This window comes from Streptomyces sp. NPDC052016 (assembly GCF_044548445.1).
GTDB lineage: Bacteria > Actinomycetota > Actinomycetes > Streptomycetales > Streptomycetaceae > Streptomyces.
The window spans coordinates 336,140-379,840 of the sequence record NZ_JBIUBX010000001.1 but is presented as its reverse complement, the minus strand read 5'-3'; the positions used below and the strand labels follow the sequence as shown (position 1 = coordinate 379,840).

Sequence of the window (43,701 nt, the reverse complement as noted above, 5' to 3'; positions counted from 1 at the left end):
GGGGGGGGGCCTTCGGGTGTGGGGGGTGGGGGGGGGGGGGGGGGGGGGGGGGGGGGGGGGGTGGGGGCCCCCCCCCCCCGGGGGGGGCCCCCCCCCCGGGGGGGGGGGGGCCGGCCCTTCCCGCCGTCGGCAGTTCGACCTCTCAGGCCCTGAGCCGGTCGGCGTGGTGGCGAGCGACGGCCGGGACGAGTTCGTCACCACGCGGGCTGTACCGGCATCGACACGGCGAGACGTGGATCGCCTGACACTTGGCGCCGGAAGGCGTGCGTACGCACGGGGAACGCCGGAACCCATGACCGGCCCACCCGCGGTGGCGCCTGGGTCAGTCGTCCCGAGCCTCTTCGGCACTGGTGTCCGTGTCCCCGATCCGCGGCCGGCCACGTCCGCCGCGGTCCTCGTGCGGCAGCCACCGCGAGTGCTCCCGCGCAGCCCATGACCGGCTCACGTATCCCGTTCGCATCCCGAGCCGCGCCTCGGGGTCCTGGTAGGCCTTCCGCATGTGCCCGATCAGGACGATGGCGATGGCCCAGGCGACGACGTCGTGGACGAAGATGGCGCTGGTGCGCGAGATGAACGGCAGAAAGCCGAGGAACCACATCAGCAGGCCCGTGAACATCATCACCAGCACCGCACCCGCGATCCAGCCCGCGTAAATCTTCTGACCCGCGTTGAACTTGCCAGCCGGCCGCGCCTCCGTCGACGACAGGCGCCTGCGGGCGGCGCGCAGCCACCGCCGGTCGTACACCACGAAGCGGTTCAACCGGCGCAGGTCCGCGCGGAACTCGCGGGAGAAGAGCCCGAGCAGGAACGGCACCGGCAGCAGGATGCCCGACCACTCGTGGAGCGTGGCCATCAGGTGCCGTCGCCTGACCAGTTGGGCGAGCGGCCCGAGGTACAGACAGGCTGCGGTGACCAGGCACACCAGCATCAGCCACCCGGTGACTCGGTGCACCGAGCGTTCGGCGAGGCTGAACCGGCGGATCCGGTCGGCCCGTTCAGGCCGCATGCCGGTCGGCGTCGTCGAGCCAGCCGTCGACCGCATAGCCTCGCTCCTCCCAGTAGCCGGGGATGACCTTGTCGGTGACCGAGATGCCGGACAGCCACTTGGCCGACTTGTAGAAGTACATGGGCGCCACATAGAGCCGGACCGGGCCGCCATGGGCGTGGGTGATCGGCTTGTCCTGCATGGTGAGCGCGACGAGGACGTCCGAGCGACGTGCCTGCTCCAGGGTGAGGCTTTCGGTGTAGGCCCCGTCGAAGCAGGTGAAGCGGACGGCCGCGCCCTCGGAGCGCACTCCGGCGGCATCGAGGAGATCCGCCAGCTTCACGCCGGTGAAGGGCGTGTCGTCCACCCGCCACCCGTCGGTGCACAGCACGTCGTGCACGACCCGGGTCTGCGGCAGGGCGCGCAGCTCCGCCAGTGAATAGGTCTTCGGTCGTTCGACCAGGCCGTCGATCCGCAGCTCGTAGTCGGTCTCGCCCTTGTGCGGCACCGAGCCGACCACGCTGTAGTACCGGAAGCCGCCCGGGTTGGGCAGCAGGCCGGTGAGGCCGGTCGCGTCCATCTGCGAGGCGGTGGCGAGAAATCCCTCCCAGCCGCGTTGCAGGTACGGTGCGGCCGCGAGTCCCGCGGCCCCCGTGGCGAGCATGCCCAACAGCGCTCGCCGCCCCACGGGTGCACCTTCGCCGTCCTGCCTCGGCCGTACCGCCATGTCCGTGCTCCTTCGACGTGGCGATGGGGTCTCGTGCACAGCACCACACCGCCCATAACCTGTTTAACAGGTTACGACGGTGTCATGCTGAACCGCGGCCTGTCAATGACAGGCGTCTGTGGGACAGGCGACAACGACACACTCAGGGCTCGTCCGCCGGTTCGACCCGCACTGCCCTGGTCCGGTCACCGCCCACCAGAACCGGGCAGATGGATCACCCTCGGCGGACGCCACCTGATCGTCATGGACGACACCGGGGGCCGACGTGACGAGAGCTTCCCGAAGACGCCGTCCTCACGGCGTACCACGACCACTTCGGCATCGCCCTGGACCGGGTCCCGAAACTCAGGAAGCACGCAGCATCTGTAAGGCCGTCAGCCGGCGAGGACGCCGCCGGTCAGGGCGCCGTCCATGGGCGCGTCAGCCGAGCCTGGTCACCTGATAGTGGGTGATGTACCACTCGGCGGCCACCTGCCGGAGCACCACACTGAGCGTGACCTGGATGTTCGGCCGGTCGGTGAAGGAGAAGTCGACGTCGAGGTACCCGAGCAGGACATCGTCCGCGAGGCTCCGGGTCTCCATCACCTCGTACTCGGCCGCGAGCCCGATCGGCTGGGAGTCGTAGTACTCGGCGACCCCCTGACGACCGACGCTGTAGGGATGAAGCCCCTGGAAGATGGCGTCCTCGGTGAAGAGCGCCGCCACTTTCTCCGGCTCGTGCGCGTCCACCGCGGACTTCCAGCGGTCCATGACGTCACGCAGGATCGTTTCTTGTGCTGCCGCGCCGGTCATCGGCTATCTCCTCTCAGGCGGGGGCGGCACCGGTCCGCGCCCCGTTGCACACGTTTGCTGGGAACAGTCCTGGATCAGGCGGCGGGACCGGCGGGACCCGGGTCGTTGGGGTGCGGCTGCAGGGCGGTGATCTCGGCGGTCATCCACGGCCACAGGGGCAGGGTGCCGAGCACGTTCTCGCGCAGCTCGGCCTCGTCGTCCGCGCGCCACACGCCGATACTGCGCAGCTCGCCGACCGGGCGCCACAGCCGGAACAGGTGGCCGGTGGCGGACAGTTCTTCTGCCCGGACGGATTCGGCGGCGCGACGCCGGTCGACCTCGGCGGGGTCGGTTCCCTCGGGCACGGTCGTGGTGAGCACGACCAGGAACTCGTTCATCGTCTTTGGTCCTCTCGGTTCTGGCTGGGTGCCGCGGGGCGCACCTTTCAGGACGGGAAACGCCTATGGCGCCGGAAATGCCGGTGACTGCGCAGTGAGAACATGGTCGGCTCCGCGCCGCCGGGCGGCGAGACGTGGCCGCTGCCCGACACCACCACGGTCAAGCTCATGACCGATCCGGCGGCCTGTCGGCGACCGGCGCGAGCGTCGACAGGCAGGACCGGTCGGCCGATCAGGCGGCAGCCCTGAGCGCGCCGGCGATCTGCACGACACGCGCGGCCTGGATGCCGGCGGCGATGCGCGTCACCTCTCCGACCGGCTTGGTGCCCTGGCCGTCGGCGTGCGAGGTGCCGTAGGGGTTGCCGTCGATGAATTTGTGCGGGTCGGTGAAGCCCGGCGTGACCGTGATGCCGCCGAAGTGGTGGTTGGAGTTGTACAGGGCGAGCAGGGTGGACTCGTGGCCGGCGTGCTCGGTGGCCGTGGAGACGAAGCCGCTGTAGACCTTGTTCGCCAGCTTGCCCTCGGCCCACAGGCCGCCGAGCGTGTCGATGAACTGCTTGAGCTGCGAGGAGACGTTGCCGAACCGGGTGGGCGTACCGAAGATGACGGCGTCGGCCCACTCGACGTCCGCCGGGGTGGCCTCGGGGAGGCTGGCGATGGCCGCGTGGTTGGCAGCCCAGGCGGGGTTGGAGTCGATGGCGGCCTGGGGGGCGAGTTCGGCGACCTTGAGGAGACGGACCTCGGCGCCCGCCTTGACACCGGCGTCGTGCAGCTCCTTGGCGATCTCCGTGATGGTGCCGGTGGAGGAGTAGAAAACGACGGCGAGCTTGATCGGGGTTGCCATGGGTTTCTCACTTTCGTGCGAGCTGGGCCGACGGTTCGAGTCGACCGGTCAAAAACTAGACGACCGGTCTACTTTGGTCAATGTGACCTGCGCCGCTCTCGACCGGGCCCGCTCGTCTGGGCACACCCCGGTTCATCCGCCCTGGTCAGCCATGCGCCGCGGGATCAGGCCCCCACGGGCACACCCTGGACGGACGTCGGGGATGCACCGTTTCCCGGGCGCCCAGGATGAACAGGAACGGCGTCGACCGCATCGAGAGCAGGGGCGAGGTCGCCGGCTTCCGGCGCCTCGGTGAGCACCTGCTGGACGCATGCGACCCACCGGTCGAACCCGGACTGGAGGGCGGAGCGCATCAGGACCGATCCCCGCAAGGGCGGTCCGGGCTGCCGCACCCGGACGCGGGGCGGCTGGACTCGCCTCAAAGTCGACCGGTCATCTTTCGATGCGACCGTCGTCTCCCCGCCTCCGCCTTGCTGAAACAACACCCAGGAGCAGCATGTCCACCTACCGAGCCTTCGAGGCGACCGGTGTCCACAATCTCCGGCTGGTCGAGCGTGAACTGGTCGATCCCGCGCCGGGGCAGGTCCGACTGCGGGTCGAGGCCTGCGGTGTCTGCCACACCGACGTGCTGGCCATCGAGGGCCTGCGCGCGGACCGCACGCAGCCCCTCGTCCCGGGGCACGAGATCGTCGGCGTCATCGTCGCCGTCGGTGCCGGCGTCACCGCCTGGCAGCCCGGTGACCGCGTCGGCGTCGGCTTCCTGAACGGGCACTGCGGGGAGTGCGAGCCCTGTCGCCGCGGTGACTTCGTCAACTGCCTGAACCAGCCGCAGACCGGGACGACCACCGACGGCGGCTACGCGGAGGTTGCCTATGCTCGCGCGAGCGGGCTGGTGCGCATTCCCGACGGCCTCTCCGCGATCGACGCGGCGCCGCTGCTGTGCGCCGGCCTGACCACCTTCACCGCGCTGCAGCGGGGTCGCGCCCGGGCAGGGTCCCTGGTCGCCGTGCAGGGCATCGGCGGGCTCGGCCACCTGGCGCTGCAGTGCGCGCGCAGCCTCGGATACCGGGTCGCGGCCGTGGCCCGGGGCGAGGAGAAGGAGGCGCTCGCTCGCAAGCTGGGCGCCGACGAGTACATCGACAGCACCGCCGTCGACCCGGGAGAGGCACTGCGCGACCTGGGCGGCGCCTCGATCATCGTCGCCACCGCGTCCAGCGGTGCGTCCATGAACCCGCTGGTGCGGGGGCTGGCCCCGAACGGCACCCTTGTCGTGGTCGGTGCTGCCCCCGACCCGCTGACGGTCTCGACCCCCGACCTGATTTTCGGCAACCACTCCATCGTGGGCAGCCTGACCGGTTCCTCCATAGAGAACGAGGACAACCTCGCCTTCAGCCTGGCCCACGACATTCGTCCCAGCGTCGAGGTCGTGCCCTTCACTCAGGCCATGGAGGGATACGAGCGGATGCTCTCGGGCGAGGCCCGCTTCCGTGTCGTGCTCGACACCGCGGCCTGAGACTTCACCCGCCGACGAGGGGCGCGCACACGCAGCGCCGTGCGGGTGGATGTCGGGTTCCCGGACTCCGCCCGCACGGCCGGTCCTTGGACACCGCCCGCGCGGCCGGGCCCTCGGGACTCCACCCGCACGGCCGTGCCGGAACGATCACCCTTGCTCAGCTCCACCTTGCGCTCGCCCCCGTGCGGGCGAGCGCTCGGGGCACTGCATGACCGACCTCAGAGGGAACGCCGTCGCGGCCGCGTCCGACGCCGTGACCGTTGCCGGTGCCGTCAGGTCACAGCCGGCCGGCGAGCCGCTGAAGCGTCCGGGTGGCTGTCTCGGCCTTCGCCTCTCGGTAGCCGGTGCCCGCCCACAGATGGAGCAGACGGGTGTCTCCGGCCGCGCCGGCGGCCCTGCGCAGCGGGGCGGTGAGGTGGTGCACGGCCGGATAGCCGGCCGGAGCGGCTGCCTCGTAGCACTCGGTGAAATGGTTGCGCAGGCCGCGTGCGGGTCGTCCGGTGAACGCACGGGTCAGCACGGTCTCCGTGAAAGCCGGGTCCGTCAGGGCGGCCTTGTGCGCAGCGGCGGCCCCGCTCTCGTCCGTACGCAGCAAGAGGGTGCCTACTACGGCGGCGTCCGCGCCGGCGCGCAGGGTGGCCGTCACGTCGGCGGGGGTGGCGATGCCTCCGCCGGCGAGGATCGGCAGCGTGGTGCTGCGGCGCACGTCGGCGACCAGGTCAGGCAGCGGCACGGGGGCGAGCGGCCGCTCCGGGGTGAGCGTGGCGGAATGTCCTCCCGCGGCGGATGCCTGCACGACCAGCGCGTCCACCCCGGCCTCCGACGCCTGGCGGGCCTCGTAGGCGGAAGTGACGCTCTGCAGGACGGTGGTCCCGGACCGGCGCAGGGCCTTGATGACCACGGGATCGGGGATGCCGAAGGTGAACGAGACCAGGGGAACCGGCGAGGCGATGAGCACGTCGACCTTGTTCGCCCAGTCGTCGTCGTCCTCCACCGGTTCCCCGGCGTTCAGTTGAAGCCCGTAACGGTCGGCCTCGGGCTGGAGCACCTGGGCGTAACGACGGTACGCCTCCGGCGCGACCGGTACCGGGGCGGGAACGAAGAGGTTGACGCCGAAGGCGACACCCTCGGTCCGGACGGTGTCGATCTGCTCGGCGAGCGCCTGCGCGGTCTTGTAGCCGGCGGCGAGGAAACCCATGCCTCCCGCACGGGCGGCCGCCGTCACCAGTGCGGGCGTGCTGGATCCGCCGGCCATCGGGGCGGCGAGGACCGGTAGGGAAACCCCCAGGTCGTCCAGTAGTCGGCTCATGTCGGCTTCTCCTCCTTCGACCGGGCGGCACACGTGACCCTAGACAACCGGAGACACATGGTGAAATGCCGATCGGGTCGCCTCCATGCGCGGCAGACATAGGCGGCAGGCATGGACGGTGACGTAGATTCCATGAACATCACGACCACGATCGTCGGACGGAGTCTGCAATGACGACCACGGAACTCCCTCGGCAGGAATGCGCAGTCACCGTCCTGGGCGGCCCGACGGCCGTCATCGACATGGGCGGTCTGCGGATCGTCAGCGATCCGACCTTCGACGAGGCCGGCCCTCACGGGTATCTCACCAAGACCACGGGGCCGGCCCGGAACGAGGACGCAGTGGGCCCGGTGGATCTCGTACTGGTCAGCCACGACGTACATCCGGACAACCTGGACGAGCGTGGCCGCGCGTTCGCGAAGGCCGCCCCGCTCATCCTCACCGGGCCCCTCGCCGCGGCACGGCTCGGCTCACCGGCGGTCGGCCTCGCCCCGTGGACGAGTCATGCCGTGGCCCGCGGGGACGGCGAAGGTGACCTCACCGTCCTCGCGGTGCCTGCGGTGCACGGTCCCGAGGACGGCGACCGCGATGCCGACGGTCATGTCAACTGCGAGGTCACCGGTTTCGTCCTGTCCGGTCGGGGTCTTCCCACGGTGTACGTCAGCGGTGACAACGCCTCGCTGCGCGTCGTGGCGGAGATCTCCCGTCGCGTCCCCGACGTCACCGCGGCCCTGCTGCACGCCGGAGCCGCACGTGTGCCCGCGAAGTTCGACGGACGGCCGCTGTCTCTCGACAGCCGGCGGACCGCGGCGGCAGCGGCCGTCCTCGGTGCGGACATCGTGGTGCCGGCCCACTACGACGGCTGGGAACACTTCTCCGAGGGCCGCGCCGACCTGGAGCAGGCCTTCCACGAAGCAGGTCTGTCCTCGCTGCTGAGGACCGCGACGCACGGATCCTGGGTGGACCTGCGTCCCTGACGGGTGAGACGTCACTTCCGTGACCTGTGCGTGCGGGAACGGCTTGCGTCAGGGCCGGAGAACCCGCGCAGGCCGCCCATCACTCCGTCGACGCGTAGGTGTGTGACGCCGCCATCGCGCTGGAGGAGGAGGTCCTGTGTGAGGCCGCCTGGCAGGTGCACGCCTCATCGGCGCAAACACCCGTACGCTGCGGAACCGTTGCACCGCGACCGCACGCCGACTCCGCAGGTGGTGGGCAACACTCTCGAGTCACTGGTGGCCGAGGGGGCGTATCCGCCGTCACTAGTTCCGACGAGCGGTGACGTACACACGTGTGAAGGACCGTGAACGACAGACGGGACCGTGCCGCTCCGCTCCGGGGGCGAGCGGAGCGGCACGCGTGAAGCAGCCGCCCTCTACGGCTGGGGGAAGACGAGAGGGGACCGCTCCTGCCCGCTGCGAAACAACATCTTCGCAGCGGGAGCCTTACGGTGACGGAACGGACCTGCCGGTGACCGGGGTTCACGCCGAGAGGTCGTCCCGTATAGGCCGTGAGCTATCTGGCCGAGGGCCAGGTTGTGCAGCCAGGACGCTTCTTTGACGCATCAAGTAAAAGCCGACGTCGATTGACCTGTCAAGTTACTGGCTCTTTGGCGGCTGTGGTCGGTGTCATCACCTCGCGGACAGTCCGGAGTCAGCGGTCAGGGACTGAAGCCGCCTGGGCTGCCATGGAGGCAAGGTGTGCGCGCCGAACCGTGTCCGTGACCGACCAGAGTCTTCGACGGTGCGACAGGGAGCCAACGGGAGCAGCATCGGACGAGGCGACTGTCCGCCGGCGCGGACGCACGCTTCCATCGCAGCGACGGTAGTGGTCCGTCCCCGGCGGCCACGGTCCGATGGAGGACCTGTGGGAGAACCCGGACGCAGGCCGGCTGCTGACCGCGGTGCTCGCCTCGGGCAAGCCGCTCGCCGTCGTCTGCCCCGCCCCGGCCGCACTGCTGGCCACGAGAATCCGCGGCGTCTCACCCTTCGCCGGCTATCAGGTCACCGCCTTCACCAACGACGAGGAGGAGGCCGTCGGACTGGCCTCCCAGGCGCGGTGGCTGCTGGAGGACGAACTGAAGGAGATGGGTGTGGAGTTCACCCGCGGCGAGATGTGGCAGCCGTACACGGTGGTGGACCGCAACCTGTACACGGGGCAGAACCCCGCGTCGGCCGCGGCCCTGGCGGCCGAGTTACTCAAGGTCCTGTAGGCGGATGTCATCCGCTGGGAATCTCCCCGCACCGTCCGGCGGTGCCGGAAGGCTCCAGCCGCGCGATGGTCGACCGAGCGGTTGCCAGGGACGTCACCACATTCGGGTGGTTCCTGGTGGGAATCGCAGCCGGTGACGCAGGCCCGGAGACGCGCACCAGGCAGGGCCGGTGTCCCGGGCAGCCCGCTCGGCATAGACACCGCAGGAGGACCATGCCGTGGCATCGATGCCGTCGAAGCGACGAGGTCCCGGGCGCGGATGCCGTGTCTTCAAGACCTGTTCCCTCCCGCCTGGTAGGCACAACCTCCTACCGCAGGTCAGAGGCCTTTGCCGCGGCGATGCCCTGAGCTGGGGCGGAAATTAGACGACTGGTCGTCTGGTTGTTACGCGTGACCGACCACCGAGGGCCGGTCGAGAAACCATCACCGTCACACCGAAAAGCTGAGAAGGCATACATGAACAACTCCGGCAAGAAGGTCGCTGTCATCACCGGTGCGTCCCAGGGCATCGGCGCCGGTCTGGTCGAGGCGTACCGCAAGCTCGGTTACGCCGTGGTCGCCACCTCGCGGACCATCGCCACCTCCGACGACCCGGACGTCGAGACCGTCCAGGGCGACATCGCCGATCCGGCCACGGCCGAGCGCGTCGCCGCCGCCGCGATCGAGCGGTTCGGCCGCATCGACACTCTGGTCAACAACGCCGGCATCTTCATCGCCAAGCCGTTCGTCGAGTTCACGCAGGAGGACTACGACGCGGTCACCGGAGTGAACCTGAGCGGGTTCTTCCGCATCACCCAGCTCGCCGTCGAGCAGATGCTCCGCCAGGGCGGCGGCCACGTCGTCCAGATCACCACGAGCCTGGTTGACCACCCCCTCTCCGCGGTGCCCTCGGTACTGGCCTCCCTGACCAAGGGTGGCCTCCAGGCCGCCACCAAGGCGCTGGCCATCGAGTACGCGACCCAGGGCATCCGCAGCAACGCCGTGGCCCTGGGCGTCATCAAGACGCCGATGCACTCGGAGGAGTACTTCGACACGTTCGCCGCCCTGCACCCGGTCGGGCGGATGGGTGAGATCGGCGACATCGTCGACGCGGTCGTCTACCTGGAGAACGCGCCGTTCGTCACCGGCGAGGTGCTGCACGTCGACGGCGGTCAGAGCGCCGGTCACTGACAGCCGGCGGGGGCGACGGCCGACCACCCCGACTGATCACCGACCGTCGCCCCCGGGGGGATATATCGACAGGCCGCCGATCAGAGCGTGATCGGCGGCCTCGTCAGCATGCCGGACGCCACTTGAAAGCAACACGCGGGCGGCGTACGGCAGTCGACGGCCGGTCCTGGGCGGCAGAGCGAGGTCGCCCTCCTGTCCGACGTCCCCGCTGCGGCGGCGACCGCCTCCATCATGCGCACACGCGCTCCCGGGTCCGCCGCTCGCGTCCGAGTCGGCGCCGGGCGCGCGGCGCACTGCACGCGGCGCACTACATATAGAAACCGGCACGGGCGAGGGTCAGCTCTTCTGGCTTTGCCGGCGGGCGCGGTAGGCGGCCGCCTTGACGCGGTTGCCGCAGGTCTTCATGGAGCACCATTCCCGCCGGGGGCCGCGCGAGCGGTCGATGTAGACCTGGGTGCACTCGGGGCGGGAGCACTCGCGCAGCAGCGCGCCCTCCACCCCTCCCAGAATCTCCACCGTCTCACGGGCGAGGACCGCGAGGCCCTGCGAGACGGAACCCGTGCGGCGGCGCGTGCCGTCGGCACCGAGCTGCACCCTCACGGGCAGACCGGCCGCCTGCCGGTTCACCTCGGCGAGTGCCGCGGCAGGCAGCGGTTCGCCCGCCAGCCGCGCGGCGGTCACCGAGTAGATGGCCTCACGCAGATCCAGGGCGATGGCGAGGTCCGCCTCGTCGGCGCCGGGAGCCGCGTCGACCATCCCGGACTCCACGAACCAGTCGTCGAGCGACTCGGGATGTGCGAGCATCTCCTTCGGCGCCGCGTTGCGGCGTGCGCGCAGCGTTCCGACGAAGTCGAGGAAGAGCGTCCCGCAGGGAAATGCATGAGTCACGTCACCATTTTGACCAGTGACGAGCGAAAACGCAAAGCCCCAGGTCGAACGCCGTAACATGACGCGGGTCGGCGCCGTCGATGTGAGCAGAACGCGCGGTTCGACCGGACTGCCGGGACGGTCGTCGCCCCCGGATCGAGGCCCCATGCCTGCCAACGATTTCAGGTGAGATAGCACCTAATCAAGAGAATGCCCTTTTGATCATGTTGGCTACCATGACCGTATGTCTGCCAAACGCCCCTATGTCTCGCCCCTCCGCCAGCAGGCAGCGGCGCGCACCCGAGCGGAGATTCTGCGGTGCGCCACCAAGCTGTTCGCCGAACGCGGTTACGGCAGGGTCACCGTGGCGGACATCGCCTCAGCCACCGGTGTCGCCACCAAAACCGTTTTCGCCAGCGTGGGCAGCAAGAGCGACATGCTGAACCAGATCGTCGATCAGGGCGTGGTCGCTTCGGACTACGAGGTGACCATGCGGACGGTGCTCGCTCTGCGCAGTCCGGAGGCCGTCCTTGAGGCGTTGGCCCATGGCACGCGGGCAGGCAACGAAGGGCAGTTCCAGGTCCACGAGGCGATCCGGGCGGCGCTCCCCGTCCACGAGGACGGCGAGGCACTGTGGGAGCGAGCCACGTCCGCCTACCGGGAAGCTCTCCGGACTGCTGCCCACCACCTGCACACGTTGACCCCGCCGCCCGACTGCCCAGAGGAGGAGACGGCCGGTCTGCTGTGGTTCTGGTTCGGCCCGACCGGCTGGCGCACCCTGGTGGTGGAGAACGGCTGGTCCTGGGACCGGGCCGAGGCCTTCCTCCTGCGCACGGCCGTGGCCACCCTGCTCTGACCCTCTTTCGACACACAGCATCCCATCACGGTCATGTCGGTGGCCGATCCGGCCAATCCGTCAGCCCGTTCCTATGGACCGGGACCAGCGGTCGATTGTGGCCAATTAGACTGTGCTCATGGCAGATGCAACGACGATCCAGCCCCTCAATCGCGATGAGGAGGCGTTCCTGCGCGCCCTCGGCCGGGTGATGGCTTACCTGCCTCGCGTCGTCGATGCCGACATGCTTTCGGAACAGCCGATCACCGGTGGCGAGTACATGGTGCTGGTGCATCTTTCCGAAGCGTCGGGCAATCGCATGCGGATGAGCGAGCTCGCCAACACGTGCGGGCTGTCGTTGAGTGGGATGACCCGAGTCGTGAAGCGCCTCGAGGCGCAGTCCCTCGTACTGCGGGAGAAGTGCCCGGACGACGGACGGGCCTGGCTCGCCGTCCTCACCAGTTCCGGTTGGACCTGCCTGAAGCAAGCGTGGCCGACGAATCTCGCGAGCGTGCGGCGGCACATCTTCTCCCGCCTCGAAGGCTGTGACGTCACTGCGGCCGCCAAAGTGCTGGAGCGCATTGCCGCGAGTGACTGACACGTCGCGGTGACGCAGCGCCCTTCGATGTGGCGCAAGCCGGCGTCCGGTACAGAGCCTGCGACGTAACATACGCATCACCCCTGACGGGTGACGCTTGACGTGTGGATGTTGCGCCATCGGGGGCTCAGGTGTTGGTCACAGCCGATGAAGCATCCGGCGAAGTCGCCGTACGACCCTGCGGACGCCTGGTCGTCGTACAATTACGTCGCCGCGGAACTCTCGCTGTAACCGTAAGCCCTCGCGCCGGATGCCGGCGGGAAGGAACCCAGCGGCATCCAGCCCAGGGGGAGCCGGCGTCTCTCGCACTCCACTTCAGCGTGATGCGGATCGATCGGTATGCATCACATACGTGCCGACGGCGACTTGCCGGATACCTGTCGACACGTATTGAGTCACGCCGGGGTTGCCTGCGACAACGTCGAGGCTTCCTAATGCTGTTGTCAAGCCGTCGGAGTGCGACTCATGCGCCCAGGTGAGCGCGAGGTCACGTGCTCACCTGATGTCTTCGTCCCGGCCATGTCGTACTCGTCGACGTCGAGCTCGGCGCCTGTGGCGATGAGGAAGTCCAGGACCTTGCGGTCCAGGTGCCAACCGAAGAGGTTGGGGGCATCCGCAGCATCCGGCTGGGTTTGGTCGGTGTCGTTGAAGTAGCGCACGACTTGAAGCACTGCTCCGCCGCCGGTGTTGGCCAGATGGCTGATGAGGTTGGAGATGCGGTCCGTATGGGGCTGGAGCCTGTCGAGAATGCAGGTGATCTGCTCGTCGACGCGCAGGCCCGGTTCCCGGCAGATGACCATCCACGAGTGGTCGACCGGGACCACTGCCGGTTCGGTGATTCGGCTGCCGCGAACGGTCGCCTCGTCGGCAGCGATGCCCAGCTGGGAGGTCATGTCGTCTGCCGAGGTGTGCTGGCTGAACAGCGCGAAGTAGGCGTACTGGTGAAGTGGCATCCCGTGGAGGATAGCCGCGCGGGAAGTGGGCCGACCGTGATTATGCGAGCCCCTTTAGTCAAGCAGCCGCGGTGACCGGAGGGGCGACCTGGTAGCACCGTCGGTCACGGATCAGGGCCCAGATAACGTTGACGCGTCGGCGGGCGAGGGCGAGCACGGCCTGGACGTGTTTCTTTCCCTCAGCGCGTTTGCGGTTGTAGAACTTCCGCGAGTTCGGGTCGTAGCGGACGCTGACCAGCGCGGAGGTGTAGAAGACCCGCTGGAGTCTTCGGTGATAGACGAGTGGCCGGTGAAGGTTGCCGCTGACCTTGCCCGAGTCGCGCGGTGCGGGGGCGACGCCGGCGAAGGCCGCCAGGGCGTCCGGGGAGTCGAACTCGTCCAGGCTGCCGCCGACGGCGGCGAGGAACTCGGCTCCGAGGGTTGCGCCGATGCCCGGGACGCTCAGGACGATGTCGGCGAGCTCGTGCTCGCGAAACCGGCCCTCGATGAGCTTGTCCATCTCGGCGATCTGCTCGTTGAGGGTCATCACCTCCTCGGCCAGAGTGTGGACCAGCTTCGCGATGGTCTTCTCCCCGGGAACGGAGGTGTGCTGGCCCTCGGCGGCCTCGACCGCCGTCTCGGCCAGGGTTCTGGCATTGCGGACCTTGCGGTTGGCCAGCCACTTCGTCAGCCGGGCGACGCCGGCCCGGCGGATTGCGGCCGAGGTTTGGTAGCCGGTCAGCAGCTTGAGCGGGCCGGTGTTGGTCACGTCCAGGGCTCGTTCCAGAGCGGGGAACATGCTCAGCAGGGTGCCGCGTAGGCGGTTGACGACGCGGGTGCGGTCTTCGACCAGGTCGGCTCGGCGGCCGGTCAGCAGTTTGAGTTCGATGGTGGCTTCGTCGCCGGGGCGGATGGGCCGCAGGTCGCGACGCATCCTGGCCTGGTCGGCGATGACGTAGGCGTCGCGGGCGTCGGTCTTGCCCTCGCCGCGGTAGCCGTCGGAGGCCCGGTTCACCAGCCGGCCGGGCATGTAGAGAACCTCCTGGCCGTGGTTGACCAGCAGGGCCAGCAGCAGCGCGGGTTCCCCGCCGGTCATGTCGATCGCCCAGGTGACCTGACGGCCGTCGGCCAGGTCGAGGACGTCGCCGATTAGCTTCAGCAGCTCGGGCTCGTCGTTGGCCACGCGCCGCGACAGCAGCGTCTTGCCGTCCGCGTCGAGGGCGAGGCTGTGGTGGTGCCCCTTGCCGCTGTCGATCCCCGCCCATATCCGGCTCATCGTGCTCCTGACGTGCTCGTTCGGACTCTTCGTGCCACGGACGACCTCGCCGGCATTGCTCTACACAGCGACTTGTTCGCACTTCCTAATCGGCGGCCGAGTCGTCGTGGGGTGCCGGGCGGCGAAGCCAGCAGAGCCACGAGACGGCAGCCGCCTGATAGCCACACCCAGCACCCCTGGGCGGCCCAACCCTACGAATGGCTCGATCGGCCCGATCAAGAAGGTAGAGCCGCCTGAGCCGCTCGCGTCGCGACCTCGGAGGCGGCTCGTGCGGACCGGCCGGTCACCCGCCAGGCCAGCATGCGCATCCCGGCGGCCGGGCCGGGGGGAAACACACCCAGCTGACCAAGCATCGTGATGTCGTCCCGCACCGCCTCATGCCGGACGACCTTTGCGTCACGGAGCTCGAGCACGTGGATCTGCTCGAAGTCGATCTGTCGTCCGGTGGGAGGCACGACCTGGTCGACCTCCTGTCCCTTGTAGAGGACGAAGGCGCCGGTGTGACGGCCCTGCATGCGCAGCCGCACCCACACCTGGGAGTCGCTCGTGACGATGTCGGTGACGGGGAACGCCAGGTCGCTGAACGCGGACCGCATCCACGTGCTGGAGGCGAGCACGCCTGCCGGACCGGTGATCCGGCACGCCGGAGGTGACACTGCGGCTTCGCGGTTGTGGAACTCGGCGTGCACGACTTCGGCGGCCAGCGCCGGATCCCCGGTCTCCAGGACCTTGAAGAGTGCGCGAGCGAGGTCGCCGGCGAGCATTGCCATGGTGATTGTGCCTTCCCTCTGCGGTGCGTGCGGGCAGACGCCCGGCGAATTGAAGTTATACCCTACCTATTCAATAGGTGGATACTGCCGCGGCGGAGACGCCGTCGGAGCGAGCCGAGAAGCCGCTGGACGTTGGTCGCAGCGAATATACTTGACTAGGCAATCAATTGGTGCTTCGGAGACACGCTCTACGGCCTGGCCGTTCAGCCGGTCGCGACAGCGCTGGTGGTGGCAGCTATGAAGCGGCGCACCAGACCCGGCTGGGTGTCGGGCAAATAGGCCAAGGCTACGGGGGTGAGGGGTGCGTCTACCAAGGGGACGAAGCACAGGCCGGGGTGGTGGATGCGCCGCCGGGCGGCCTCGGGCACGATGCCGATGCCCCGATTGGCGGCGACCGATTCGAGCCACTCGTCGAAATTCGTGGTCTCGATCACGCGGTCGGGCTGCTGATCGACGGGCCACGACCATGGTCCGGTCGTGCCACTGACGGTGTTGACGACCAACGGCCAGGCCGGAACGTCCGCCCAGTTCAGGTGAGGGAGGCGCGCCAGTTCGCAGTCCTGCGCACAGACCGCGATGCGGGACTCCTCGTAGAGAGGGACGGCACGGGCGGGGGCGGGGGGTGTGGTGGTGCCGCGGAGCAGCGCGACATCGATGGCGCGCAGCCGCAGGTCGCGCAGCGGGTCGTCGCAGCGCACCAGCTGGACCGTTGCGCCACCGGTCTGCTCGAAGCGGCGGATCGCCTCTTGGGCCCACGGGTCGGGCAGCAGCCAGCTGAAGCCGAGCCGTAGGACCGACGCCCTCCGCGCCACGGCCAGAGCATGATCGAACGCGGCGAGCACCTCCTCGGCCTGCGCGAGGAACTCGGCACCGGCCTCGGTGGGCCGCACATGGCGCGGCAAGCGGTCCAGTAGCCGTACTCCCAGGGCGGCTTCCAGCTGGGCGACGGTACGGCTGAGAGCGGGCTGGGTGATCAGCAGTTCGCGTGCGGCCCCGCTGAAGGAGCCATGGCGGGCGACGGCGGCGAAGGCCCGCAGATGACGCAGTTCGACGTCAGCGCCGCTCACTGCTTCCGTCCTTCGCCGTCCCTGCGCACATGACAGCACCCTAATCGGCGTTCCGGGGCCGGGCGAACGAGTCGCCGACAGGACCGCGCGGTGGGCGGCTCCGGCGCGCACGGTGCCGGCGTCGGCGCCGTCGAGCCATCAGGTGTTGGCGCCCCGTGCCGCCACCTGCCAGCGGTCGACCACCGCACGGTCTCGGACGACCAACAGCTCGTCCGCCAGGTTCACCGGCGTGCAGACGTGGTTGGGAACGACCGCGACGGGCGCGCCAAGGCCCGGCCCTCGCACGCCGTCCGGAAGGCGGACCACGGCATGGTGCTCCCACAGCTCGGTCACGGTCGCCTGCGGGAACTCGGGCAGGTAGCCGTAGCCCGTCACCCAGGGCGACCGGTCGGCGCCGAGGACCTTGCTGCCGACGTCCAGCACGAAGCGGTCGGGCGCGGGCACGCTGATCACCGTTGCCGCGGCGGCCAACGCCAGGTCGTCCACCCCACAGGTGCCGATGGCCAGTTGGGTGGCGTCGTTGAAAACGTAGACGCCGGGTCGCAACTCGTCGACCACCCCCGGCTGCCACTCCCCCACCGTCGGAGTCGACCCGCCGCTGACCACCTGGATGTCGAGGCCGAGGCCGCGCAGCGTCTCCGCGGCCTCGCCCAATGCCCGCTCCTCGTCACGGGCGGCCTGCCGGCGCGCCTGCGCGGCGTGACCGTAGCCGTGACCGGGGAACGTGAACACACCGACCACCTGCAGTCCCGCGTCGGTGGCCGCCTTCCCGAGCTCGCCCACGCCCTGCGGCGGCACTCCGGTCCGGTGTGTTCCGCTGTCCACCTCGATGAGCACTTCCACCGGTCGCGCGCTGCCGCGCAGGGCCTCGCCCAGCCGCTGGGCGCCGTCGACGGACTCGATGCCGACGCGCAGCGACACCTCGTCCGCCAACCGGCGCACCCGCCGCGCCTTGTCCGCATCCAGCCACACCGGGTACGCGATGAACAGGTCGGTCACGCCCTCGCGAGCGAAGACCTCGGCCTCCCGGATCGTGGCCACGGACAGGCCACGCGCGCCGGCCCGAATCTGGCGGTCGGCGATCTGCGGGCTCTTGTGGGTCTTGGCGTGCGGGCGCAGCGAGAAGCCATGGGACCGCGAGGCCTCGGCCATCCGCGAGATGTTCCGGTCCAGCACGTCCGGATCGACCACGAGCCCTGGTGTGACCACACCGTCGGGCAGTTGTATCGCCATTCCTCGTCTCCCTCGTCGAAACACGTGGGAAGGATCCTGTCATGCCCCGGTCCCGAACCAGGCCCGCTGGGCGGTGTGGCGGGGCGGCCGACAGTGCGCACACCCGCTACGAGACACGTATCCGGTGCGGTGCCCCCACGGCTGACGACCGCACCGGAGGGGCAGCCGCCTCGACAGGGGCGTGTCGTTCATCGGGCGCCGACCGTCATTGACCGCCTCGGGACTGCGGGCCACCAGTCGTGCGACGCACGTCACACGGCGCCCGCTCAGGAATTAGACAGATCTGTCTAGCGTTGGCCACAGCACCTCCGTCCAGTCCTGAGAGTGATCCATGAGTCCCACAGCCACCGCGTCTCAGAGCACCGCCCCAGTCCGCTCGAGCAGACGACAGCCGGCACACGCTGCCTTGCGACGCCGAACCCTCGGACCCGTCGCCTCCATCGGCCTGCTGTCCTCGATCCTGGTGTCGCTGCTGGCCGCGTCCAGCGCCCCGACCCCGCTCTATGCGATCTACCAGCAGCACTGGGGCTTCTCGCCGATCACCATCACCGTCGTCTTCGGCGTCTACGCGGTGGCCGTGCTGGTCTCGCTCCTGGTCCTCGGCAGGATCTCCGACCACGTGGGCCGCCGGCCGGTCCTGTTGACGGCCCTGCTCGCGCAGGCCGCGGCGATGGTCGTGTTCGTCACCGCCGACGGAGTGAACGCCCTGCTGGCCGCCCGCGTCCTCCAGGGAGTCAGCACCGGCGCGGCGGTCGGCGCGCTCGGCGCCGGAATGCTCGACATCGACCCGCGCAGGGGTGGCTTCCTGAACTCTTTCGCGCCCGCGGTCGGCACCGCCAGCGGCGCCCTGACCTCCGGTCTGATCGTGCAGTACCTGCCGGCCCCCACCGGCCTCGTCTACCTCGTGCTGCTCGGCGTGTTCGTCCTCCAGGCGCTGGCCGTGCTCGCCCTGCGGGAGACGGTGAGCCGCAAACCGGGCGCGCTGGCCAGCCTGGCACCGGAGATCAAACTGCCCAAGTCCGCCCGCACCTCGGTGGCGATCGCCGCTCCCGTGCTGTTCGCGGTCTGGGCGCTGACCGGCCTCTACGGCGCACTGGGCCCGGCCCTCACCGGGACTCTGGTGCACTCCACCTCCGTCGTGTGGGGTGGGCTGCCGCTGTTCGTGCTCGCCGCCTCCGCGGGCCTGGCCGTCGTGGTGCTGCGAGGGACCGCGACGCGCACCGTCATGCTCCTCGGCTCCGGCGCCCTGATCGTCGGTGTGGTGATCACCCTGCTGTCCATCGCCTCGGGCCCGGGCGGCGCGCTCTCCGCCACCGGGTTCTTCGTGGGCGGCGCGATATCCGGCTTCGGCTTCGGCAGCGGTTTCCAGGGCGGTATCCGGATGGTGATACCGCAGGTCGAGGCGCAGGAACGGGCCGGTGTGCTGTCCCTGCTGTACGTGGTGTGCTACCTGGGCCTGGGGGTGCCCGCAGTGATCGCAGGCGTGCTGGTCGTGCACGGCGGCGGGCTGGTGCAGACCGCCGAGGAGTACGGCGTCGCCGTCATCGCGCTGGCCCTCGCGGCCCTGGCCGGCCTGCTGCTCAGCGGCCGCCGCACGCAGCGGGCAGTCCTGCTCGCGGCGGGGGCCGGCACTCCCTCCGAGGCCGTCACTGCCGGGCGGACACGCGGCTGACGGAGACCCCTGGAAGTAGAATGAACAGGTCTGTCTGAAGGATGGTGCTCATGGCTACCGGAACGGTGAAGAAGCTGTCTGCGCGAGAACGCCTGCTCGGCGCCGCCAACGAGCTCTTCTACAGCGAGGGTGTGCAGACCGTCGGCATCGACCGCATCATCGAGCACGCCGGAGTGGCCAAGGCGTCCCTCTACAACACCTACGGCAGCAAGGAAGTGCTGATCGCCGCCTACCTGGACCTCCGCGGCGCCCGCATCAAGGACGGGATCACCCGGACCCTGACCCGATTCCGGACCCCGCGCGAGCAGTTGCTCGGTGTCTTCGACGCCCAGGGCGAGATGTTCACCCGGCCCGGCTACAACGGCTGCCCCTTCGTGCGGGCCACCGCCGAGGTGCCCGAGGACAGCCAGATCCGCCGCGCCGCCGAGAAGCACCGGACCTGGCTGCGCGGCCTGTTCGCCGAACTGGCCGCGCAGTCGGGATACGCCGACCCCGAGGGCCTGGCCCGCCAGTTGCACCTGCTCTACGACGGCGCCCTGCAGTCCGCGCGTATGGACCGCGACCCCTCGGCCGCCACCACCGCTCGCGCCGCCGCGGCCGCGCTGCTCGACGCGGCCCCCCTCGCGCCCGCCCGGGCCTGAGAAGGAACGGCAAGCGGCTACAGATCGCTTTCAGCTGTCCTCACCAGTAGTGCCGACGGCCCGCGACGGCGTGGCCGACTGAGCCCATGATCCACAGCACGACGCCGATCACGGCGAGGATGATGCCGATGGTCCACAGAATGGATATGCCGGTGACGAAACCGACGACGAGCAAGATGATGCCGAGGACGATCACGGCCGCCTCCCGTTGCGGGTAGTTCTTCCTTCACTGTGCGCCTTCAACGACGTTTTGTCGCCCTGCGACGGAAGATGAGGCCGGCCGTACGCTCCCCGGTCATGCGAAGCGTCGAGGAAGCGGTGGCGGGGGCGGATGGCCCCCGGGCACGTGGTGCTGTCAGCGGGTGGTGAGCATCCCCTCGCGCAGCCGGGCAAGGCAGCGCGAGAGCAGGCGGGAGACGTGCATCTGGGAGACGCCGAGACGTTCGCCGATCTGTGCCTGGGTGAGTTCCTCCACGAACCGCATGTGGATGATCTGCCGGTCGCGTTCGTCGAGTGCGGCGATCATCGGGGCGAGTGCGTGGAAGTCCTCCACGAGTTCGAGGGCCTGGTCGTCGGTGCCGATGAAGTCCGCCAGGGCCGTCTCGCCGTCCTCGCTGCCGCTGATCGCCGCGTCCAGTGAGGTGGAGTTGTAGCCGTTGGAGGCCAGGCGGGCCTCCCTGACCTCGTCCTCGGGGAGGCTCATCAGCTCCGACAGTTCCTTCACCGTCGGCGTGCGCCCCAGACGGCTGCGGAGCTCTTCGGTGGCGCGGGCGAGCTGGACGCGGGCTTCCTGCAGCCGTCGCGGTACGTGCACCGCCCAGGTCGTGTCGCGGAAGAACCGCTTGATCTCGCCGACCACGTAGGGGATGGCGAAGGAGGTGAACTCCACCTCCCGCGACAGTTCGAAACGATCGATCGCCTTGATCAGACCGATCATGCCGACCTGGACGATGTCCTCCATCTCCTCCGGCCCGCGGCTACGGAACCGGCCGGCCGCGAAGCGCACCAGAGACATGTTCATCTCGATGAGCGTGTTCCGCGCGTACTGGTACTCGGGCGTGCCCTCCTCCAGCACCGCCAACTGGTCGAAGAACAGGCGCGACAGCTCACGGGCGTCCTTCGGCGCGACCCGGGACGGGTCGGCGACCTCCGGCATACCACCTACGTTGGTGTCCGTCTTCGCCGCAGTCACTGTCGCCATGATGCTTCCCTCCCCTATCGCTGCACGCCGCCGGCCTGCCACGGGCCGACAACCGCCCGCCTACCCCAGCATCTGCAGCTCATGTCCCCCACGCGAAAACGGGCGTGCCGCCTCGTCCAGAGGCGGCCGTCTTCACCGCCGCAGCCGGCCTCACCGTCAGAAGGCAAGAACCCGATGTCAGCGGGTCGCGGAGTCGGGGAGTGTCGTCGGTCCTTGACGCAGCCCGAACAGCAGGTCGAGTCCCGTCACCTCCAGCACTCGAGTGAGCGTCTGCGCCCTCACGCCCGTCAGCGCGACCTCCGTCCCGGAGCGCACAGCGAGTTCCCTCATCGTTTCCAGTGCCCTGGCCCCTGCCCCGCCGCAGAACGACACCGCGGACAGGTCGACCACCAGATGACCAGGCCGCTGCTCAAGGCACTGTCCGAGAACCGTGACCAGCTCCTCGCCGGTGAAGATGTCCAGCTCGCCGAAGACTCCTACCGAGGTCACCTCGCCGCAGCGGGCGATCAAGGTCGTGATTCCTCCTGCACCGATCATCTCCGGCCTCCCTCGACACCAGGGGCACGGACGGCCAGGACAACGCCCGCCTGGCGGCGGGCTGCCGGATACGGGTGGCAGCCGGGCAGGTACGCGGGTGGCCGCTTTCCGTCCCTGGGTGCCGCGGTGGGTGCTGCGTTGATGCGGATACGCCTGCCCATCACCCTCGTCTGCCCCAGCAGACGGGTCACCGCCACAAGCCGACGCTTACGGCAACCGTGAGAAGTGTCTCTGAAAGCCCGCTCAAGACACCCGGCGCTGCCCCGTCCCACGCTTTCCCGATCACAGCAGTGCATCGCGATGGGGCCGGCACCATCAGCTACCCGGAAACTTCCGGGGACCGAAAGCTTGCGCGTTCGGGGTAACCCAGAGGGCCGTCCACGAGGTGACGCGGGCGTTCCGCTAGAGGGGCAGGCGTCCGGCGACACTGCCGCCCGGGTCGTCCGGCAGCGCGATACGGGCCGTGATGCGCTTGCCCACCGGCTCCCGCACCACCTCAAAACTCTGTGCGACGGCCATCACGATCTCCAGGCCATGCTGCCCCACCCGGCCCGGATCCGCCGCCCGCGCCACCGGCAGCACCGGATCGCCGTCCCATACCGCCACCTCGACCATGTCCCCGACAATCCGAAGCTCCATCAGAACCGGGCCGGGCGCGTACTTCCGGGCATTGGTGACCAGCTCGCTCACCACCAGCCGGGTCAGATCCATGGCACGGTCCGACACCGGCAGTCCGTGCTCCGCCTGCACCCCGGCCAGGAACCGGGCAGCCACCAGGCGGGCCTCAGCGTTACAGCCGCCGTCACCCTCCAGAGCTACCGCCGTCTGGACCGGCCAGGCCTCCGGCACTGCGCCGTCCTCACCCACAGGCACCGATTCCACAAAGGCCGCCCTCACCCTTCATCCCTGCCGACTACCCGCCGGCCCGTCCCCCACGCCCGTCCGCCCCGGCCGACCGAACCTGCACAGGCGCTGCCCGTAGTATGCAGGTCGACCTGCCGGGGAAACCCGGTCCGCAAGTATCTCCGACAGCGCCGAGAGGAATCATGGCCGACTCCGACAAAGCGCATGATCCGGGTCGTCTGTCGGTGAGGTCCGCCGTCACTGACGGCATCCGCGTCCTGTCCGTGGCGGGCGACATCGACCACGACACCGTTCAGCCCCTCCGCCAGGCCCTGGACCTCGACCATCTGGGCACCCCGCCACGCGTCGTGGTCGATATGCGGCAGGTGACCTTCATGGACTCCGCCGGCCTCAACCTGCTCGTCACCGCCCGCCGGGCCACAACAGGGCAGCACGGCTGGCTGCGCCTGGCAGGCGTCCCCGACTCCGTCATGCGCACCCTGCGCATCGTGGAACTCGACACGATCATCGACTGCTACCCCACCCTCCGCGACGCCCTCCAGCCCTGACCACCCCGGCAGACCTCAGCGGCGGCGAAGTTCCTCGGACCGGTCCCGGAGCCCATCGGCGAGGACGAGCCCTGGGAGCCAGGGTCTGGAGCAGCATGACGGGGCCCGGAGGCCAACAGCCCTCTTGCGCCACTGCGAAGAACATGACGGGGGCGAATATCAGCCATTGTTTGACATGTCCCTTTCAGCATCATGCTCGGGCGGGCACGCTGCTCCACGGTTCGCATCCACTCCGACTCGCACCGTCTGTCTGTCCGGGGGGCCGACTCGCCGCCCGGTCCCCCAACGCAGAAGGAGTACGCGTGAGAGGCATACCCCGAGTCACCGGCACCCCCGGCTCCGTCCTCGGCACCCTGGTCGGCGTCACCGTGCTGCTCACGACCGGTGCCCTGGCCGTACCGGCGGGCGCAGCCCCCACCACGTCCGGCCCCGCCGTAAGTCCCGTCTCAGCCGACGCGCAGCTGCGGGCCCGTGAGTTCTGGACGCCCGAACGGATGCGGGCGGCGACGCCGCTCGACCTGGCGAACGTCAACGGCCGCGCCGACGGCCGCTCGGCTCCTGCCAAGGGCACGAAGTTCACCGTCGCCCCCACCACCCCCGCCAGGACACCGGCCGATGTGGGGATCAAGGCCTTCCCGAACAGCGGCGGGCCGTGGACCGGCGGCGGTGCGGTCCTGTCCACGGCGGGGCGGGTGTTCTTCAGCTACCAGGGCCGTACGGCGTCCTGTTCCGGCAACGCCGTCACCAGCGCCAACAAGAGCACGGTGATCACGGCGGGCCACTGCGTGAAGCTGCAGGGCGCCTGGCACACCGACTGGGTCTTCGTCCCCGGTTACCACGACGGCCAGGCGCCCTACGGCAAGTGGACCGCGTCGAAGACCCTGTCCACACCGCAGTGGACGGCGAGCGAGGACATCAACTACGACATCGGCGCGGCGGTCGTCGCCCCCCTGGACGGCAAACGGCTCACGGACGTCGTCGGCGGGCAGGGGCTCGCCTTCAACACCGGCTACAACCTCGCCATGTACTCCTTCGGCTTCCCCGCCGCATCGCCGTACGACGGGGAGAAGTTCATCTACTGCAGCGGCACCACCACGCGGGACTTCCTCCTGTCCAAGGACCACGGCATGACCTGCAACATGACCGGCGGCTCCAGCGGCGGGCCGTGGTTCACGCAGTTCAACGAGTCCACGGGCACAGGCCTGCTGACGTCGGTGAACAGCTTCAAGTACAACTTCCTGCCGAACCGCATGTACGGCCCGTACTTCGGTGCCGACGCCCAGAACCTCTACCAGACGGCACAGTCGTCCTGACGGCCGCGCCCTCCGCTCTCGTCCTGGTCGGCGGGGGCGGACGCCCTGCCGCCAGACACGCGAGTCGCGACCACGGATGGAGCCGTGGTCGCGGCTCCCTTTCGGCGAACGACGTTCGCTGAGTACGTCAGCCGTGACCGAGCAGGTAGCCGCCCTCGGTGACCCCGGCCACGACGGCCCGGGCCACGACGGTGGCCAGGCGGGGTGGCCCTCCTGCCCACGGCTTCGGACTTGAGGCGAGTGGGACGTGTCAGCAAGCGTCGCATGCGTCATTGGGGGACGCCCGCCGCGTTGCTTGGAGGCGGGTTCCGCCGTGTTCGCTAGCGTCGCCCCATGTTGCACACCAGATTTACCGAAATGTTCGGTATCGCCCACCCGGTGATGGCGGCTCCCATGGGCTTGCACAGCGGCGGGAGGCTCGCCGCCGCGGTTTCTGCCGCCGGCGGCCTCGGCTCCTTCGGGGGTACGCATCCTTGGAAGGGACCTGACTGGATCCGTGCGGAGATCGCGACCATCCGCACCACGACGGACCGACCCTTCGGCGTCGGCTTCATCACGCCGTTCCTGCCCTTCACCGAAGAGCTTTTCAACGCCGCGCTGGAGGAGCGACCAGTGGTCATCGCGCTGTCGTTCGCCGACCCTCAGCCGTGGCTTGCTCGCGCCAAGGACGCGGGAGCCCGGGTGATGTGCCAGGTCCAGAACTATGCGGACGCGGAGACGGCCGTCGCGGCCGGTGCCGATGTCCTCGTGGCACAGGGCACCGAGGCCGGAGGCCATACCGGGACGATGGGCCTGCTGCCGTTCCTGGCCGGGATCGTGAAGCGATATCCCGATGTCCCGGTGCTGGCCGCAGGGGGCATTGCCGACGGCCGGACACTCGCGGCGGTCCTCACCGCCGGTGCGGACGGCGCCTGGCTTGGCACGGCGTTCCTTGCCACCCCCGAGGCGGTAGAGGTACACGATGTCCACAAGCGCCTGATCGTCGAGAGCGATGGCAGCGACACCGTATGGACGCGGGCCTACGACATCGTGTCGGGGATGCCCTGGCCGGCGACCATCGGGGCACGCGTCCGCCGTAATCGATTCACCGATGAATGGTCGGAGCGTGAGGCAACGCTGCGGAACCGCAAGAAGGAATTCACTACTCCGGAAGACGTCAACCCCTTCGAGGCCGCACCCGACCCCGACACGAGTGCGATCCTCTACGGTCAGTCAGCGTTCTTCGTCGATGCCGTCCGCCCCGCTGCGGACGTGGTCCGGACGATCAGTGATGAGGCCGAGGCGATCCTGGACTCACGGCCTCGATCGCTGCTGAGCTGACTGAGCATGTGAACCGCGAAGCCGACCCGATGGGACGGTCCGCCGGGTGGCTCCTCCCCCAGTGGTGTCCAGTCGGAGATCAGGCCGCCTCCGCTGGGAGGACCACGAGCAAGTGGCGACACGTCGGGGTCGACGCGCCCCAGGTGGAAACCTCAGGGCTGCTCCCGGAAAGGAACCCTGGGCATGCGCGACGCAGAACTCATCGCCTCTGCGCAAGCTCTGCGAGGAAGCTGCAGGCCGGACATCCGGAGCAACAGCTTCGTCGGAGCCCGCGAACGGGGGACGACCCTACCCGCTTCGCGGTCACCGTTCACCGTGCCCGTTGCCGGGCGGTGGACGGTCAGCTCGGCTGCGGGCGCCCGAAGAGCAGGTCGTAGCCCGGCGGGAGCTGGAGCAGGATGCGGTTCATCAGATCATCGCCCATGACATCGGCCGCGACGCTGAGCACGGCGCTGACATCCCAGGTCGCCGTCTTCTCGGTGGCGCCTTCGATCCAGGCCGCAGTCGCCCGGATGAACCGCTCGGGGGGCAGCGGTTCGTGCGCCTGGAGGGGATTGAGCAGGATCAGCGCCAGCGATTCAGGCAGCCGGGCGGCCAGCTCGGTGCGCGCCTCACCCACCAGATGCGCGCCCAGCAGGGCCAGGACGACCCTGGAGGCGCGTTCTGCCTCCTGCGGTGTGGGATATTCGCCGCGTTCCTGCACCGCTGCGATGAACGCGTCCCAATGCATGCGCATGACGCCCTCCCCTGACGGACGAACGGACGGCCGCTGCACAGACGAAGAGGGCGGGCGGAAGCCCGTGCCGTGCCGGGGCTCCCGCCCATCTCGTGCCGCGGTCTCAGCTGTTGATCTGCTTCCGCGTGTCGCCGCTGGCGACGGCGATCCTGCGGGGCTCGGCCTCTTCGGCGACCGGGATCCTCAGCCTCAGCACGCCGGCCTCGTAGGACGCCTCGATGCGGTCGGCGTCCAGGGTTTCGCCGAGGAAGAGCTGGGCTGAACGATCCGGTGGGTCGCTCCGCGAGCACGACCTCGCTGTTCTCACCGGCGCTCGGGCGGCGTTCCGCCTTCACTGTCAGCAGGTTGCGTTCGACGTCCAGGTCGATCGAGTCCGGAGACACGCCGGGGAGGTCGAGCTCGACGTAGAAGGTGTCGCCGTCGCGGAAAGCGTCCATCGGCATGGCCACCGGCCTCGCCGCGGTGCCGAACACGCGCTGGGTGAGCCGGTCGAGCTCGCGGAAGGGGTCGGTACGCATGAGCCATCATCGGTCACTCCTCCCTGAAGGCGGGATGGCCACGACGACAGTTCCTATATAACTCGCGTCATGTAACTTGACAAGCGAAGACTCAACTCTGCGGTGAGGCACCACGCGTGGCCGCTGACGTACGCACGACCTCCGTCGTGCCCGAGCCGACCGGGCCGATCCGCAGCACCGTGCCGGTGAGGTCGGTGAACGGCCTGGCCGTCACCGTTCCAGCCCCGCCGGCCGTGCCCGTCACCCGGTAGGCCGCCGGGTCGGCGTCGCCTATCTCGACCTCGAGCACCGCGCGGGCGTTCGGCGGCACCGCCACGCGGGTCGTGTGCGCGTCGGCGGAGCGCCGCACGGAGACGGACACCGGGCCCCGCAGGGACGGGACGGTCCCCTCGGCCTCGGACAGGGTGCCGGTCCTCGGGCGGATGAGGAACTCCGCGGCACCGGGCTTGCTGACCTGCACGCCCAGGACGTGCCGGGCGACGGCGTTCGCCGGCGCGGAGGCCCAGGCGTGGGAGAGGGTCATGTTGGACTTCAGCGCGGGATCCCAGGCCTCGGTGACGATGGTGGCCTTGAGCGCGTCCAGCATGTGCAGCCAGGAGTTGGTGGCCGTGGACGTGAGCAGCGCGAGCGCCGCGTCGGAGCGGCCGAGCCGGAACAGGGAGTCGAGCAGGAACTGCGCCCCGTAGACGCTCACCTTCATGCCGCCCGCCGCGAGGGTGTCGCCGAGCCTGGTCAGCACCTCGTCGGTCAGGCCGTCCGCGACACCCAGCGCCACCGGGAAGGCGGTCGCGTGCTGGGCGCTGTGCGTGGTGCCGACGCCGTCCACGAACCGCCCGGTCGAGGTGTCAAGCAGGGTGGCACGCATCGCCGAGGCCAGGGTGTCGGCGCGCTTGCCGAGCTGGGCGGCGTCGTCCGTCCTGCCCAGCGCGGCCGCGCACTTGGCGAGGGCGTCGAACGCCGCGTACTGGAAGGCGTTGACGACGGTGTTGATCTGGGTGAAGACGTATCCGTCGCGGCTGGCCGCCGGCCAGTCGACCAGGTCGCCGAGGTCCTGGCTGGTGGAGCCGGGTGCCTTGCGGACCAGGCCCTGGGAATCGAGGTAGGAGGTGAGGTTCTTGGCGGCGAGCAGGTCGTAGTCCGTGGCGAGTTGCCGGTCGTCACCGGTGGCGAGGTAGTCCTCCCACGCGGAGATCGCGCACATCAGCCGGTACTCGGTGGGCCAGGTGCCCTTGCGGACCAGGTAGTCGTTGGACCAGCGGGCGAGCGCGTAGGAGCGCTGGACGCCGTACTCCGACAGTTGGTTGATCAGCGCGTCGCCCTCGTACGGGCCGCGTTCGCGCGTCGGGGTGTCCGTGTAGAGATCGCCGCGCGTGGCCTCGATGGAGTAGCGGCACAGCTCCCACACCCGGTCGAGGGCCGGGTCGGAGCTGCGGAAGGAGGCGTGCGAGGCATCCCAGTCGAGCTTCCAGGCACGGCCGGTGACGACGGCCTTCGACAGGTCGACGGTGGTGCGCAGTTCGGCCCAGCGGAAGCCGCGGTAGCCCCAGTGCTCGAAGCGCTGGTCGCCGTCGCGCAGGGTCCACACCTCGCGGTAGGTGTTGGTGGCGCGCAGTTGGTACCGAACGGTGCCGTCGGCGTTCAGTTCCTCGCCGAGGCGGACCTCGACGGTGTCTCCCGCGCTGCCGGTGACCTCCAGGGACAGCCCGCCGACGATCTCCCGGCCGAGGTCCACCAGCCAGCGCCCCTCGGCGGCCTTGGTGACGGAGGCTGGGGTGACGGTGTGCAGCCGTACCGGCTCGATCGGGGCGGGGACCAGGTCGGTGATGGCGCTACGGACCGCCGCCGCGGCCCAGTCGCCGTCGTCGAATCCGGGCTCGGTCCAGCCGACGGGCTCACGGCGCAGGTCCCAGTACTCCTGCGGGACGGTGAAGTAGCCGCTGCCCGCGCTGCCCTTGGACGGCAGCAGCCCGGCCTGGCGACGCGCCCTCCAGTGGTCTCCCGAGACGACGGTGGACCGGCTGCCGTCGGCGTACGTGATCTCCAGCTGGGCCAGGAACTTCTGCTGCGAGGTGGTCCAGCACAGGGCGGCGAGCGCGTTGGCCGTCCCGTCGGAGCGCAGGGTGGAGGTGATGTCGAACGCCTGGTAGGCCGTCCCGGCGCCGGAGCGCACGGAGGCGTACCCGACCGGGCTGCCGTTGCTCCACACCTTGGCGACGTACTGGCGGGCCGGGCCCGGTGAGGTGGCGGCGACGTAGAGGACGGCGGCGGCCACCTCCTTGCCGGCCGCGGTGCCGTACTCGTGCCGGAGCAGCGCCCAGGTGTCGTCGGCGCCGTAGGAGGACAGCGAGGAGGCTCCGGTGGGGAAGGTGAGCGCACCGCCGGAGACGGTGCCCGCGGAGAAGGTGCCCTTGTCGGAGGCGAAGTCGTCGTCGAGCAGGACGGTGCCGTCGGCGGCGGTGAACGTGATCCGGTCGTAGACCTGGGATTCGGTGAGGCCGTTGCGCAGGCCGACGTTGCCGGAGGCGTAGCGGGTGTCGGTGGTGGTGTCGACGACGGTGCCGTTCACGGTGGTGGTGAAGGTGGAGCCGGTCATGGTGACGGCGATGTCCAGCCACTCCCCGGCGTTGACCGCGAACGGCAGTCCGACCTCGGCCAGAACGCTGTAGGCGCCGTTGACGCACACGTGCTTGCGCAGCACGCCGGGGCTGCCCGCGCGCAACTGCCACATGTAGTTGTTGGCGCTGTTCGCGGCGCGGAACCACACCCCCGCGGCAACAGTGGTGATCTTCAGCCGGGCGCTGAGGGTCCCGTCGGTCATGACCGGCCCGGCCGGCACCCAGATCGGCGCGGCCTCCCACTCGTCCTCCACCGAGGTCGCCAGCAGGACCGGCTCCGACCAGGCCGACCGCTGCTTGCCCCAGCTGCTGACCCGCCACCAGTAGGCGGTACGGGGCTGCAGCGCGGGTCCTTCGTACGGTACGGCGACGGAGTCGCCGGACTCCCGCCTCCCCGAGTCCCAGACCAGCTGCTCCTCGTCGAAACCGCCTGGTGTGGCGGCCAGTTGCAGCTGGTAGGCGCGCTGGACGGTACCCGCGCCGAAGTCGGGCACCTGCCAGCTGAACCGGGGACGCTGTCCCGTGCTCGTCACGAGCGCCTGAGGCAGGAGATCGGCCAGCATCCCGGTCGGCGCGAAGGGCTTTCCGGGCGTCGTGACCGCCGTTCCCGAAGCGGGCGCGGCGAGGGCCCGGGTACCCGACAGCACGACGGAGGCGGTCGCGGCACCGCCGAGCTGGAGAAGTCTTCGACGCGACAGGTCCCAGGACATGGTGCACCCTCGGTTCGTTGATGAAAGGTTTCAATCCGATTGCCCCGGAGGTTAGGGTTCCGCGCCGAGGATGGTCAATGGGTCGGAGGTGATTAGGGGGCTGGGAGGATGAAACGATTTAGACGGCGCGGGTGGACGGTCTCCGTGGTCCGCGTCCGCCGTGTCCCGCCCGATGCCGTGAGGGCGGTCCATGCCGTCACCGGCGTTCTCGGGCCGGCAAAGCCGGAAGGGACTCGGTCCGGACCGTGCGTGCTGGTCGGTCCGGCCGAGGCCGAGAAGCTGACGTCCCGGCGACGGGAGACGGGAGACGGCCCAGCCCGTGCCGCGTCTGCCGCGGTCCTGCTACGAATGAGCCACGACCTCGCCCGCCGTGACCTGGGGCGGGTTGGGCAGCAGAGCGGCGAGGCGGTCCCGTACGAAGTCCCCCGCCCTTCTGGTCGACTCCTCGGCGCCGGCCCGGTCCTGGAAGACACTCGTCGACACCATCACCCCTTCTCCGGCATCGACCCAGTAATAGGCCACGAAACCCTGGACCTGGCGGAGGAGCGGGACGAACCCCTCGTTCACCTGGCGTCCCGCCTCAGCGGGGTCGGTCACACCCTCGTACCGCCGAACCACTGCGTACATGGCTGATCTCCTCTTGGAATCGCGAGGCCGCTTTGCGGAGACGGCGTACCCGCCGCGGCACGTGCGGCGTCCGCGAGCCCGGCGCAGATCACCGGAACGGCCCCCGTCCGGGCTCCGAACGGCGGGACGCCCCCTGCCGCCACGCCCGACCAGCCGCGGCCCGCGCGGCCCAGGCACTGAACCGTGGTGGGCCCTGGGGTCATCGGTATGCCCCCCGTAGGAGGAGCACTTGTGGAGATCATCGCGTACGGAGTCCTCGCCGAGAGCAGCCACTGCTTCGGGAGGCCTTCGCCGGGGCGTTCGCCGACCGCCACGAACTGCGCTGCCTGGACCTGTTCCTGAACCGGGACACCGTTCCCATCGCCGCGGGCCACGACACTCGGTCCCCGAATTCGCCTGGGCGCTCGCCCTCGCCGTGGGCCGCCGGATCGTACGGGCCGCGCACCGCACCCGGGAGTTCGACTTCCGGCTCGACGGGCTCATGGGGCGCGACCTGCACGGCCGCACCGCCGGTGTGATGGGCACCGGCAAGGTCGGTGCGGCGTACGCCCGCATCGTCCACGGCTTCGGCATGCGCCTGTTCGGCTGGGACATCGCCGAGAACGCCGACTGCCTGGCCCAGGGCATGGAGTACGTCCCACGCGAGCGGCTGTTCGCCGAATCCGACTTGGTCAGCCTGCACGTACCGCTGCTGCCGGACACCCACCACCTCGTGGACGCCGAGGCCTGGCCCTGGCGAAGGACGACGCGGTCCTGGTCAACTCCAGCCGCGGCGGCCTGGTCGACACGGACGCCCTGCTGACCACCCTGCGCGCGGGGCGCCTGAGCGGGGTGGGCCTGGACGTGTACGAGGAGGAGGCCGGGGTCTTCTTCCTCGACAAGTCCCTGGAGGTGATGACCGACGAGCGCCTGGCCCGGCTGATGACCCTGCCCAACGTGCTGGTCACCTCGCACCAGGCGTACTTCACCCGGGACGCCGTGGGCCAGATCGCCGAGACCACCGTGCGCAACGTCGAGGACTGCTTCGCCGACCGCACGAGCGAGAACACGCTCGTCCATCCCGGTTCCGGGTGAGACAGGCGGGCGGCACCGGCGGCCGGTGTGCCGACGTTCGGGACGCGCTCCGCTCCGCGGGTCGAGCACCATCCATGCGACCCTGGGCCGGCCGCCCGGCGGTCACGACCGGTCCGCGGGCGAGGCCGCTGCACACTGGGCGGACGGGGCGGGACGGGACCCCAGTGACCTGCTGGAGGCTCCCTCATGAGCGCACGAAGATCGCCGAGCGCGTCCGGCCCGCCCCTGCCCGAACCCACGCGCACGCCGACGGGCCAACCCCCGGAGATGCACGTCCGGCGGCTTCTGATCGTTCATGTCGGCCCTTGCGTCCTCGCGGCGGCCAGGCATCCGGTCGTGGACTTCTCCCTGCGCCGCACCCGCCCGCGTCGGGGTTTCGGCGGACGCGCCATAGCTGGATTCCGCGTACAAGATGGTGGAGTACGACGGACGACCGGTGAGGAAGCTTTCGTCGGCGAAGGTGACGGCACCGGGCCGCAAGCAGGTGTTCCGCCGTACCGGCTGCACCGACGTGATCCGTCTCGCCGGTGAGCAGCCGGCAGATGACGGCGTTCCGTTGCCGGAGACGGTGATGCGCGGCGGACGGCGAACCGACAGCGGGCCCTCGCTCGACGAGTGCCGGCAGAGATGCGCCGCGGACCTGCGGGGGGCTGCCGCCGGCGGTGAGGAGGAAAGCGATGCCACATACCGTGGAATGGAAGGTGCGTCTCCACCTCTTCGAAGACGACGAGGGGACGACGAAGGCACGCGTGGTCCTGGACACCGGCACGACGGCGCTCACCGGGCACGGGTCCGCGCACTGCCATCCGGCGGACGCGAACGTGCCGGAGATCGGCGACGAGCTGGCGGCGGGGCGGGCCATGAACGACCTCGCCCAGCAGCTGCTGAACGCCGCCGAACACGACATCCAGGATGCGGGCGCGTCCCGGCCGCGCACCCGTCAGGCCGCAGGATGGCCCCTGTGATCCGGTCAGAAGCCCAGCGGTGAGGAGAGGCGGCGACCATGCGAGCTCACCTCGGCGACCACCTCGTCATCGAAAGCCCGACGACCGGCGCCACCAGGCGCGACGGCGAGATCGTCGGACTCCACCACGAGGACGGAACGCCTCCCTACGACGTGCGATGGTCGGACACGGACGACGTGACGCTCGTGTTCCCCGGGCCCGACGCCCACATCCTCCATGTCGAGCACCCACGGCCCGCGACCACCCACGGCTCTACCCGGCCGGCTACGGGTGAGACGCGGCCCGGGTCCTCGGCCGCCCCGCGGGCCGGGACACCCAACCCCGGCGACATCGGCCGGCGCGTGGCCGTCGAACGCCACAGGCAGGGGCTCAGCCGGGGTGAGACGGCCCGCCGCGCCCGCATGTCGCCCGACTACCTGGCGTACCTGGAGGAACAGACCGCCGACCCGAGCGTGGCGACTCTCATCAGGCTGGCCGACGCGCTCGGCACCAGCGTCGGTGCTCTGCGCGGCGGCGGCATGGACCTCCCGCCCGGTCAGGGCCACGCGCTGCTCCGTCCTCGGCTACGGGACCTCAGCCCGGAGGAATGCCGCATGCTGCTGTCCACGCACGGCCTGGGGCGCATCGCGGTGTCGACGTCCGACGGCCACCCGGCGGTCGTCCCGGTCAACTACGAGGTCGTCGATGACGCGATCGTCTTCCGGACCGCGCCCCACTCCGTCCCGGCGGCGGCCGTCGGACAGGAGGTCGCCTTCGAGGTCGACCACGTGGACGAGGCCCTGAGCCAGGGCTGGAGCGTGCTAGCCGTCGGACCCGCGAGCGTCGTCACGGAGCCCGAGGCCGTGCGCGAGCTCACCCGACGCGCGCACACCACGCCGTGGGCGGGTGGCGAGCGTGAGATGTGGGTGTCGATCTGGCCTGAGAGCCTCACGGGCCGCCGCATCACTCCGGCCGACGAGTAGGCGACCACGGGCCACCGCGGGTCACGCGGAGGGGCTCTTCCACTCCGCGGGTCCCCGGCCGATCCGTCGCGCCGAGTCCGCGGGCGGCGGCGCCGCGACGGAGTCCCGGGGCGGACGCACGGAAGGCCGCACCCACGCGGGTGCGGCCCTCCGCCATGACGGGATGTCCGGGTGCCTCACCGGTGGCGGGGCGAGGTCAGGTAGTGCTGCCTGAGGAGTTCCTTTCCGTAGTCGTTGCCGTTGGGCGTGCGGATGACGGAGTGGACGTGCTTCTGGGTGGGGGCGCCGCCCTGGGTGGCGTCGTAGGCACCGGCGAGGGGGCCCGGGGCCTGGCAGTCGACCTCGACCCAGACGACGGGGCTGTGGACGCGGACGTAGAAGGCGGAGTCGTCGGCGGTGCCGCCTGCCCAGGTGACGTAGGTGTCGTCGAGGTGCCGGCGGACCTCTTCCCTCCGCACCTTGGCCACGTCCGCCTTCGCCCGCTCGACGAACGCCTCGACGATGCCGAGGAGATCGCGCGCCGCTCCGCCCTGCACGTGGCCACCGCGTCCCGGCTCGTGGGTGAACTGGTGGCGAACGGCTTTCTCAGCCGGGACGACGACCGCAGGGTGCGGATCGGCGTCCGGCTCTGGAACTGGTGACCAGGGCCTCGCCGACGCTGTCGTTGCGCGACGCCGCGATGCCGTTCATGGAGGGCGTGCACGACGTGGTGGGTCACCATGTGCAGCTGGGCGTGCTCGACGGCGACGACGTCCTGTTCCTCGAACGCCTGTCGACCCCCGACGCGGTGATCAACTAACCCGCATCGCCGGACGGCTGCCCCTGCACGCGTCCTCCAGCGGCTTGGTGCGGGCGTGCGGCGTCTGCCATACCGACCTGCACTACCGCGAGGGCGGTGTCAACGACGAGTTCCCCTTCCTGCTCGGCCACGAGGCGGCCGGTGTGGTCGAACAGGTCGGACCCGGCGTGACGGACGTCGAACCCGGAGACTTCGTCATCCTGAATGGCGTGCGGTGTGCGGGAAGTGCCGTGCCTGCCGCCGTGGGCGCCGGCAGTACTGCTTCGACACCCACAACGCGAAGCAGAGGATGACCCTCGCCGACGGCATCGAACTGCCCCCCGCTCTCGGTATCGGCGCGACCCACACCGTCACCTCCCGTGACGCCGACCCGATCGAGGCGATCCGCGAACTGACCGGGGGCTTCGGCGCCGGCGTCGTCATCGAGGCGGTCGGCCGCCCGGAGACGTACCGGCAGGCGTTCTACGCACGTGACCTGGCCGGGACTGTTGTCCTCGTCGGCGTTCCCGCCCCGGAGATGCGGCTGGAACTGCCGCTGCTGGACGTCTTCGGTCGCGGCGGAGCGCTCAGGTCCTCCTGGTACGGCGACTACTGTCGTCCCGCCACTTCCCCATGCTTATCGACCTCTACCCCCAGGGCCGCCTCGACCTCGACACCTTCGTCACCGAGACGATCCCCCTCGACGGGGTCGAGGAGGCCTTCGCCCGCAGGGACAAGGGCGACGTCCTGCGCTCGGTGGTGCTCCTCCGATGATTGCCGCTCGCATCGAACGCGTCGTCACGCCCGGCAGCTTCAGCCTCGCCGCGTCCCCGCCTCGCCCCGATGCGCCCGCGGTCTGGCGTCGCCCTCACCGAAGCCATGAGGAACGACGTCTCATGCGTTGGCGTGGCGACGCCAGGCCATCCTCCGTGGAGCGGCATGGTGCACGGGCTCCACCGAACGGGCGGCCCGCTGACGCGACAGCCAGAGCGACGTCACGGACCACAGGGCGGCGAAGACCACCAGGAAGACCACCGATACCCACATCTGCCGGCCTCCAGGGTCATCCCATCCCGCCGACGCGGCGGACGCGGCCCACAAGACGCCGGCCCCAGCGTAGAAAGTCCGGATCCGGCGCAGCTGCCGCAGGGCTCGTACGGATTCAGTGTGATCAGTTCCCAGTGCCATGCCAACGCAGGTACCCCCGATCAGCGTCCTCCATCAGCCGTTGGCGGACCTCCTGGACGAGGTCCCTCAGCGGTTGCCTGAACCCACCGGTGGCTGTCGGTGCTCTGCCTTCCGGCCGGTGATGATCGAACTGCTCACTGGTGCCGGCACCCACGGCGTGACCTGCGTGAGAGGCTGCGCACGCGCGGTGGCGGCCCGAGAGAGCCGCCGGCCGCGGGGTGAGCAGGAGCATGGACATCCGGCAGTTGGAGTACTTCCTGGCCGTCGTCGACCGTGGCGGGTTCAACCGGGCCGCTTCGGCGCTGTATGTGTCGCAGCGGTCGTTGTCCCAGGCAGTCCGTGCGCTGGAGCGTGATCTGGGAACGGAGCTGCTCCATCGGATCGGGCGGCGGGCGGTGCTGACGGACGTGGGTCGAGCGTTGATCGAATCGGCCCGTGCAGCCGTACGGAGCCTGGAGGTCGCCCGGGCGAGCGTGGCGGCCGCGCATGAACTGCGCGAGGGAGGGCTGGACATCGCGGCGATGCCGTCCCAGGCCGTCGAACCTTTCACGACCCTGATCCGCTCTTTCGCCGAGCGGTATCCCGGCGTGGCGGTGGCGGTCAAGGCGGCCTTCACCGCCCGCGACGTCATCGACGCGGTGCGGACGGGGGCCGTGGAACTGGGCCTGCTGGCGTCTGCCCGCGCCGTACCGGACGCAGAGGTCCGCGCGCATGTGCTGGGCGAGCAGCGGTTCGTGCTGGTGTCCCCGCCCGGGGCCCCTTCGCCGGCCGCACGTCGTGGGGTGCGAGGAGCTGACGGGCCGACGGCTGATCGTGGGACAACCAGGGACGGGGATGCGGGTAGGGGGGCCGCGTCGAAGGCGCCCTCGCGGCCGGAGAGCGAGCGGCGCGGGCCGTCCTGGCTGCGCACGGCGTGCCGAACAGCCGCGGCATCACTGTCACCACCTCAGGCGGACAGGGAAGCGGGCGCCCTGCGCGGTCAGGTCCGGCCGTGCCATCCGGCCTGGCCCGCACCACAGTTGGGCGGACGTCGAGGCATCACATCGCAGGTACGTCACAGCCGGAAGGCCGCCGGGTGCGCCCTCCTCATGAGGCTCAGCGGCCTGCCGTGCAAAGGCCCGTCATGCCCGGGCCGCTGGACCGGAGTTGGTTCGCCGTGCCCACGCCCGCATTGCGTGCCGTCTCCCGCGGACGATGCCCGTGCAGTCGTCGTTCGGCTCGCGAGGTTTCGTCGCTCAACCGGCCCGTGCAAGCCCTCGCAGGGGTACTCCGGCCTCCCAGGGGTACGCGTGTGCGGCGCCCTCCTGGTGACGGGCGCCTGCGCACAGCACCCGTTGCACCCGTGGGAGATGACATGAAGTCCCGCCAGTCGGCTCTGGCACTGTCCCGGCGTTCTGCGCACGTGCTGGCCGGACGGTACCGCCTGGACGCGGTCATCGGCTCGGGTGGCGCCGGCGACGTCCACCGCGGCTTCGACCTACGTCTGAAACGGCCGGTGGCGGTCAAGCTCTTCCGCGTCGGAGCCGACATGGCCATGGAGGAACGCTTCCACAACGAGGCGGTGATCCTGGCGCGGCTGAAGCATCCCGGCATCGTCACTGTCTACGACGCCGGACGGCACAACGGCCGCGCCTTCCTGGTCATGCAGCTGATCGAGGGCCCCACGTTGAAGGACCGTATCTGCGCGGGTGCCCTGACGCCCGGTGAGACCGCTGCACTCGGTGCCGACCTCGCCCGGGCCCTGGCCCACGCGCACGAGGCGGGGATCGTGCACCGTGACGTCAAGCCGTCGAACATCATCCTGGACGCGTCCGGCCATCCCCACCTGACCGATTTCGGGATCTCCCGGCTGCTCGACGCCACCACCCGCACCTCTACCGGCGAGCTCATCGGCACCGCCGCCTACCTCTCCCCCGAGCAGGTGCTCGGTCAGTGGGTCGGCCCGCCCGCCGACGTCTACGCCCTCGGGCTGGTGCTCCTCGAATGCATCACGGGCCGGCTCGAATACGACGGTGGTCCCCTCGAGGCGGCGATCGCGCGGCTTCACCGCCGACCCGAACTGCCGGGCTCACTGCCGCACGAGCTCGCGGCCCTGCTGCGGGACATGACCGCCCCGGATGCGCCCGACCGCCCGTCGGCACACGACTGCGCCCGGACACTGACCGCCCTGACCGACACGAGCGACCCCGAGTCCGTCCCGTACCCGGCCGTCCCGTACCCGGCCGGCGTCACGAGCATGGTTCCCCGGAACGCACCGGCGCCGACCGGCCGCACGCACCCGCATCCGCCCTACGCGGCAGGCGCAGCCGCGCCGCAGGCCGCGCCGGCCCACGGACGCGTCCTGCTCGCCGGGGGAGCCGCCGCGCTCGCCGCTGTCGTGGCCGCCGCTCTCCCCGTCTTCGACGGCTTCTCGGATCAGGGAAACGGCGACAAAGCGACACGTGCCGCCAGCAGCCCCTCCACGCAGAACGACCCGCCAGCCGGCTCCGCCGACAGGAGCGAGAAGGATGCGGCGGATCCGACGTCCTCCGTCCGCGGTGACGAGACCCGACAGCTCCGTGACGCCGCTCCCGGTCGAAGCTCCAGCCCCGCCGCAGCCACCCCGAGCCGGGAGCCACTCACCGGCACAGCCACGTACACCACCCCAGTCGGACCGTCACAGGTCCCCGCAAGCAGCACGCCGGACAGCCGGAGTACGCAGACGGCCCACACGGACACGCCGGCCAACACCAAGGCGCAGACCCCCGATGAACGGTCGGACAAGCCCAGCAAGGCCGCGCAACCCGAGGAGTCCGAGGAGTCCGGGGAGTCGGGGGAGTCCGGGGAGTCCGGGGAGTCCGGGGAGAAGGGTCAGAAGAAGAAGGACAACAAGGAGTGACGAGCCCGTCCTGACACCCGCACAGGGCTCGTCGGCGGGCACGGCGCATCCCGACAGCGCGGAGGCCCCACCGACGGATCACGGTGGGCCGACTGTCAGGCCATGACCGCGCGGACCGGCCGGGCGGGACACACGGTCCCCGCCCTGCTGTGCTGCTCGACGCAGACGCGATGTCTCCCGCGTCCGAACGAGACCGCTACTTCAGGTAGGGACCGTCCGTTCCGATCTTTCCGGGGCCGTCGAGGACGTAGACGCGCAGGTTGCCCTTGCCCGGTGCCGCCACGCTCAGGGATCCGTTCGAGACGGTCTTCACGTCGCCGGTCACGGCGTCCCTGTAGGTGCCGTTGGGGATTTCCGAGTACGTCGCCGCGTCGGTCACGGTGACGAGCGCGAAGCTGTCGGTGCCGCCGCTGGTGTAGCGCCGCTTGAAGGCCATGCTGCCCGAGACGCCTTCCGTGGAGTACTGCCCCATCTGGAGGGCGGGGACCGCTCGGCGGATCTGGTTCAGCCGTTGCAGGTGCTTCACCAGGGGCTGGGCGAGCGTGGTCGCGACCTGGCCGTCGGCGGACGCCACCGTTCCGAAGTCGGACGCCGTGACCGAGCCCGCCAGGTGGTCGCCGTAGTAGGCGCGTCCCGTGGTGGCGAGCGGGCAGGTGGGGCCGCAGTCGATCCGCTGTCCCTTCTGGAACTCGATCTCCGAGCCGTAGTACAGCGTCGGGATGCCCCGGAAGGTCCACATCAGCGACATGTTCTCGGCCCAGGCGGCGGTGCCTCCGCTGTAGCGGGTGCTCGACTTGTTCGGGCCGTAGTCGTGGCTGTCGACGTAGACGACGTTGTAGGTGGCGTCGTTGACGCTGTCGTCGGAGTCCTTGCCGTTGTTGTAGGCGTTCTGCGCGTCACTGAAGTTCATGTGCATGCGCATGTCGATGATGTTCATCCCGGAGAACCTGCTGTGGTCCGGGGCGTGGTACGTGTTGCCGTTGAGGAAGGCGTTGGTGGACGTCGGCTGGTTGCCCGTGCCCAGGTCGTTCTCGTAGGTGTACTGCTCGAGCGCCGCCGTCTCGTCGTCGGCGCTGTATTCCCTGCGCTCCTTCCAGGTGTAGAACTGGGCAGAGTGGTTGACCGAGCCGCGGTTCCACTTGTCGTTGACGAAGGCCGCGACCTCGCCGAAGACGAAGAAGTTCCGTGCGGCCTCGGCGCCGAACTTCTGGGTGACGCGTTCCTGGATCGCGGGCAGGAAGCGGCGGTTCCAGGTGACCCGCGGGATGTGGACGGCCGTGTCGACTCGGAAGCCGTCGACGCCCATGTCGATGTACTTGTCGTACGCCCCGATCAGGTAGTTCTGCACCTGGGTGCTCTCGGTGTCGAGGTCGGCCAGGTCCTCGTGCAGCCAGCAGGAGCGGGAGTCCTCGCCCTCCCAGTTGCCGATCCAGCACTGGTGGTAGTAGGCCTTCGGGAACATGCCCGAAGTGGGGCTGGGCCACTGGCAGTTGTAGAGGGTGTAGCCCTCGGCGCTCTTTCCGCCGGTGGGCTTGCCCCAGTTGAGGCAGGTGTTCCCGGTGGGCTCGGCGGTCGACCACAGGTCGCCGTTGTAGTAGGACTTGCCGGACTTTGTTTCGACGGTGAGGCCGTCGTACTCGAAACCCTCGTTCCTCTCGTCGTAGTACCAGCTCCACTGGCTGTCCCGGACGCCGTACACGGTCGGGGTGAACAGGCCCTTGGCGCCCCAGCGGGAGCTGTGGTTGTAGACGACGTCCTGGTAGATCTTCATGCCCTTGGCGTGAGCCGCGTTGATCAGGTCCTGGTAGGAGGCGCCGGTCGACTCCAGGCGGGCGTCCACCGTGTAGAAGTCGTAGCCGTGGTAGCCGTGGTAGTCGTAGTCCGATCGGTTGAGGACGACCGGCGTGATCCACACCGCCGAGAAGCCGAGCGCCTTGATGTAGTCGAGGCGCTCGACCAATCCCTTGAAGTCGCCGCGGAACATGGGGTCGTTGTTCGCCGCGTTGCCGGACTTGGTGTGCTGGCTGCCGCCGCGGTTGTTCGACGTGTCGCCGTCGTGGAAGCGGGCGGTCATGACGAAGTAGATGGGGTCCTTGCGCGGGTCGGTGCCCAGCGGGGTGCCGGCGGCGGGGGTGGCCGGCTTCTTACCGGTGGTCGCCGTGGCCGCGGCGGAGGCGGCGGAGGTGTTGCCGGCCGCGTCGACGGCCTTGACCGTGTAGCTGTAGGTGGTGTGCTCCTCCAGGCCGGTGTCGGAGTGGACGGTGGAGGCGACGTCGATGACCGTGGTGCCCTTGGTGCCGCCGGTGCGGGTGAGCTGGTACTTGGTCACGCCGGTGTCGTCGGTGGCGGCGTCCCAGGACACGACCACGGAGGTGTTGGTCGCGCTCGCCCGGACGGCGGCCGGGGTGCTGGGCGCCTCGGTGTCGGGTTCCTCGGCGGCGCACGGGTCCTTGGCGTCGGCGGTGACGGTGTTGTCCTGCACCGTGCTCGTGCCGGACGCGATGGTGTAGTCGGAGCCGTTGTTGTTGTCCCAGACCCCGTTTCCGTTGTTGAAGGCGGCCTTCAGCGAGGTGGCGGAGCCGATGTGGACCGTCTTCTTCCACCATCCGGTGCAGGCGGCCTCCATGCCCACGCCGGGCACGGTGGTCCAGGTTCCCCCGGCGGGCTGGTAGTGCAGGTTGGCGGTGGTCCAGCCGAGGGTCTGGGTGGAGTAGTAGACGGTCGCCTCGTTGCCGGTCCCCGCACCGGAGTCGGCGCACGGGTCGCTGTGCGCCACCACGCCGTCCTTGACGGTGATGTTCCCGGTGCCCAGGGCGTAGTTCCGACCGCCGTTGTTGTCCCAGACTCCGTTTCCGTTGGTGAAGGTGGCCTGGAGCCCGGTGGCGGAGCCCAGGTCGACGGTCAGCTTCACCCAGTCCGTGCACGCGGTCTGCATCTGCGTGCCGGGCACGGTGGTCCAGGATCCGCCGTCGGGGGCGTAGTGGAGGTGGTGGTCCGACCAGTTCTTGGTCTTCGTGTAGTAGAAGACGGTGGCCGAGGTGGCGGTGGCGGACGCCGCATCGGCGGCGGCCGCGGGTGGCGTGGGGATGGTCATCGGCAGGACGAGTGTCGCTGCGGCGAGGGCTCCGGCCGCCCAGGGGTGGGCGAGAGAGCGGCGGCGTCTCATGCGCGGCTCCAGGATGCGGTGGGGAGGGTGCCGTGGGGTGTGGGCGCCGTCGGAGACCTCGACCCGCCTCAAGGACTTCAGCGCCCGGGCCTGTACTGCATGGCCTTTCTGAAATTTTTAGCAACTCCTTGCAGGCGTCGGGAGATTACCCGTACATGTCAGTGGCGTAAAGGGTGCGCGCACGGTGAGCCGACGGTATTCCGGCCGCGGCGGGGTAAAGGGACGTCGATCAACCCCCGTCGAGAAGGAGCCGAGGATGACCGACGACGCCTATCTGTTCCTGCTGGACGACCCTTCCGTTCCGCTCGGCGTGGCCCCCGCCGCCGTCGGTGATCTCGCGTGCATGGAGACTCCCGCGGTCCGCGCGTGGCTGGATGCCCACGGAAGCGATCCGGCGTCCCCGCACCTGCGCCTGCTGCCGCCGGAGGAGACGGCGGCCGTGCCCGAGGGAGCGGAACGGCTGCCCGTCCCGCTGAGCGACGAGGAACTGAGCCGGGTCCGCCACGGGATGGCGCCGGAGCCGCTCGCCCGGATCGAGGAGGAGCTGCTCGCCTACCGCGACTGCGCGGACGGCCGCGACGGCCTGATCGGACGCGCGCTGGCCGCCGGCGTGCCCCCGCACCGCATCGCCGAACTGACCGGGGTGGATCCCGCGACGGTGACGGCTGCGGCGGGCGGCTGACGACGCGGCGCGTCCTCAGCCGCCGTCGGGCCTCACCTGCCTGGTCCGGGGTCCGGCTGGACGGCTGTGTCCATGCCGGCGCGGGCCGCTTCCAGCTGGGCGGCGAACGCGATGCCGAGGAAGAGCGCGACGGCGGTGAGGTTGGCCCACAGGAGCAAGGCGATGAAGGCGGTGAGCGGCCCGTACACGGCGCCGAAGGCACCGCTCTCCTCGACGTACAGCGCGAGCAGCCATGTGGCCGACACCCACAGCAGGAGGTGCACGGCCGAACCGAAGGCCAGCCAGGTGTAGCCGGGCTGGACGCGGCGGGGCGACCAGCGGAAGATCACGGCGGAGGCCACCCAGGCCAGCGCGAGCCCGAGGGGAATGTCGAGCACACCCCACCACTGCGGTCCGCTGCCCTCCCGACCGGCGGAGTGCGCCACCGCATCGCCCACGGCCTCACCGGCCACGAGGACGACGAACCCCAGCACCAGGGGCAGACCGGCGGCGAGCGCGAGAACGATCGCCCGCGCGTACTTCCGTGGGAAGGGACGGTCGCGCTCGATGCCGTAGATCCGGTTGGCGCCGCGCTCGATCTGGCCCATGGCCGAGGCGAGGTTCAACAGGGCGAAGCCCAGGCCGAGCCACAGGGCGAGCGTGCTCCAGACATCGCCGTCAGCGGTACGCCGTGTCCCTTCGAAGGCGTCCTCGACGACCTCCGCGCTGGCACCCGGCACGATCCGGCCGAGCGTCAGCTCGATGATCCGGCCCACGCCCTCCGTGTGCACCGACGTGGCCAGCCCGACGAGCGCCACGGTGCACGGAACCAGCCCGAGCACCACCTGGAAGGCGAGGGCACGCGCGTTGCTGAAGCCGTCCGCGTAACGGAACCGTGCGAAGGAGTCGGTCAGCAGCCGCAGCCCCCCGTAGTGGCGCAGGGCGGTGAACGCCTCGTCTCCGGAGAGCTCTTCCCCGATCATGTCCCGGGTCTGTGGCACGTGGACGGCGGTTCCCATGGCGTGGACCTCCTTCGCTTACGGCTGCTCCCTGTCCGGTTGCCCCGGGAGCCGCACCGTCCGACCTCCTGCTTCGGACACGGCCCACGGGTCCTTCCCCGTACGCACCGACCGGCGATCTCGGCATGGTCCGCGGACACCGCATCCCAGCGCCGACGTGCACGGTCAGCCACCGCGGACACGCCCCCTCCCCTCCGTCTGTCCC

40 protein-coding genes and 4 pseudogenes are annotated in these 43,701 nt (G+C 69.9%); 20 read left to right on the top strand and 24 right to left on the bottom strand.

All coding sequences use genetic code 11. The features are described 5' to 3' along the window. Positions 1-322 precede the first annotated feature (322 nt). The 5 genes from ACIHAR_RS01745 to ACIHAR_RS01725 form a co-directional block, all read right to left on the bottom strand. Complete coding sequence (locus ACIHAR_RS01745; protein WP_400015896.1) at positions 323-1,042, bottom strand: cytochrome b/b6 domain-containing protein; 720 nt, start codon at positions 1,040-1,042, stop codon at positions 323-325. Then, complete coding sequence (locus ACIHAR_RS01740) at positions 996-1,712, bottom strand: molybdopterin-dependent oxidoreductase (RefSeq protein ID WP_400015894.1); 717 nt, start codon at positions 1,710-1,712, stop codon at positions 996-998. The genes ACIHAR_RS01745 and ACIHAR_RS01740 overlap by 47 nt, the downstream gene beginning before the upstream one ends. Before the next feature lie 420 nt (positions 1,713-2,132). Next, positions 2,133-2,504, bottom strand: coding sequence for an SgcJ/EcaC family oxidoreductase (locus ACIHAR_RS01735; RefSeq protein WP_400015892.1), 372 nt, complete (start codon positions 2,502-2,504; stop codon positions 2,133-2,135). A gap of 74 nt (positions 2,505-2,578) precedes the next feature. Continuing rightward, complete coding sequence (locus ACIHAR_RS01730) at positions 2,579-2,881, bottom strand: muconolactone Delta-isomerase family protein (protein ID WP_400015890.1); 303 nt, start codon at positions 2,879-2,881, stop codon at positions 2,579-2,581. Positions 2,882-3,113: 232 nt separating this feature from the next. Next, the gene (locus ACIHAR_RS01725; protein ID WP_400015888.1) at positions 3,114-3,725 is read right to left on the bottom strand and encodes an NAD(P)H-dependent oxidoreductase; all 612 of its coding nucleotides are present in this window, start codon (positions 3,723-3,725) and stop codon (positions 3,114-3,116) included. 496 nt (positions 3,726-4,221) lie between these two features. Here ACIHAR_RS01725 and ACIHAR_RS01720 point away from each other — a divergent pair, with 496 nt between their 5' ends. After that, a complete protein-coding gene (locus tag ACIHAR_RS01720; protein WP_400015886.1) occupies positions 4,222-5,238 on the top strand; it encodes an alcohol dehydrogenase catalytic domain-containing protein in 1,017 nt (338 codons plus the stop codon). A 277-nt stretch (positions 5,239-5,515) separates the two neighbouring features. Here the strand turns inward: ACIHAR_RS01720 and ACIHAR_RS01715 are convergent, their stop codons facing one another. Further along, positions 5,516-6,547, bottom strand: coding sequence for an NAD(P)H-dependent flavin oxidoreductase (locus ACIHAR_RS01715; protein WP_400015884.1), 1,032 nt, complete (start codon positions 6,545-6,547; stop codon positions 5,516-5,518). A gap of 170 nt (positions 6,548-6,717) precedes the next feature. Here ACIHAR_RS01715 and ACIHAR_RS01710 point away from each other — a divergent pair, with 170 nt between their 5' ends. The 3 genes and pseudogenes from ACIHAR_RS01710 (at position 6,718) to ACIHAR_RS01700 (ending at position 9,925) form a co-directional block, all read left to right on the top strand. Continuing rightward, positions 6,718-7,524: an MBL fold metallo-hydrolase gene (locus ACIHAR_RS01710; RefSeq protein WP_400015882.1), complete on the top strand. Its 807-nt coding sequence runs from the start codon at positions 6,718-6,720 to the stop codon at positions 7,522-7,524. Between the two features lie 857 nt (positions 7,525-8,381). Beyond that, positions 8,382-8,756, top strand: a pseudogene (locus ACIHAR_RS01705) (DJ-1/PfpI family protein); the annotation flags it as partial. Between the two features lie 455 nt (positions 8,757-9,211). Further along, positions 9,212-9,925: an SDR family NAD(P)-dependent oxidoreductase gene (locus tag ACIHAR_RS01700; RefSeq protein WP_400015880.1), complete on the top strand. Its 714-nt coding sequence runs from the start codon at positions 9,212-9,214 to the stop codon at positions 9,923-9,925. 336 nt (positions 9,926-10,261) lie between these two features. Here ACIHAR_RS01700 and ACIHAR_RS01695 read toward each other — a convergent pair whose 3' ends face one another. Then, positions 10,262-10,813, bottom strand: coding sequence for an ABATE domain-containing protein (locus tag ACIHAR_RS01695; RefSeq protein WP_365465824.1), 552 nt, complete (start codon positions 10,811-10,813; stop codon positions 10,262-10,264). A gap of 223 nt (positions 10,814-11,036) precedes the next feature. Here ACIHAR_RS01695 and ACIHAR_RS01690 point away from each other — a divergent pair, with 223 nt between their 5' ends. Continuing rightward, positions 11,037-11,648, top strand: coding sequence for a TetR/AcrR family transcriptional regulator (locus tag ACIHAR_RS01690; protein ID WP_400015878.1), 612 nt, complete (start codon positions 11,037-11,039; stop codon positions 11,646-11,648). A 118-nt stretch (positions 11,649-11,766) separates the two neighbouring features. Next, positions 11,767-12,225, top strand: coding sequence for a MarR family winged helix-turn-helix transcriptional regulator (locus tag ACIHAR_RS01685; protein WP_400015876.1), 459 nt, complete (start codon positions 11,767-11,769; stop codon positions 12,223-12,225). Between the two features lie 443 nt (positions 12,226-12,668). On the opposite strand, the gene ACIHAR_RS01680 is transcribed toward ACIHAR_RS01685, so the two are convergent. From ACIHAR_RS01680 to ACIHAR_RS01660, 5 genes are all read right to left on the bottom strand, one after another. Then, positions 12,669-13,178, bottom strand: a complete 510-nt coding sequence (locus ACIHAR_RS01680; RefSeq protein WP_400015874.1) for a DUF4279 domain-containing protein — start codon at positions 13,176-13,178, stop codon at positions 12,669-12,671. A 58-nt stretch (positions 13,179-13,236) separates the two neighbouring features. After that, positions 13,237-14,433: an IS110 family transposase gene (locus ACIHAR_RS01675; protein WP_400015872.1), complete on the bottom strand. Its 1,197-nt coding sequence runs from the start codon at positions 14,431-14,433 to the stop codon at positions 13,237-13,239. Positions 14,434-14,648: 215 nt separating this feature from the next. After that, positions 14,649-15,203 (bottom strand): ester cyclase, encoded by a 555-nt coding sequence (locus ACIHAR_RS01670; RefSeq protein ID WP_400015870.1) that lies wholly within the window; start codon positions 15,201-15,203, stop codon positions 14,649-14,651. A 203-nt stretch (positions 15,204-15,406) separates the two neighbouring features. Then, positions 15,407-16,270 (bottom strand): LysR family transcriptional regulator, encoded by an 864-nt coding sequence (locus ACIHAR_RS01665; RefSeq protein WP_400015868.1) that lies wholly within the window; start codon positions 16,268-16,270, stop codon positions 15,407-15,409. A gap of 138 nt (positions 16,271-16,408) precedes the next feature. After that, positions 16,409-17,503 carry an alanine racemase gene (locus ACIHAR_RS01660; protein ID WP_400015867.1) on the bottom strand — a complete coding sequence of 365 codons (1,095 nt, stop codon included), beginning with the start codon at positions 17,501-17,503 and terminating at the stop codon, positions 16,409-16,411. A 406-nt stretch (positions 17,504-17,909) separates the two neighbouring features. On the opposite strand from ACIHAR_RS01660, the gene ACIHAR_RS01655 reads away from it, so the two are divergent. Further along, the gene (locus tag ACIHAR_RS01655; protein ID WP_400015865.1) at positions 17,910-19,175 is read left to right on the top strand and encodes an MFS transporter; all 1,266 of its coding nucleotides are present in this window, start codon (positions 17,910-17,912) and stop codon (positions 19,173-19,175) included. Positions 19,176-19,225: 50 nt separating this feature from the next. Continuing rightward, positions 19,226-19,816 carry a TetR/AcrR family transcriptional regulator gene (locus ACIHAR_RS01650; protein WP_400015863.1) on the top strand — a complete coding sequence of 197 codons (591 nt, stop codon included), beginning with the start codon at positions 19,226-19,228 and terminating at the stop codon, positions 19,814-19,816. 40 nt (positions 19,817-19,856) lie between these two features. Here the strand turns inward: ACIHAR_RS01650 and ACIHAR_RS01645 are convergent, their stop codons facing one another. The 4 genes from ACIHAR_RS01645 to ACIHAR_RS01630 form a co-directional block, all read right to left on the bottom strand. Further along, complete coding sequence (locus ACIHAR_RS01645) at positions 19,857-20,012, bottom strand: DUF6131 family protein (RefSeq protein ID WP_365465840.1); 156 nt, start codon at positions 20,010-20,012, stop codon at positions 19,857-19,859. A 159-nt stretch (positions 20,013-20,171) separates the two neighbouring features. Continuing rightward, positions 20,172-21,017 carry an RNA polymerase sigma factor SigF gene (locus ACIHAR_RS01640; protein WP_400015860.1) on the bottom strand — a complete coding sequence of 282 codons (846 nt, stop codon included), beginning with the start codon at positions 21,015-21,017 and terminating at the stop codon, positions 20,172-20,174. Between the two features lie 177 nt (positions 21,018-21,194). After that, positions 21,195-21,554, bottom strand: coding sequence for an STAS domain-containing protein (locus ACIHAR_RS01635; RefSeq protein ID WP_400015858.1), 360 nt, complete (start codon positions 21,552-21,554; stop codon positions 21,195-21,197). A 402-nt stretch (positions 21,555-21,956) separates the two neighbouring features. Then, positions 21,957-22,421, bottom strand: a complete 465-nt coding sequence (locus ACIHAR_RS01630) for an ATP-binding protein (protein ID WP_400015856.1) — start codon at positions 22,419-22,421, stop codon at positions 21,957-21,959. Positions 22,422-22,600: 179 nt separating this feature from the next. Between ACIHAR_RS01630 and ACIHAR_RS01625 the strand changes: the two genes are divergently transcribed. The 3 genes from ACIHAR_RS01625 (at position 22,601) to ACIHAR_RS01615 (ending at position 25,599) form a co-directional block, all read left to right on the top strand. Continuing rightward, the gene (locus ACIHAR_RS01625; RefSeq protein ID WP_400015854.1) at positions 22,601-22,966 is read left to right on the top strand and encodes an STAS domain-containing protein; all 366 of its coding nucleotides are present in this window, start codon (positions 22,601-22,603) and stop codon (positions 22,964-22,966) included. Positions 22,967-23,268: 302 nt separating this feature from the next. Beyond that, entirely contained in the window at positions 23,269-24,279 is a 1,011-nt protein-coding gene (locus ACIHAR_RS01620) for a peptidase (protein ID WP_400015852.1), read from the top strand. A gap of 333 nt (positions 24,280-24,612) precedes the next feature. After that, positions 24,613-25,599, top strand: a complete 987-nt coding sequence (locus tag ACIHAR_RS01615; protein WP_400015850.1) for an NAD(P)H-dependent flavin oxidoreductase — start codon at positions 24,613-24,615, stop codon at positions 25,597-25,599. 340 nt (positions 25,600-25,939) lie between these two features. Here ACIHAR_RS01615 and ACIHAR_RS01610 read toward each other — a convergent pair whose 3' ends face one another. The 4 genes and pseudogenes from ACIHAR_RS01610 to ACIHAR_RS01595 all read right to left on the bottom strand — a co-directional run bounded on the left by ACIHAR_RS01610 (position 25,940) and on the right by ACIHAR_RS01595 (position 30,805). Next, positions 25,940-26,335 (bottom strand): DUF2267 domain-containing protein, encoded by a 396-nt coding sequence (locus tag ACIHAR_RS01610; protein ID WP_365469192.1) that lies wholly within the window; start codon positions 26,333-26,335, stop codon positions 25,940-25,942. Positions 26,336-26,438: 103 nt separating this feature from the next. Further along, positions 26,439-26,853: pseudogene (locus ACIHAR_RS01605) on the bottom strand (Hsp20/alpha crystallin family protein). Positions 26,854-26,944: 91 nt separating this feature from the next. Continuing rightward, entirely contained in the window at positions 26,945-30,178 is a 3,234-nt protein-coding gene (locus ACIHAR_RS01600) for a family 78 glycoside hydrolase catalytic domain (RefSeq protein ID WP_400015848.1), read from the bottom strand. A 342-nt stretch (positions 30,179-30,520) separates the two neighbouring features. Further along, positions 30,521-30,805 (bottom strand): hypothetical protein, encoded by a 285-nt coding sequence (locus ACIHAR_RS01595; protein ID WP_365469186.1) that lies wholly within the window; start codon positions 30,803-30,805, stop codon positions 30,521-30,523. Positions 30,806-31,036: 231 nt separating this feature from the next. Here ACIHAR_RS01595 and ACIHAR_RS01590 point away from each other — a divergent pair. From ACIHAR_RS01590 to ACIHAR_RS01580, 3 genes and pseudogenes are all read left to right on the top strand, one after another. Further along, positions 31,037-31,879 (top strand): annotated as a pseudogene (locus ACIHAR_RS01590) (NAD(P)-dependent oxidoreductase). Between the two features lie 677 nt (positions 31,880-32,556). After that, positions 32,557-32,844, top strand: a complete 288-nt coding sequence (locus ACIHAR_RS01585) for a DUF1876 domain-containing protein (RefSeq protein ID WP_365469184.1) — start codon at positions 32,557-32,559, stop codon at positions 32,842-32,844. Between the two features lie 38 nt (positions 32,845-32,882). Continuing rightward, a complete protein-coding gene (locus ACIHAR_RS01580; protein ID WP_400015845.1) occupies positions 32,883-33,806 on the top strand; it encodes a DUF1918 domain-containing protein in 924 nt (307 codons plus the stop codon). Positions 33,807-33,982: 176 nt separating this feature from the next. Here ACIHAR_RS01580 and ACIHAR_RS01575 read toward each other — a convergent pair whose 3' ends face one another. After that, positions 33,983-34,342: a DUF3500 domain-containing protein gene (locus ACIHAR_RS01575; RefSeq protein WP_400015843.1), complete on the bottom strand. Its 360-nt coding sequence runs from the start codon at positions 34,340-34,342 to the stop codon at positions 33,983-33,985. Between ACIHAR_RS01575 and ACIHAR_RS01570 the strand changes: the two genes are divergently transcribed. The 3 genes and pseudogenes from ACIHAR_RS01570 to ACIHAR_RS01560 form a co-directional block, all read left to right on the top strand. Next, positions 34,343-34,447 carry a hypothetical protein gene (locus ACIHAR_RS01570; protein ID WP_400015841.1) on the top strand — a complete coding sequence of 35 codons (105 nt, stop codon included), beginning with the start codon at positions 34,343-34,345 and terminating at the stop codon, positions 34,445-34,447. Further along, positions 34,444-34,605: a hypothetical protein gene (locus tag ACIHAR_RS01565; protein WP_365469172.1), complete on the top strand. Its 162-nt coding sequence runs from the start codon at positions 34,444-34,446 to the stop codon at positions 34,603-34,605. The genes ACIHAR_RS01570 and ACIHAR_RS01565 overlap by 4 nt, the downstream gene beginning before the upstream one ends. A 47-nt stretch (positions 34,606-34,652) precedes the next feature. Then, positions 34,653-35,358, top strand: a pseudogene (locus tag ACIHAR_RS01560) (alcohol dehydrogenase catalytic domain-containing protein); the annotation flags it as partial. A gap of 120 nt (positions 35,359-35,478) precedes the next feature. On the opposite strand, the gene ACIHAR_RS01555 reads toward ACIHAR_RS01560, so the two are convergent. Continuing rightward, complete coding sequence (locus ACIHAR_RS01555; RefSeq protein ID WP_400015839.1) at positions 35,479-35,631, bottom strand: hypothetical protein; 153 nt, start codon at positions 35,629-35,631, stop codon at positions 35,479-35,481. 371 nt (positions 35,632-36,002) lie between these two features. Between ACIHAR_RS01555 and ACIHAR_RS01550 the strand changes: the two genes are divergently transcribed. Together ACIHAR_RS01550 and ACIHAR_RS01545 are read left to right on the top strand one after the other, a co-directional pair. After that, positions 36,003-37,130 (top strand): LysR family transcriptional regulator, encoded by a 1,128-nt coding sequence (locus ACIHAR_RS01550; RefSeq protein ID WP_400015837.1) that lies wholly within the window; start codon positions 36,003-36,005, stop codon positions 37,128-37,130. Continuing rightward, positions 37,127-38,650, top strand: coding sequence for a protein kinase (locus tag ACIHAR_RS01545; protein WP_400015835.1), 1,524 nt, complete (start codon positions 37,127-37,129; stop codon positions 38,648-38,650). The genes ACIHAR_RS01550 and ACIHAR_RS01545 overlap by 4 nt, the downstream gene beginning before the upstream one ends. Before the next feature lie 196 nt (positions 38,651-38,846). On the opposite strand, the gene ACIHAR_RS01540 is transcribed toward ACIHAR_RS01545, so the two are convergent. Then, positions 38,847-41,744 carry a carbohydrate binding domain-containing protein gene (locus tag ACIHAR_RS01540; RefSeq protein ID WP_400016326.1) on the bottom strand — a complete coding sequence of 966 codons (2,898 nt, stop codon included), beginning with the start codon at positions 41,742-41,744 and terminating at the stop codon, positions 38,847-38,849. Between the two features lie 328 nt (positions 41,745-42,072). Between ACIHAR_RS01540 and ACIHAR_RS01535 the strand changes: the two genes are divergently transcribed. Then, positions 42,073-42,498, top strand: coding sequence for a DUF6003 family protein (locus tag ACIHAR_RS01535; RefSeq protein WP_365469166.1), 426 nt, complete (start codon positions 42,073-42,075; stop codon positions 42,496-42,498). 32 nt (positions 42,499-42,530) lie between these two features. On the opposite strand, the gene ACIHAR_RS01530 is transcribed toward ACIHAR_RS01535, so the two are convergent. Continuing rightward, a complete protein-coding gene (locus tag ACIHAR_RS01530) occupies positions 42,531-43,496 on the bottom strand; it encodes a YihY/virulence factor BrkB family protein (protein ID WP_365469163.1) in 966 nt (321 codons plus the stop codon). Positions 43,497-43,701 lie beyond the last annotated feature (205 nt).

Bases quoted from the DNA above. Each gene is read 5' to 3' on its own strand.
- ACIHAR_RS01710 (WP_400015882.1), top strand. From the start codon at position 6,718: ATGACGACCACGGAACTCCCTCGGCAGGAATGCGCAGTCACCGTCCTG.
- ACIHAR_RS01535 (WP_365469166.1), top strand. From the start codon at position 42,073: ATGACCGACGACGCCTATCTGTTCCTGCTGGACGACCCTTCCGTTCCG.
- ACIHAR_RS01660 (WP_400015867.1), bottom strand. From the start codon at position 17,503: ATGGCGATACAACTGCCCGACGGTGTGGTCACACCAGGGCTCGTGGTC.
- ACIHAR_RS01585 (WP_365469184.1), top strand. From the start codon at position 32,557: ATGCCACATACCGTGGAATGGAAGGTGCGTCTCCACCTCTTCGAAGAC.
- ACIHAR_RS01735 (WP_400015892.1), bottom strand. From the start codon at position 2,504: ATGACCGGCGCGGCAGCACAAGAAACGATCCTGCGTGACGTCATGGAC.
- ACIHAR_RS01640 (WP_400015860.1), bottom strand. From the start codon at position 21,017: ATGGCGACAGTGACTGCGGCGAAGACGGACACCAACGTAGGTGGTATG.
- ACIHAR_RS01720 (WP_400015886.1), top strand. From the start codon at position 4,222: ATGTCCACCTACCGAGCCTTCGAGGCGACCGGTGTCCACAATCTCCGG.
- ACIHAR_RS01550 (WP_400015837.1), top strand. From the start codon at position 36,003: ATGGACATCCGGCAGTTGGAGTACTTCCTGGCCGTCGTCGACCGTGGC.
- ACIHAR_RS01555 (WP_400015839.1), bottom strand. From the start codon at position 35,631: ATGTGGGTATCGGTGGTCTTCCTGGTGGTCTTCGCCGCCCTGTGGTCC.
- ACIHAR_RS01610 (WP_365469192.1), bottom strand. From the start codon at position 26,335: ATGCGCATGCATTGGGACGCGTTCATCGCAGCGGTGCAGGAACGCGGC.
- ACIHAR_RS01680 (WP_400015874.1), bottom strand. From the start codon at position 13,178: ATGCCACTTCACCAGTACGCCTACTTCGCGCTGTTCAGCCAGCACACC.
- ACIHAR_RS01690 (WP_400015878.1), top strand. From the start codon at position 11,037: ATGTCTGCCAAACGCCCCTATGTCTCGCCCCTCCGCCAGCAGGCAGCG.
- ACIHAR_RS01600 (WP_400015848.1), bottom strand. From the start codon at position 30,178: ATGTCCTGGGACCTGTCGCGTCGAAGACTTCTCCAGCTCGGCGGTGCC.
- ACIHAR_RS01685 (WP_400015876.1), top strand. From the start codon at position 11,767: ATGGCAGATGCAACGACGATCCAGCCCCTCAATCGCGATGAGGAGGCG.
- ACIHAR_RS01670 (WP_400015870.1), bottom strand. From the start codon at position 15,203: ATGGCAATGCTCGCCGGCGACCTCGCTCGCGCACTCTTCAAGGTCCTG.
- ACIHAR_RS01730 (WP_400015890.1), bottom strand. From the start codon at position 2,881: ATGAACGAGTTCCTGGTCGTGCTCACCACGACCGTGCCCGAGGGAACC.
- ACIHAR_RS01595 (WP_365469186.1), bottom strand. From the start codon at position 30,805: ATGTACGCAGTGGTTCGGCGGTACGAGGGTGTGACCGACCCCGCTGAG.
- ACIHAR_RS01700 (WP_400015880.1), top strand. From the start codon at position 9,212: ATGAACAACTCCGGCAAGAAGGTCGCTGTCATCACCGGTGCGTCCCAG.
- ACIHAR_RS01675 (WP_400015872.1), bottom strand. From the start codon at position 14,433: ATGAGCCGGATATGGGCGGGGATCGACAGCGGCAAGGGGCACCACCAC.
- ACIHAR_RS01715 (WP_400015884.1), bottom strand. From the start codon at position 6,547: ATGAGCCGACTACTGGACGACCTGGGGGTTTCCCTACCGGTCCTCGCC.
- ACIHAR_RS01635 (WP_400015858.1), bottom strand. From the start codon at position 21,554: ATGATCGGTGCAGGAGGAATCACGACCTTGATCGCCCGCTGCGGCGAG.
- ACIHAR_RS01615 (WP_400015850.1), top strand. From the start codon at position 24,613: ATGTTGCACACCAGATTTACCGAAATGTTCGGTATCGCCCACCCGGTG.
- ACIHAR_RS01625 (WP_400015854.1), top strand. From the start codon at position 22,601: ATGGCCGACTCCGACAAAGCGCATGATCCGGGTCGTCTGTCGGTGAGG.
- ACIHAR_RS01530 (WP_365469163.1), bottom strand. From the start codon at position 43,496: ATGGGAACCGCCGTCCACGTGCCACAGACCCGGGACATGATCGGGGAA.
- ACIHAR_RS01545 (WP_400015835.1), top strand. From the start codon at position 37,127: ATGAAGTCCCGCCAGTCGGCTCTGGCACTGTCCCGGCGTTCTGCGCAC.
- ACIHAR_RS01540 (WP_400016326.1), bottom strand. From the start codon at position 41,744: ATGACCATCCCCACGCCACCCGCGGCCGCCGCCGATGCGGCGTCCGCC.
- ACIHAR_RS01580 (WP_400015845.1), top strand. From the start codon at position 32,883: ATGCGAGCTCACCTCGGCGACCACCTCGTCATCGAAAGCCCGACGACC.
- ACIHAR_RS01745 (WP_400015896.1), bottom strand. From the start codon at position 1,042: ATGCGGTCGACGGCTGGCTCGACGACGCCGACCGGCATGCGGCCTGAA.
- ACIHAR_RS01650 (WP_400015863.1), top strand. From the start codon at position 19,226: ATGGCTACCGGAACGGTGAAGAAGCTGTCTGCGCGAGAACGCCTGCTC.
- ACIHAR_RS01725 (WP_400015888.1), bottom strand. From the start codon at position 3,725: ATGGCAACCCCGATCAAGCTCGCCGTCGTTTTCTACTCCTCCACCGGC.
- ACIHAR_RS01740 (WP_400015894.1), bottom strand. From the start codon at position 1,712: ATGGCGGTACGGCCGAGGCAGGACGGCGAAGGTGCACCCGTGGGGCGG.